Origin of the sequence: Paraburkholderia sp. HP33-1 (assembly GCF_021390595.1) — a bacterium.
Classification (GTDB): domain Bacteria; phylum Pseudomonadota; class Gammaproteobacteria; order Burkholderiales; family Burkholderiaceae; genus Paraburkholderia.
Genome location: NZ_JAJEJR010000002.1, coordinates 745,901 through 803,571, shown reverse-complemented (window position 1 = coordinate 803,571; position 57,671 = coordinate 745,901). Strand labels below are relative to the sequence as shown.

The window sequence follows — 57,671 nt, the reverse complement described above, 5'->3', positions numbered from 1 at the left end:
ACTTTCATGTCGGTCACGCCTGGCGTTGCAACGCCCCGCAGATCAAAGCGGATGTGTGCGTCGCCGGCCGGGAACAGTGCGGTCGAAACGCGCGTGAGCCTGTTCAATCCCTCAAGAAAGCCTGGATCGAGCGTGAGTGAGCCGTGGTCGGCGCCTTGTGCGGCGACCCACCGGTCTCCCTGTCGTTCGACGACGCCAGCAAGCTGCGTCGCAACGAACTGGGCGATTACCCCGTTGTCCGGCCGCATGAAGCGCGCCATCTCGGGCAACGAAGCGTCGTTCTCCGAATCCGCAAACGGATAGCGGCCACCGAAGGTACGGTTCCAGTCGGCCAGGATCGAGGTACGCCAGATGTCGTTCAGGCTCGCTGCAGCGGGCTGCACCACGGCCTGCCAGGTCTGGTTGAGCGGCGCCTGCAGCAGCTGGCCGAAGCCCGCCCATTGCTGGCCCAGGCTCGCGGCAACACGGTTCGCGTAGTCGCGGCTTTCCGCGATATCTGACGTTTTGCCTTGCAGTACGGACCGCGCTGCGACACGCGACATCGCATCGGTATCGGCGCTGTTCACCATCTGCTCGATCTTCAGACGCATCGCGGTAACACGTTCGAGATAGCGGGCAAGACTCAGGTCGCCAGTGGAGGCCAACTGCGCCGCGGCCTTGCCGGTTTTGCCAGGCGCGGCAGCAACCAGGTCGCTGCCGGTCAGTCGCAGGATCGGGCCGAATGCGGTTGTAAGGGGTGCGAACTGGGGTTGTGCCTGTTTTGATGGGTCTTTCTCGTCGGCGCCAACGAGTTGCTGCGCCTTGCTGATCAGCGTGTCGGAGAATGACTGCGTGCTTGCTCCCGTGCCTGCCTGGTACACGATCGCGTTCATTAGCGCGACCAGTGGTGAGCGTTGCGGATCGCCCAGCAGGATGAGCTGGTCGGCGGTGGCCGACAATGTCGGCGCGGGTTGCCAGCGTAGGCTGTTGAGGAACTGCTCCCAGGCGCGCGCGTAGTCGTCGAAATAGCGTTGGCGCAGTTCGGCTTTCAGCGTCGAGGGCGCCTGATTCGTGTTTTTTGTGTCAGACAGCACCCAGTCGCCGGCAACGTTGCCCTTCTTGCTTGCCTCGTCGATGGCCTTCGAGATGCGTTCTTCCCAGGCTGCGCGGGTGAAGACGCCTGGCACGGTCTGCGTCGTGTTGAAGAGGCCCCGACCCGTGGTGTCGCCGAGCAGCGTGGCCAACGTTACTGGTGGGTACTTCGGCTTTGCATCGTCGAGAATCTGCTGGCAGACCGCGTCGGTCGAGTTCTGGATACCGCGCACGCCTATGATGGTCTGTCGTGTGGACGCGACCAGGTTGCTATCCGGCACGATGGCGAGCGATGAACTGCTCGCTGGAGTTCGATGTCCGAGGTGGTCCGCGAAAAAGGCGATGGTGTGCTGCCGCAGATCCTCCCACGTGCCCGATGAAAGCGGTGAATTGAGTGGGCGTGCGGGAACCGCGGTCGCGATCAACTGTGGCGTAAGGAACGATGCGGCAGCGCGTTCCGGTTTGGCGAGCATCAGGTAGGCCTTGAGCGTATCGTAAGCAGCCTGCGCCTGGGCGTTGCCGCCGCTCGCGATCTCTTCATCAGACATCGAGGCCAACTGGCGCAGGCGATCCTCCAGGGTCTGCCGAATCGGGCCGATGAGGATACGGCTCGCGACGCCTTCGTAGCCTGGCCAGATCGCGGCAAGCAGGGCGCTGTCGCGGTTCAGTCCAAAGCGGGTAGTCCACGGACCGCCGTCACGCTGGCGGGTCTCCAGTGAGTCGATTTGCTTGCCGAGACTACCGAGCGTCTGCATCGACTGCGTATTGTCCTGGGTGCCCGTGAGCTTCGCGAGCGTACCCCGGGCGGTACCGATCGTCGTGCGGTTCGAGAAACCCGAAACCATCGTGCCGACGATCCAGAAGCCGACCGCTGCCGTTGCGATCCATGCGGCGGTCGTCGAAAGAGAAAAACCGACGCGCCGGCCATAGACTTTCCGGCTGTGATCCGCGATCGTTTGCCAGACCGAGCGCTCCTCTGTGGCAACAGGATCGCCCTCCCACTCCTCGTCTGGCTTGTTGTCGGATTTCTCCAGTGCTGCCGGCTGTGCGAGTTCACGCTTCTTGAACAGCGGCACGAACAGGAGCCCATGTACAGACTGGCGCCAGTAACGCGAATTCGCCGTCTGCAGCACAAGTTCCGACAATGCGCTACCGAACCGCTCGATATGCTGTGAAAGTTGGGCTGGATAGCGGTCGTGATTGTTTGCGGCAAGGAGTTGGACACCTCTGTTTGCCAGATCTTGCGTGAGATTTTGCAGCGCCGTCCCGATCTCCTCGGCACTTGCTCGCGCATTCGCCCACGTGAAGCCAAACGCTTCATCCGGGCCTCGCGACTCAGCACCAAAATCAGTCACGTTCAGCAAATACGCGGGCGCAGCCCATCGCAGGGCCCGTGCGTGGCGAGCAAGCCGCTGGGCAAGGCCGTCCGTGTCAAACGGGGTGTTGGCAGAGACCCCATTGCCCGTCACAGCGACAATTGCATCGATCGGTCGACGACGGCGCATCCGGCGAATCTGGTCTAGCCATTCGGTATCGAGTGTGCTGCTTGTTTGCCTGGCGTAGAGCAGGACCGAATTGCCAGTAATTGCGTAGCCTGTTTCCGTCAAGCCCGATGCCAGACGCTTGACGAGTGGTTCGTCGCCGGTCAGAAGTATCCAGCGCTCCCGATAGCGCCAACGCCATCCGTGCCGATCCTTCATCGCATCCACAAGTGACATTGAGGATCCGTTAGCTTCTTCTGTCTTTTGAACGCTTTTTCGTTCGTCATACCGGATTAGCCAGCGCGTCGCCCACATGGAAGCTATCCAGAGCAAAATGGCTTCAAAGTACTTGATGAATATCAACGACACCAGCAGGCCACAAAGAAGAGATAGCTCAAAAATGATCAGTCTTTCCAAGCTCCACCGCTGCGCCCGTGCAACGATCCAAGTCACAATTGCCGCAGCGAGAAACAGAATGACGAGCGCAGCGCTGATGAAAAATACGACAGGTAAGGACTTTTGTTCTTTCATGTCTGCTTCTCGCATACCAGTGCGAGCAGATCATTACCTTCTTGCGTAATGACTAGCTGTGGTTTATCCGTAGCTGCCGCGTTCGCAATGCCGAGCGCCGTGGCTAACCACGCACGCCCAATGCCTGCGCGACCTACAGACGTGTCGAGATTTACAGTTCCGGTATCACGCCCAAACTGGCACGACGACCGGATTGCACGAACAGCTTGCTTGGAAAGGCCAGTTCGCCAGGTCGTTCCGACATTTTCCAAAGATGTTTTTCCCCAACGAACAGCAAGCTTCAGCGTCTCGACGACTTCCTCCGCCGCGCCTTTGGAAGGACGATGTAGCCATAGTACGGGTTCTGTGCCTATATTCCGGGCAATCGAAAGGCTTGAAACGAGAAGCATGCTACCCGCTTCGGCGACCCCGGTCGCCAGGGTTTCGCTCACTGCGTTGCGCAACTGAATTGAGACAAGCAGGTTGACTCTATCGGGGGGCATGTCATCAAACCACGAATCAGTATGAAATAACGAAAGTCCGCGCTTCGATGGATTTACTACGATACGTGAGGTGCGAAGCGGATGTTTGAGCAGAGAGAGGAACTTCTCTCCAACGATTGCAGGCTCCAGCATAGAGTCGATACAAAGATCGACCATCACAGACACATGCGCGGGAAGCTTCTGAAGCTCTTGGGTGATTTCGCCTACCATCTGACTCAGTAACCACTCGCAAACAGCTGTTTGGCGAGCGTGTTCGGTCAAGGCATTGCCTGCGTAAAACTTGCGATCGGGCACATCCAGCCATCGAGCAATAACGTCGGTGTTCGGTACAGCGAGGCTGGAAACGGGACACAGCTTCGTCTTCCCGTCAACAAGAGCACCCACGGCGTTTTCGTCTTTGTTGGAGCTGAACTTCCATGCGTGCCCGAGCACAGCGAGTGGTTCACTCGAGGACTCGTGACACTGAGTCTCAATTGCATCGCAGATCCTGTTCGTTGCGAGTGCCGAGTTAATACGCACGTACAGATAGGCGAACCGACAACTCAGCAAAAAGCTCCATGCAAGGATCGGAAATACGACTGCGCAGAACCAGAACAGCACGCTGTCAGACTTCGCACCAGGCCAGAGAAAAATAGCCATCGTGGCGCAGCCGACGACAAAAAGACTGAGGAGCAGCGCCCAACCTACAATAGAAGGTCGAGCGAAGTTGGGGACATTCACCCTCGGCGGAACGCGCGAAAAGTCGACGGGCATGAATTCTTAGCGAACTGTCGCACCGTCGGCGGAGGCAATTAGAACGCTGCCGCATTGCGTTGCATCGCCGTCCCTCGACAAAGGCGTACCCGCGTCCTTCATGCGGCTACTTCCGTCAATGATCTCATTGTCACCGTGAATCGGACAGGACACGAGTATCCCGACCTTTGCGGCCCTGCGTCCCTTTACTTTGATACGGTCAGAGCCGGAAAGAATTTTCCCGCCGTGGCTCGTGCTGTCGCCTTCGTAAGCTAATTTCTTCATCAGATTTCCTAGTCCAATTAGTGAACGCAACGGTTGCCCTACTTTCAAGATCAGTTGATCAACGACAAGAACTCAATCTTGCTCACGATCATTCATCGACGTAGCTTGAATCCATTTATCGATAGCGGTGCCATTTTTTCTAGCGTATTCAATCCGCGCCCAATCTTCGCCAGCCTTATCTAACAACTTCACCGCATCCCCTCTAACCAAGTACATCTTCGTTTGTGCTTTTTAAGATCTGGCAGATCATAAAGATGTACTCTATCGACAGTAATCGTCAGTCTTTGGGGTGGCGCACACATCCATCTCATACTAACGAAAACCTTTACTAATTTTTCACTAATTGCATCTTGCCCGATTGCACTTAAAGAATGACTTTACGGCACCTGCATTTTTGTAGGAAAAGAAAGTTTGCTCGCCCTCTTGATACCCATCCATCCCAGTCATCGCACTATTATTAACCACGTCTTCATTTTCCATTAACCCCCCCCGTCCATCATCGATATATGAATATATTTGGTAATATTTCCCGTATGTGCCAATACCTCGAGAATTGACATCCCAATGAACAATTGTGAATATATTCTGGCTCCCTTTGACTTTCAGGAAGAAAATAGAATCGACATTTGGAGCCCCCCCTTCTTTTGGGTATTTCGCGAAGACCATCCTTTTGCAACCATTTCCATCCGGTCGGTATAACGATAGATTTATCGTTTTATCTTCGTCATTTTTTTCGATTGCAACAATCGAATCTCTGTATATTTTATCGCTAGAAAATACCCCCATTGCTGGCGACACAATGGGACAGGCAACTGGTTCTTCGGCGCTTGCATAACCTAACGTGACGAGCCATAACAATACGTGCCAAGACAAACGCTTGAGAATAGGTTTAATTCGATTCTTGTGCGAGCCCCAAAAGTGGTGAAATTTTGTTATATGCGGCAAGTCTCTCAGCATGCCCATTTTGTCCTCCGTTGATTTGTTGTGTTACGGCCGCAACGTCTCCGCTATCCGCAACCGGACTCACGCTGCGCGTTACAGCCCAATAGACGAAAGCAGATTCCACTCCGTATTCAAGATACGAGAGCAAGAGATCTGGATTGTCAATAAAATTCCTTTGATCTTCGGGAAAGCGGTTATTATGCTCCCTATTGAATACTTCATAGTTAGATTTGAATGTTGTTTGAATGAGACCTCGCCCCCTGTACTTGTACCCATCACCACTTTCTTCGGAACCATTTTGGTATCTGCCCGCATAAACGTAGTTCGCCAAATTTTCTGGATTGTGTGCGTAGTGACTGGTATTGGTCCACAATGCTGGACGAAGCTGTCCAAAATTACACACAACATCGCCATTCGCTATATGTGATCTCGCAGTATGATTTCCATGAGGTGGTGACTTACATCCGTAGACTTCTTTCATCCTTTTAGCCGAATAGTCGAGTTGTTCTTCGATGTTCTTGAACTGACTTTCCACTGCGACCTGAGAGAGAAAATGAGCAATTCTCCTCGGGGTCGTAACTGCATAGCCTTTCGCGTATTTGTTTAGATACGGGAGTATCTGTCGGTGGTAGTCCATTGATCCGTTTGGATCTACTGCACTTAGCATTTCGAGAGTTATCAGGTCTGAACTTATCCAAAAATTCCCCACCAACGCAACCGGATGAATGTGGAAGACGTCGGGGCCCGGGAACCCCGGAACGCCGGCCTGGACGTCTTCCCACCAGACAAGCTTGGCGATGCGCTTCTTTTCCTCTTCGTGCTCGGGCTGCTGTGCTGTACGTTCCTCGATTGCACTGACCAGTTCCTGCCACTTCGCCGGATTGGCCCATTCACTTTCGTGCTTCGGAATGAGACGCGATGCCCGGAAGGCAACCCACGGGAATACACTGCCCTGCGGATTCTGTGCAATATTGCTGAGTTCCTCGACCGCATGCGCGCTGTCACCGTTCGGATACAAAGCACGGTAGAGCGCACTCATGAGAGGGCTCAGCTTACCGACACTCCCTGCACTGGGGTCGCCAGTTCCGGTCTCGTAATCGACGTAGCTGGCCGTCGTCGCAAAGATGGTGTGCGTGGGATCGTGGTCCTCGTCATGAAGTTTGAAGTCGATCCAGCTTTGCGAATGCTCGCGCGTAACCCGGCCGCCGGCAAAGCTGTCCTCACGCACCCAGCCTGTAATGGCGTTGCGCTGCATGTCTGCGCTGTCGACTTTCCACCAGTTGCGTTTGTGACCGTCCGAGCCCGGTGCCGTCTCCGGCCAGGGGTTTCCAGTGACGCCCTGCAGTGCCGCGAAAGTTTCGACCTGGATTACATCCGTCTTCTTTGCGTCCTGGCCCTGTTGGCCGTGATCGTGGAAGAGCGTTGTCCCTTCCTGAATGCGCAGAATGGTGGGATCCGAAGGCAGTCCGAGCTGGTTCCATTGATTTGGGTTCGCACCGTTCGATCGGACCCAGTTCCGTCCGGCATCGATGAACTGCCTGATGCTCTCGTCACAGAAGACTTCGATATGGACCAGGCGATTTGACGTTGCAGCGCGCAGCGAATCGTAGCGGCCCAGATAACCGATCACGTCGCCAGCCTTTACCTTGATGCGTTGTGCCTGCGGTACAACATTCACGCAGTCGAAGGCCGAATCGGGCATAACCTTTTGCACAACCGGACCTGAGTGACCATGTTCTTTTCCAAGGAAGATCCATTTTCCCTTTGCGGCATGCGAAGAAACGAAGCCCCCGGCAGCAGGGGGGTAGAGAGCGCCTGGATCGTCCGCTATCTGCCCCCAGTCTCCTTCCTGCCTGGAAAGCGTGACCTGGGTGCCTCTCGGAAGAATGCCTACAGGGGTTCCGTTTGGCCTGGTTGTCCTGACGCGCAGCCCGACCTGTTCGGCCGGCGCAGGCTGGCCATTTATCCCAGCCGTGGGCCGGTCGATCGTGTCTTCTGTCACTTGCATGCTGGCAGACCAGTACCCCGGCCACGGGAGTGCCGGATCTGCCTGATAACCTGCAAAATCCTGGAGGTGCATGTACAGGCTGTAGAAGATCAGCGTCGTACCGCGGGGGAATTCCATGGTGTGCTGCACCAGCGCAAACCCCGTGCTGTACGCCGCGCGGGTTTCGGCCTGGCCATTCCGGGCCGGCAGGGTACTTACCGGGTAGCTACGGTCCAGGCGCCACGCCACAACCTCGCCGTCGGCGAGACAGCGCACGCCACCCTTCAGATCCAGCGACCGACCTGCGCCAGCTTCGCTGATATGGATGCCCCCATGCCACATGCCCTTGCCACTTACTGCAAACGTTCCCGACGGCTCCTGCTTCAGGAGCAGATGCATTTCGTGCTCGTCGGTGATATCCGTTGCTGAGGCACCGCTGCCGTTCCCCTTCTTACGGAACGGGAATGCGAACGCGATCTGCTTGAGAGGTGGTGTTGCCGTATTCGGCGACGAAGTGGTGTTCGCCATGGAATAGCCTATTCAGAAAAACCGAAACCCGGATTGCTCTTCACGTCCTTCGGGGCGGAATCTACCCAGCGTGGGAACGGAAAATTCCCACCAGCCGGATCGTTCACTTCCAGATTGCCCTTCACATCGACTTGACCACTCGGGCTGGCCAGTTCGATGCGTCCGTTAGCGATCTTGATGTAGGCACCCGCACCATCACCCAGGGTGATACCCTTTGATCCTGTGATCATCACTTCTTCGGTGGACGAGCTTATCGTTACATTCTTGAGTGCCATCAGTTCCATTGCGTCACCCTGTGCCTGGATCTGGACCTTCCCCTTTGCGGCAAAAATGCGGATACCGAACTTTGCTGCAAAAAGGGAGAGCGCTTCGCCTGCAGCGATCGCAATGCGCTTCATAACACCGATGTCAAGTCCGTCGCCCGCAGTAACGAAAAGTTGTTTGCGCGCTGCAAGCAGAAAGTCGCTGCCGCTGGCGAGTCCCATGCCGTCCGGTGCAGTCGCGACGACTACGGACTTTCCAAGCTGCGACAAATTTTGTTCGACAAGTGACCGTTGCCTTTCGACTTCCGCCAGCAGTGCCTTGGCGGCGTTAGCACTTTCGTTGAGCGACTTCAGAATTTCTTCCGATTGCCGGAATGTATCGTCAGCATCCTGCATCGCGAGTTGCTGGCCGGTCGCGGCAGGTTGCACTTCAGCTGACACAAGCACGCCTCTCCCGCCACGAACGGCCACGTGTTCGTCTGATCGCAACTCTGCACCCCGCCCCCTTTCCTTTCGATCCCCATCAACCATATGCCCAAGGTTGAGCTCACTGGTCTGAAACGGCGTCGTCAGATGGATGTGCTCGATGCCCTCCTTGTCCTCCATCCGCAACTCATTCTGCGCAGCCGTGCGAATGAGATTTCGCGTATTGTTGAGGTTGTTGACGAGGTCTGGGTGCAGACTGTCGTGCATCGCGCCGATCATGATCGGACGGTTTGGATCCCCTGCGGTAAATTCGAGCGCAACTTCTGCGGAATCGATCAGCGGAAAGTGGTGGCCATAACTGTCACCGCTGTACGGCTTGGCGAGCCGCACGGGCCGACTCGTCCCACCCGGACTCCACTCGTCCAGATCGAATGGCAGCTTGATCACATACCAGCCTTCTTCGGTCAGGTAGGCATATTTGTAATTCCCGGGCGACGTGATACGCGCCGGCAGGATGCCAGTAATAGCGGGTCGCTCGATCGTATCCATAGAGGTCCGCCAGACCCGGTCCGACGGAATCCCCTCGAACGTCACCCGATACGATTTGCTGCGCGCACCATGTGAGCGCACCGACGTAATGAAGATGCCATGCTTCGCATCGACAGGAGTCGGGTCAACCTGCATGACCTCGCCCGCTTCCAGCCAGTACGGATTGCCGGTACCGATAAAGGTGATCTGACTGGCCAGATGCGCCTCATGTCGCAGGCGCGCTATGTTGCTGCCCTCTTCTGGCGTTTCGTAGTGCTCACCCCAGTGGTAATCGACGGCATTGGTGGTCGTGTCGCCCTTTGCCGTATTCGCCTCGACGAGCAGCGACACGTCGGCCTGCCTGTGGTTGTAGTCGTGCAGCCGGACTGACTCGGGCACACGTTTAGTTTGTCGCCGCAGCGTCTTGATCGAGTCGGCGCCGACACTCTCGAGCCCGGAATCACTACGATACGGTACGACGCGCTGTTTGCGCGCATACGCATCCAGATCGTCGCCGAATACCATGACCTCGTAGTCCTTCTTCTGCTCCCACCGGAACCAGATGCCTTCTTCCGCACAGATACGCTGGATGAACGCGAACGTGGTTTCGTGGTACTGCGTGATGTACTCGTGGCGTTTGTATTTGCCCCGCAGCTTGAAGACGAAGTCGACCCCGGAACGGTAACTGTAGTGACGCAGCGTGTCGGTGACGATCTCTTCCACCGACTGCTTCTGGAACAGCCGGCTCGTCACCCCACGGTTGAGATCGGCCAGTTTCGGCTCGAGGATCACCCTGTAGCGCGTTTCATCGACAGAAGTCTCGCACTCGTCGAACTTCGTGATGATGCCGTGGATGGTGTGTGCATGCGGCTTCTTGCTGAACTTCTCCGCGTTCTCACCATACATCCTGCGAAGATTGCCCATGTTCGGATCGATCGGATCGATGGCAAACCGCGCCGGGCGCCCGATCACCTGGTCCATCGGGATTCCAGCCACGGGGCTTGTGAATTCAATCTCGTACCAGTACAGCTGGCTGACCCTGTCGATACCAGCAAATTTCAGGATCGAGAACGGCGCCGGGTGCGGCGCCAGTTTCAATTCATAAGCCTGCAGCGGCATGACCATCGACATCGGAAACCTCCTCAACACGCGAACACAGCGGCCTAGCCGGGGCACCAATCGGTGCCCCGGCGGATTCATGCTGAAAAAACGTCAGATCAGCCCGGATCAGCTCTTGGCCTTCGGCATCTGCGACACCAGCGACAGCCCGATGTCCATGCCCTCGACCTGGAAGTGCGGAATGATGAAAAGCTTGATGCGGAAGAATCCCGGGTTGTCGTCGATGTCCTCGACCGTGACCTTCGCTTCACGCAACGGATGCGACGCCTGCAGCTCATCACCCGGATCTTTCATCTCGGTCACGAGACCCTTGATCCAGTTGTTGAGCTCGATCTCCAGCAGACGTCGATCCTTGGTCGTGCCGAAGTTTTCGCGTTGGATCAACTTCAGGTAGTGCGCGATACGCGACAGCAGGAAGATATACGGCAGCCGCGCGTTGATACGGCTGTTGGCCGTCGCTTCCTTGGTCTCGTAGAGCGCCGGCTTCTGCGTCGAATTCGCCGAGAAGAAGCAAGCAAAGTCGTGGTTCTTGTAAAACGACAGTGGAATGAAACCGAGATTCGCGAACTCGAACTCGCGCGTTTCCGGAATCAGCACTTCGGTCGGGATCTTCGGCTGCACACCGGTGCCCAGGTCGTACAGATGCACCGGCAGGTCCTCGACCTTGCCGCCCGCCTGCGGCCCGCGGATCTGCACACACCAGCCGTTGTTCACGAAGCTGCGGGTCATGTTCGCGGCAAACGCGAACGACGCGTTCACCCACAGATAGCGGTCGTGGTCCGGGCCCTTCACGGCTTCCTCGTAGTTGAACGCGCGCACCGGCGTCGTGTCCTTGCCGTACGGCAGGCGGCCGAGCACACGCGGCATCGTCAGGCCGACGTAGCGCGCGTCGTCCGTATCGCGGAAGCTCTTCCATTTGATGTACTCGGCGCGATCGAAGTAGTTGCCGATATCCTGGATCGCCGCGACTTCTTCCATCGACTTCTTGCCGAAGAATGCCGGGCCGACCGAGCCGATGAACGGCATGTGCGCCGCCGCCGCGACCTTCGAGATGTTGCGCAGCAGCGCCACGTCCTGCGGCGAATTCGCGAACTCGAAGTCGCTGATCAGCGCGCTGATCGGCTGGCCGCCCGGCGTGTCGTATTCCTCGATGTACGTGAGGCGATACAGGCCGCTCTGGATCAACTCAGGCGTATCTTCAAAGTCGCGCTCCAGCGCATCCTTCGACACGTCGAGCACTTCGATACGCGCGTTCTTGCGGAAATCCGTACGCGACACCACCATCTTCAGGCCACGCCAGCGCCCTTCCAGCGCCTGAAACTCGGGCGTATGCAGTACCGCGTCGAGCTGCCCGCTGATTTGACGATCGAGCTGGCCGATGTGGAAATCGAGCAGTGACTTGTCCAGGCGCTCGACCGGATGGCTCGACTGCGCGACCAGCTCGAGAAATGCGCCGATACCGCGCGCGATGCGCTCATCGGCCGATGCCTCCGACAGCATGTCGTTATCGCGGAACGCCTCGAGCGGGCGCGCCTCCGACACGGGCTTCAGGTTGATCTTGTCGCACAGCGACGCATAGACGCTGTCGCCGGCGAGGGACGCCTCCTGCGCGGCGTTAAGTACGACGGTCTCTGTCGCGCGCTGGCGGGATTCGTTCTGTTCCATCTGTAGTCCTGTCTGCGTTTTTGCAGCGATGTAGTTACGGAAGGCGGTGAAGGCTTTCTTCGCCGGTCCCCGCTCAGGCATGGCCTTCCGGCTGGGTCGCGGCCGTCGCGATCTGCGCGAGCTCGCCGCGCAGCTTCTCCGACAGCCGCTTGTCCTTCAGGACCTTTTCGAACTCGCGACGGAACGTGCCGTTGTCGAGCAGATTCGACTTCAGGTCGCGCAGCAGATTGCGCATCGCCAGCAACGCCTGCAGTTCGGGAATCTGGTGCGCCACCTGCTCCGGCTCGAAATCTTTCATCGAGCGGAATGCGAGCTTGACCGGCAGTTCCGAACCGTCGTCGGCGAGCGTGTTCTCGGCCGCGATCTTCAGGTCCGGCGCGTAGTCGGCGAGCACCGCATCGAAATTGTTCTTGTCGATATTGACCTTCCTGCGCTCCGCCAGCGGCGCCTGCTCGCGGCCCGCGCTGAAATCGCCTGCGACCAGCAGCTTCAGAGGCAGCTCGACCTTCTTCTGGGCGCCGCCCGTGTGCAGGTCCAACGTGATTGAAACGCGACTCTTCGGAATTTCGCGCTGAAAGCTGTCCATTCGTTCCCCTTATGTAAGCAGATTCGAGATACCCCGCAGATCTCGCCCGTTGCGATGCGGTGATTCCGTATGCGAGCACACCCGCGAGTTCACTTAAACGGATAAACGCGACTCACGACTAAATTGCGACGACGATACCGCATTGCGCGGCCTCGATTCGTGTGGATCCTTAATGCAGTGGATATTAAAGCAGGTTTATTGGCGCGACGTCAAAGCTTATTGCCAGTATCTAAAATCGCCACAATGTGAACAATAGTTAAAAAATCCGGTTTCGGAATCGTCCCATTGTCAGATCAGCCGAAAACCCCTTTCCATCGCAGCTTTTCAGGATCCGCCGCAATTTAACATTTATCAATATTCGTTAAATTGTCGCGCATATATTTAACACCATCTCGAATTATGTTTCGCCTCTACCGGGTAAATTTATCCGACATATCAAAAACACCAATTCTTATTTTCCGTCATATTTCTATTTTGATATAAATAAGCGTGTACGATTGCCGAATAAAGCACATGGACGCCGGAATCCCGGGCAGTCCGGATTAACCGAACAACAAGCGATAGACCAAAACATCTATGCGGATCGACAAACCGCTCTGGCATGAGGGCCTCATCCTCACGCAGCAGCACTTCCAGCAGCAGGAACGATGGGCGGGATTCGCGCTGCAGCAGTTCGCCACGTCCGCGCTCGCCGAGCCGTGGGGCACGCTCGGCGTCGAGATCGACGAAGAAGCATTGGCGACGGGCCGTCTGAAGCTCACACGGCTCAGGCTGCGCTTTGCGGACGGCACGCCGATCGACACGACGCTCGCCGACGCGCTGCCCGCTGCACGCGATCTGACGCAAGGCGTGCCCGCCGATCTGCAAAGCGTCGTCGTGCTCGCGGCGCTCGCCTTGCCCGATGCGAACGGCAACAACTGCCGGTTCGATGAAACGTCGCTAGCGCGTCCGCGCCGCGCGTATCGCGAGTTCGTCAAGGTCATCGATCTGAACGGCGGCAGCGAAACCGAGATCGCGTCCGAACGCCACGCGCTGCGTCTGCGGTTCGATTTCGAATCGCATGCCGACGACACGGTCTGCGCCATCGCGCGGCTCACGCGCACGACGAGCGGCCAGTTTCAAATCGATCACCGCTTCGTGCCGCCGTGCCTGACGCTCGGCAGCCATCCGCTGCATCTCGAGCGCATCAATCGTCTCGCCGAGATCCTGCAGGCGAAGAGCGGCGCGCTCGGCGCGCGTCGCAGCGAACGGCTCGAACAGGTCGCCGAATATGGCGTCGCCGACGTGCAGCTGTTCTGGCTTTTGCACTGCATTCACGCGGCGTGGCCGCAGTTGCGGCTCTACGCGACACATCCGCGCCGGTCGCCCGAGCAGCTCTACATTACGCTCGCACAACTGGTCAGCGCGTTGATGACGTTCTCAACGCGTGCCCAGCTCACCGACATTCCCGCCTACGACCACGCGCGCGCCGACGAGGTGTTCACGAAGCTCGAGGCCACGATCCGCGAATTGCTCGACGCGATCATTCCGTCGCGCATCGTGTCGATCGGCCTCACGCGCAAGAGCGCAACCACGTGGGCGGGCCAGTTCCTCGACGAGCGCATCGTCGAAGGCGCGGCCGACTGGTATCTGTCGGTCAACGCGCCGATGCCGGCGTTCGAGCTCGCCGAGCAGTTCCCGCGCCTGTGCAAGATCGGCGCGCCCGACGACGTCGAACACATCATCAATTCGGCGCTGCTCGGCATTCCGCTCAAGGCCGTGCCGCGCGTGCCGGCCGCGATTCCGGTGCGCCTCGACAACCAGTACTTCGCGCTTGATCCGGCGCACGTCGCACACACGAAGATGCTCGCCGCGCGCGCTTGCCAGATCTATCTGCCGGCGTCGGTGCCCGACGCGTCGCTCGAACTTTACGCAGTGCTGCGCTCATGAACGCCCTGACTCGAAGCCACAACGAAGCGGCGCTGCTCGACGGGGCACCCGGCGCGAGCCGCGCGTCGCGCGCGGGCATTCGTGATCTGCTGCGCGATACCGCGCTGCTCGTCACGACGCTCACGCCAGGCGGCCACACGGAAAACGCAACCGAATTCCGCAATCGTTGCGGGCTACTCATCGCTAACTTCTCCAACGCACTCCAGCGGCGCGGCTATCCCGACGACGTGCGGCGCGACGCGCTCATCGCGCAATGCGGGCTGCTCGATGAAATCGCGCTGCGTTATCTGCCGGCCGAAAGCCGCGCAGGGTGGGAACTGAAACCGCTGCAAGTCGAGCTGTTCAGTCTGCACGAAGCGGGTGAGCGCGTGTTCGAACGGCTCGAAGCACGCATGCGCGAAGCGTCGCCGCACGTCGACCTGCTCGAATGCTACGCGGCGATTCTCAGCCTCGGCTTCATCGGCCGCTATGCGCGTGACGGCGAAGCGAAGCGCTCGGCATTGACGACCTCGTTGCATGCGCAGCTGGAAAAACTTCGCCCGGCGGCGGCACGCACCTTCATCGCCGATCGCCCCGGCCGCCGTCTGTCTGACTGGTTCTACCGGCTCTCGCCGTGGGCGATCGCGGGGCTCGCGTGCGTGGTCGCCGCGATCGTCTGGCTGGTCTGGTCGACCGCGCTCGACGCCCAGCTCGCACAGCTCGTGCACACGAAGGTCACCTAGCCTTGAAATCAGACCTGCCCGTCCTGAGCGCGCCCCCAACGCACGCGCCCGACCGCTCGTACGAAGGACTCGGTTATCCATTGCGCGCGATGCTCGTGTTCGGGGCCGTACTGGCGCTCGCGGTGATCTGGTTCGTGCTGCCGGCCGGACACGACGCTGGATGGGCACTGACGGCGCTCGTCGCCTTGCTCGTGAGCGGGCTTGTCGTATGGCGCACAGTCTGGCTGTCCCGCGCGCGAGAACAAAGCGCGCAGGTGTTGGCCGCGCTGGGTGCCGCGACCGTCGGAATTCCGGCGGGGCTGCGCACGCGCATGCCGCTCATGCTCGTCATCGGCGATGGGTTACCGGCTCTGTTCGATCGCAACGATGAGGAACGCTTCGCACACGTCGGCGACGGCGCGATCTGGTTGCGCGCCGACCGTCCGCAGGAGTTGCCGCGTCTCGCGGTCGCGCTCAGGCAGTGGCGCGACGGGCGGGCGCCCGATGGCGTCGTGTTGTCGGTCGCGCCCGCGCTGCATGACGGTGCGGACATGCTCGCGCAGAAGCTGCGCGTCGTGCGCCACTGCGTCGCCGATGCGGCTCGCACGCTCGGCACGCGGCTGCCCGGCTACGTCGCGGTCTATGAGCGCTTGACCACGAGCCCGCCCAGTCTGTCGGTGCCGGCCTGGTACGGGGTGTCGTCGGCGACGCGCATCGTCGATGCCGAGCGGTTCGAACCCGTGATCCAGGCGGCCGAAGCCGAGGTTCAGCGCGCGACCGGCAAGGCCGCCAACTCAGCGGATACCACCAGCGCGGCACGCGCGGCAGCGCTTGCGTCGCTCGTCGGCTGGACGCACCGCGTCGTGATCGGCACCTTGACTGACCGCCAGCACCCCGCCACGCCGTGGGCATTGTTCGGCGCGGGGTGGATCGATTGCGGTCTGGCTAGTGGGTCCGCCAATCCGTGGGACCGCGACGTGCAGATGCAAACCTGCGTGACCCGCGCCGCCGTCAGCGCGTCGCCTCTGCCGTGGCCGTTGCCGCAAGCGCTGATCGAAGCGACACCGCGGCGTTACTGGATGTCGCCGCGCCGCGCGGCCTGCGCGCATGCGCTTGCGCTGTTAGCCTGCACGGCCGCCGCCGTGTTCTGGTCCACCGCGCAAAACAACGAAGCGCTGCTGGATCGCATCGGCGCCGACCTCGGCCGCTATTCGATGATGCCGGTCGCGCACGACAACGCGAAACGCGACGCGCTGCGCGCGCTCGTCGCCGATCGTGATCAGCTCGACCGTTACACACGCATAGGCGTGCCACTGCGACTATCGTTCGGCATGTATCGCGGCGCGCAGCTGCTGCCGGCGCTCGACACCGCGATCGCGTCGTACGTGCCACCTCCTCCGCCACCGGCGGTCGTCACGCTTGACAGCATGTCGCTATTCGATAGTGGGCGCGCGCAACTGAAGCCCGACTCGACGCGCGCGATGATCGGGGCGCTCGAAATGATCAAGGCGCATCCCGACAAACGGATTCTGGTTGCAGGGCACACCGACAACGTCGGCAATCCGCAGAGCAATCTGAAGTTGTCCACGGCTCGAGCGGAAGCCGTGCGCGGCTGGCTGATCGACGCGTCGGGAATCGCAGCGACGCAGTTTGCCATTCAGGGCTATGGCGAAACACGGCCGATCGCGAGCAACGATACGGATGACGGACGCACAAAGAACCGGCGCGTGGAAATCACGCTCGTGCCGGACGCGCCGGTAACCCAGTAAAGAAATCTCGTCAGCGTCACGCTTCGCATGCCGCACCCAAAGGCGCAAAACACAATCATTAGCCCCCGAAGCATCGCGCTTCGGGATCCAGAAGCTCGGGGGGCTGCTCCGGGCGGTTGTCGTAGCAGTAGAAACATTAGGGAGTAGAAAGTATGGCAATTCCGGCCTACATGTGGCTCAAGGACGATGGCGGCGCCGACATCAAGGGTTCGGTGACGGTGCAAGGCCGTGAAGGCAGCGTCGAGCTCGTCGCGTTCGATCACGGCGTGCACATCCCGACCGACGGCAACACCGGCAAGCTCACCGGCACGCGCGTGCACAAGCCGATCACGCTGACGAAGGAAACCGACGCGTCGACGCCCTATCTGTACAAAGCGGTGACGAGCGGTCAGACGCTGAAGTCGGTCGAGATCAAGTGGTACAAGATCGACGACGCCGGCAAGGAAAAGGAGTACTTCAACACGAAGCTGGACAACGTGAAGATCGTCGCGGTCAAACCGAAGATGTTCGACATCAAGAACCCCGACTACGAGAAGCACAACCACATCGAAGAAGTCGAACTGCGCTACGAAACGGTCACATGGTCGTACAAGGACGGCAACATCATCCACAAGGACACCTGGAACGAGCGTTCCTGATTTCCGCGTGGTAAGCGGGACCGGCGCGCCGCCGGTCTCGTGAGACGTATAGACGCGTGTTTACCAGTCCGCATGGCGGACTGGTCCTTTCTGATTGGCGAGTGCACAGCGCACTCGCGCCTCCATCCGTGACCGGACTGCCGACATGACCCTGCGCGACGACCGAAGGAATGTTCTTTGGGACACCACTCACCTGCTGCGACGACTCAACCCCCACTGCGCGCAGGCACTCGAAGCGGCCGCGAGTCTCTGCCAGACGCGGCTGGCTGACGAGATCACGGTCGAGCACTGGTTGCTGAAGCTGATCGAAGCCGGCGACGGCGACATCCCCGCCATCCTTCGCCATTACACAATCGATATCGACACGCTCTGGGATGCGTTGCTCGGCGCGATCGATCATCTGCCTCGCAACCTGCGGGGCAAGCCGGCCCTGTCGCCGCAACTCGCGGCTTTGCTTGGGGATGCATGGCGTCACGCCTCATCAGAGGATGACGATGCGCAAATCCGCTCGGGCAATCTGCTGCAAGCGATCGCCGACACGCCGTATGTGCTGCGGGCGCATAACGCGTGGCCGCTGTTTTCCATCAGCAGCGCGCAGATCGAGCGGCTGCTGCCGCGAATTGCGCATCGGTCGTGCGAAAGTGAAAGTGACAGCGAAGGCGACGAACAGGAGTCCGACACGCCGCAACGTACCGCGAGCGCCCCGGCGGCGAACGGCGTTTCCCCGACCAGGCAAGCTACACCCGCAAGCGCCGACGCCCTCGCCCGCTTCGCGATCAACCTGACCAACAAGGCGCGTCGCGGCGAAATCGATCCGGTGTTCGGGCGCGATCGCGAGATCCAGCAGATGGTCGATGTGCTCGCGCGCCGCCGCAAGAACAATCCGATCCTCGTTGGCGAACCGGGTGTCGGCAAGACCGCGCTCGTCGAAGGGCTCGCGTTGCGCGTCGCCGAAGGCAGCGTGCCGAACGTGATTCGCGACGCGTGCGTTCTCACGCTCGATCTCGGCCTGCTGCAAGCGGGCGCGGGCGTGAAAGGCGAATTCGAGCAACGCCTGAAGAACGTGATCGACGAGGTGCAGGCGTCTGCGCTGCCGATCCTGCTCTTCATCGACGAAGCGCACACGCTGATCGGCGCCGGCAACGCGGCGGGCGGTGCGGACGCCGCGAACCTGCTCAAGCCCGCGCTCGCTCGCGGCGAATTGCGCACGATCGCGGCGACCACGTGGTCCGAATACAAGGAATTTTTCGAGCGCGACGCCGCGCTGGAACGCCGCTTCCAGATGATCAAGGTCGACGAGCCCGACGACGAGGCGGCCGTTTTGATGCTGCGCGGCCTGAAGAGCCGCTACGCCCAATACCATCACGTGCACATTCGCGACGAAGCGCTAGTCGCCGCGGTCAAGCTGTCGCGTCGCTACATTCCGGCGCGCCAGTTGCCGGACAAGGCCGTCGATCTGATCGACACCGCCGCCGCTCGCGTGCGCATGGGGCTCGAAACTCCCCCGGCCGAACTGCAACGCGCGCACGCCGCGGTCGCGGCGCTGGAGCTCGAACACGCGACGCTCGAAGACGACCAACGCGCCGGCATCGACAAAGTCGAAGCACGCCGCGATGTGCTGGACATCGCGCTCGCGAAGGCGCAGACCGAACTCGCGGAGCTGCAGACACGCTACGACCGGGAACTCGAACTCGTCCAAACGCTGCACCGGCAACGGGACAGCGACTCCGCGTCGCGCGACGCCGCCACGTTTGCGCATGCACGTCACGCGCTCTCGACAGCGCAAGGCAAAGCCCCACTAGTCTTCGCCGACGTCGACGCCCAGGCGATCGCGCGCGTCGTTGCCGAATGGACCGGCGTGCCGGTCGGCAGCCTCGTCGAAGACGAACTGCGGAGACTGTTGACGCTGGAAACGCAGCTCGCGGCGCGCGTCGTCGCGCAGGACGATGCGCTCGCCGCGCTATGCGAAAGCCTGCGCATCGCCAAAGCTGGGCTCAAGAATGAACATGCGCCGCTCGGCGTGTTTTTGCTCGCGGGGCCATCCGGCGTCGGCAAAACCGAAACTGCGCTCGCGCTCGCCGACCTGCTGTTCGGAGGCGAGGCCGCGCTCACTACGATCAACATGTCGGAGTACCAGGAATCGCACACGGTCTCGCAGTTGAAGGGCTCACCGCCCGGCTACGTCGGCTATGGACGCGGCGGTATTCTGACCGAGGCGGTGCGGCAGCGTCCGTATAGCGTGGTGCTGCTCGACGAAATAGAAAAAGCGCATCGCGATGTGCTCGACATGTTCTACCAGGTGTTCGATCGCGGCATGATGCGCGACGGTGAGGGGCGCGAGATCGACTTTCGCAACTGCGTGATCCTGATGACGTCCAATCTCGGCAGCGCGCTGATTGACGAAACGACCGCGGACAATCCCGCGATCCCGCATAGCGAACTACTCGACGCGATTCATCCACAGCTCGTCGCGCACTTCCAGCCCGCGCTGCTCGCGCGCTTCCAGACGCTCGTGTACCGGCCGCTCGATACGAGCGCGCTCGCCTCTATCGTGCGCCTGAAGCTTGCGAAAGTCGCGCAGCGTCTGCGCCGCCAGCACAACGTCGAACTGAGCTGCGACGAATCGCTGATCGATGTGATGGCCGAGCTGTGTCTCGCGCGCGAATCGGGCGCCCGCAATGTCGATGCATTCCTGAATCAGCGCATTCTGCCGACGGTGTCGCGCGAACTGCTCGCGCGCATGGCGAGCGCAATCGCGCCCGCGAAGATCCTGCTGACCAGTTCGCCCGAAGGCAATCTGACGATCGATTTCGTCGATCGCGAGGAAGCCGTTGCTGAACACACGGCGATCGCCTGACGGAGCACCATGCGATGCCGGCGGGACCGTCCCTCTACGACATGCTGCTCGGCCAGATTGGCGGCGAGCCGCTCGACGCGTACGACGACCGCACGCTCGAATGCCTGAGCGTGCAGCGGAACGTGCAACGCATTCTGAACACGCGCGCGGGTGCGTTGAAGCACCTGCCCGACTATGGCCTGCCGGACATGACGAACATCTACAAGGCTCTGCCGTCGTCGGCACACGCGCTGAAGCAGCAGATGGAAGCGACGCTGCTGAAATACGAACCCCGCATTCGAGCGATCGACATCGACATCCTTGAGGACGACGACCCCGGTGTGCTGGTCAGCTTCGAAATGACCTGCCATTTGAAGAAGGCCGGGCTCGTGCGCTTCGGGACATATTTCGAGCCGCCGGGACGGCTGCATTTAAAAAGACGGATATCGGGACGAGGATGATCTGGGCAAGGCGGTTGCGACATTTGTTCACAATTGCTCGCGGGATACTGTCTATAGTGAAATAAGTCGATCACGGGTCCGATCGACATTCCCAGACAGACAGGGAGTCTGTCTTTCAGCCTCGTTCGCTCCCCGCGTTCGAGGCTTTTTTCATTGAGGCTCGACTATAACGATTAAGCAGGAAGCGCAATAGATGTCAAAAATTGTCATATCCGGGGCTATTTTCGGTCTCATTGATTGCGAACCGAGATATCCCAAAAATAAAAAATCCAACCTCAAAAATAAAGACTGGAACTCGCCCAGTGCCTCAGTAGTCCGATGGCTGTCATTACCCATCCTGGCGCTCCACTGGCGAACCGCCCCCCGCCTGGCTCGCCGTCATCCGCTCGTAGCCCTCATCCGAAGCAAATGGGCTACGGTTCGATAAAAAGTACGCTGCGACGATCGTGCCATTACAGATCGCAGATTGCCTATCAAATTAAAAAAACCTGAATAAGGAATTGCCGTGAAATATCCCGCTGGCGCAATGTCACAATCGTGGCAGTTGTTTCTGTTTTCTCTTCTTGTGCTTTGTTGCGCGAGCTATTTCAGTGTCACTGTGATCGCGCGTTTGAGCCGTCCTGAAGCGGCGGAGCGTGCACGATGAGCGTATTCCAGATTGCCGGTGCGCTGTTCACCATCGTCGCGCTGTTCGGCGTCCTCAATTATCGGTTCATCAAACTGCCCGACACGCTCGGCATCACCGCGGTCGGGCTCGTCGTTTGCGTCGGTATTTCAGCGCTCGGCTTCTACTATCCGGCAATGGCAATCGCCGCGCGCAAGATCGTCGTGCAGATCGATTTCGCCGACGTCGTGTTTCACGGCCTGCTAAGCCTGCTGCTGTTCGCCGGCGCGCTGCACGTCGATCTGTCGAAGATGCGCACGCAGCGGAGCGCGGTGCTGTTGCTCGCAACGATCGGCGTGTTGATCTCAATCGCGGTGGTCAGCTTCGGCGTTTACTACGCGGCACAATGGCTCGGCCATCCGGTCAGCCTGCCGTGGTGTCTCGTGTTCGGCGCGCTGATTTCGCCGACCGATCCGATCGCGGTGCTGAGCGTGCTCAAGCGCGCGGGGGCGCCCGAAAGCCTCGAAACCACGATCACCGGCGAATCGCTGTTCAACGACGGCACCGGCGTCGTCGCGTTCCTTACGCTGGTCGGACTCGCGACCGGTGCGAGCGAGTTTTCCGCCGGCGCGATCGCGTTCGATCTGCTGCGCGAAGTCGCCGGCGCGCTCGTGCTGGGCGCGGCGCTCGGCTTTGGCGCGTCGCTTCTGCTGCGGGGTATCGACAGCTATCCGGTCGAGATCCTGATTACGCTCGCGCTCGCGACGGGTGGCTATAGTCTGGTCGAAGCGCTGCACGTGTCGGGGCCGCTCGCAGTTGTGGTCATGGGGCTCGTAATCGGCAATCACGGCGCGTCGACGTCGATGTCGGAAAAGACGCGTGAGCATCTGTTCAACTTCTGGGACCTGCTCGACGAGCTGCTCAATCTCGTGCTGTTCGGGCTGATCGGGCTCGAGATCATCGCGCTGTCGCTGCGCGTCGAGATCGTCTGGCTCGGGCTCGCGACAATTCCGGTCGTGCTGCTCGCACGCGGCGTCAGCGTCGCGATTCCGCTGCTCGCGTTGCAGAATTTCCGGCGACTCAACCCGCATTCGGCTGTCGTGCTGACATGGGGCGGGCTGCGCGGCGGCATCTCGATCGCGCTCGCGCTGTCGCTGCCGGAGTTTCCTGGACGCGAAATGTTTATCGGCGTCACCTATCTGGTCGTCGTGTTCAGCCTGCTGATTCAGGCGACGACTCTAGGCCCGCTGATCCGCCGGCTCTATGTCTCGGGCTCATCGTCTGCACGAAATTCGGGGTGATCGTAAAGTGGAGACTTGCGCCGATCGGCAGCAGGATCGCCAACGCAAACGGACCAGGCGCGGCGAGCCCGTGCATGGTCGCCGAACTTGGTGGGAAAATCCTGAACACAGTCCGAGACGGGTGCGATGAAGGCAAACACACGAATCGGCAAAGGCGCGGGAACGACGTACGAGCAGTTTGCGCGTCGATACCACCGGATTTAAGCGCTTTCTAAACAGCGCCCGCCACGGTTTGCGCCGCGGCACCGGGCATTTGGCCGTCAATGCCGGTTCTCCCACATACCTGGCAGGCGCGGTTTGTCATCCTGTCGATTCAGGCGTCCGAAGGAGTTCGCCATGTCGGTCTATGTCGATGAAGGGTTCCGGCCCTGTGTGACGGAATGCGCGACGGTCGCGTTCCGCGTGTGCTGCGACGATCGCGCACAGATTTTTGAAGTCAGCGCCGACGCGCTGGTGGAGTTCTGCGGCGCCGCGAGCCGTCGCAAGCAGGACCTGCTGGTCGCGTTCGAGGATGCGCAGGACGAGATCCTCTCCGTTGCCGCTCAGCGTTGGCAGTTCACGCCGAGCGAATCGGTGCGGCTTGGTCTCGACGAATTCAAATTGGTCAGACATTAGGCGTACGAGAGACGCCTTCATGAGCTGGATCGCCGCCCTGCCGATGTACAACGTAACACCCGCACTCGGCCTCGAATGGCGCGGTTGGCTCGACGACGTGCTGCGCCGGGTCAAGCCCGCCTGCCGCATCGTCGAACCCGACGAGGAACTGCACGGTTTCTGGCGGCGCCCGAATCTGCTGATTTCGCAGACCTGCGGTTATCCGCTGATGCATGGCCTGCACGAGCAGGTCCAGTTGATCGCGACACCCTGCTTCGATGCGCCCGGTTGCGACGGCGCACATTACTCGAGCGTACTGGTCACGCGCGCCGACGCGCGCTTCGACACGCTCGCCTCGTGCCGCGGCACGCGCGCCGCCTACAACCAGGACGATTCGAACAGCGGCATGAACGCGTTTCGGCACGCGGTCGCGCCGCTCGCGCACGCCGGCATGTTCTTCGGCGCGGTGCTGCGCACGGGCTCGCATCTCGACTCGCTGCGCGCGGTCGCCGATAATCGCGCGGACGTCGCCGCGATCGACTGCGTGACCTTCGCCTTCGTTGGCGACGTGCTGCCCGAACTGGCGCGGCGCGTGCGCGCGATCGGCATGACCGCCGCATCGCCGGGCTTGCCGCTGATCGCCGCGGCCAATGTGCCGCGGACCACGATCGCCGCGTTGCGCAACGCGCTGAACGAGACACTCACCGTCCGCCCCGAGCGCGCAAAACGCCTGCGCTTAAGGGGCTTTTCAACGCTCCCGCTCACCGACTACGCGCGCATCCGCGAGCTCGAAAGCCAGGCGCGCGCCGCGGGCTACGCGCGGCTCGGCTGATCGGTACCCTCGCTTACTGACTCGCCTGCTGCACGTCCAGCACCAGCAACTGCGCGCCGTCGGCGACCTGATCGCCGACCGCATACAGCACCTCGGCGATCGTACCGGCCGCCGGCGCGCCGATCGTATGCTCCATCTTCATCGCTTCCATCACGATCAGCGGCGCGCCCTTCTCGACCACCGTGCCCGGCTCGACCAGCACCGCGATCACCTTGCCTGGCATCGGCGCGGTCAAACGGCCTTCGCCATGCTCGGCGTCTGCGGCATGCGCGAGCAGGTTCTGCCATTCGAATGCAAGCGTCTCGCCGAGGCAGAACACGTGGAACCTGTCGCCGTCGACGAACACGCGTCCCGTCGCGCGCGCATCGCCGATCGTGGCGCGCCATGCGTGGTCGCCTGCGCCGACCGACCATGTGAAGTCCTCGCGCACGCCGTCGTGCTCGAGTGTCTGCACGAGCGCTTGCGTTTCACCGTTGCGCGCGAACACGACCGTGAACGGGGCCTCGCTGCCCTCGTTGGCACCGTCGTCGATCATGCGCCAGCCGAGCGTTTGCGTGTAACCGCTATTGAGCCGCCAGTGCGACAGCGCATCCCACGGCGACGCGCCGTGCGCGGTACCGCCCTCACGCGTCAGCAGTGCGGCGCACGCGAGCGCCAGCGCTTCCTTGAACGGTTTCTTCGCCGGCGCGAACAGTGCGTCGTGATGACGCTCGATCAAGCCCGTGTCGAGATCGCCGCTCGCGAACGGTTCGCTCGCGACGATGCGCCGCAGAAACTCGACGTTCGTATGCGGCCCGACGACTTCGCACGCATGCAGCGCACGCGTGAGGCGCGCCAACGCCTCCTCGCGCGTTGCACCGTGGACGATCAACTTGGCGATCATCGGATCGTAGAACGGCGTGATCGTGTCGCCCTCACGCACGCCGCTGTCGATGCGCACAGGAGCCTTGCGGCCCGGCTCGCCGAGTCCGGCCGCGTCGATCGCGAACTCGACGCCTTCGGGCATGCGCAGGTACTTGAGCGTACCCGTGGACGGCAGGAAACCGCGCGCCGGATGCTCGGCGTAGATGCGCGCCTCGATCGCATGGCCGTCGAGCTTCAGATGCTGCTGCGTGAGCGGCAGCGCCTCGCCCGCGGCGACGCGCAACTGCCATTCGACGAGGTCCTGTCCCGTCACCATCTCGGTGACGGGATGCTCGACCTGCAGCCGTGTGTTCATTTCCATGAAATAGAACTCGCCGCCCGGTGTCATGATGAACTCGACCGTGCCCGCGCCGACATAGTTGACCGCGCGCGCGGCGGCCACGGCCGCTTCGCCCATCGCGCGCTTGACCTCCGCGGACAGCCCCGGCGCCGGCGCTTCCTCGAGCACCTTCTGATGACGCCGCTGCACCGAGCAGTCGCGGTCGAACAGATAGACCGCGCCGCCGTGCCGATCGGCAAACACCTGGACTTCGACGTGACGCGGCCGCGTCAGATATTTCTCGATCAGCACGCGATCGTTGCCGAAGCTGCTCGCCGCCTCGCGCTTGCACGACAGCAGCGCGGCCGCGAAGTCCCCGCTACGCTCGACCACGCGCATGCCCTTGCCGCCCCCGCCCGCGCTCGCCTTCAGCAACACCGGATAGCCGATCGCATCCGCCTCGCGCTGCAACAGCTGCGGGTCCTGGTCGTCGCCGTGATAGCCGGGCACGAGCGGCACCGCGGCTGCGTGCATCAGCGCTTTCGCTGCGGCCTTCGAGCCCATCGCGGCGATCGCCTCGACCGGCGGTCCGATAAAGACGATGCCGGCCGCCTCGCACGCATCCGCGAAATCTTCGTTTTCCGAAAGAAAACCGTAGCCCGGATGCACGGCCTGCGCGCCAGCCGCGCGCGCGGCTTCGATGATGCGCTCGATGCGCAGATAGCTTTGCGTCGCCGCCGAGCCGCCGATATGAACCGCTTCGTCGCAGGCAGCAACGTGTTTGGCGTTGGCATCCGCGTCGGAATAGACGGCCACGCTCGCGATGCCGAGCCGCTTGCAAGTCGCGGCGACGCGGCACGCAATCTCACCCCGGTTAGCGATCAGGATCTTGTTGAACATGAGTGTCTCGATGAAATAGGCGCTACGGGGCGATGGTTGTTAGCGGGGCATGTCAGTTGCGCCAGCCCGGCGTGCGTTTTTCGAGGAACGACGCGACGCCTTCGCGGCCTTCGGCACCGGCCCGCGTTTTCGCAATACGTTCGGCCGTGTCCTCGATCAGCGCGTCGCTCAGCTCGCGGCCCGCGATGTCCTGCACGAGCCGCTTGCAGGCGCGCACCGCCTGCGGGCCGTTCGCGCACAAGGTCTGCGCGAGTTGCGCGACCGTTGCATCGAGTTGCTCCGCGCTCACCGCTTCGCTGACCAATCCGAGACGCAATGCGCTCGCGCAGTCGAACGCCTCGGCGGTGACGAAGTAGCGCCGCGACGCCTGCTCGCCGAGCGCGCGAATCACGTAAGGCGCGATCGTCGCGGGAATCAGCCCGAGGCGTGCTTCCGACAGGCAGAAGTGCGCGCTTTCGACCGCAACGACGATGTCGCAAGCGGCAATCAGGCCCATGCCGCCCGCGTACGCGTCGCCGTTCACGCGCGCAATCACCGGCTTGTTGCAGCGATACACCGCCGACAGCATGCCTGCGAGCCGCATTGCATCGGCGCGGTTCTCGTCGTCCGAGTAGCCGGCCATTTTCTTCATCCAGTTCAGGTCGGCGCCCGCGCAGAACGCCTTGCCGTTCGCAGCGAGCACGACCGCGCGCACGTCGTCGCGCGTGTCCAGCGCGGTGAATGCGGCAGTCAGCTCGGCGATCATCGTTTCGTTGAACGCGTTGCGCACCTCCGGACGATTCAGTGTGACCGTCGCGATCGGGCCGGCAACTTCGACCTTCAGCGTTTCGTATTGCATGCCCAGCACTCCTTTTCCTTGCGTGGTCGCCTCGTGACGCCGTGCGCCATCACATTCTGAACACGCCGAAGCGCGTGTCTTCGATCGGCGCATTCATTGCTGCCGACAGGCCGAGACCGAGCACGTCACGGGTTTGCGCGGGGTCGATCACGCCATCGTCCCACAGACGCGCGCTCGCGTAGTACGGATGGCCCTGTTGCTCGTATTGGTCACGAATCGGCTGCTTGAACGCCTCTTCTTCCTCCGCGCTCCAGTTGCCGCCCTTCGCTTCGATACCGTCGCGCCTGACAGTGGCGAGCACCGATGCCGCCTGCTCGCCGCCCATCACCGAGATGCGCGCGTTCGGCCACATCCACAGGAAGCGAGGCGAATACGCGCGGCCGCACATGCCGTAGTTGCCCGCGCCGAACGAGCCGCCGATGATTACCGTGAACTTCGGCACCTTCGCGGTCGCAACGGCCGTCACCATCTTCGCGCCGTTGCGCGCGATGCCTTCGTTTTCATACTTGCGGCCGACCATGAAGCCGGTGATGTTCTGCAGAAACACGAGCGGAATCTTGCGCTGGCAACACAGCTCGATGAAGTGCGTGCCCTTGAGCGCCGACTCCGAAAACAGAATACCGTTGTTCGCGACGATGCCGACCGGGTGCCCCCAGATATGCGCGAAGCCACACACGAGCGTCGTGCCGTAGCGCGCCTTGAATTCATCAAACGCGGAATCGTCGACGATGCGCGCGATCACCTCGCGGATATCGAAAGGCTTGCGCGTGTCGACCGGAATCACCCCGTAGATGCTCTGTGTGTCGTAGCGCGGCGGCTTCGGCTCCTGCAACACGAGCGGCACCGGCTTCACGCGATTCAGATTGCCGACGATGCTGCGCGCGATCCCGAGCGCATGCGCATCGTTCTGCGCGAGATGATCGACGACACCCGACAGACGCGTATGCACGTCGCCGCCGCCGAGGTCTTCGGCGCTGACCACTTCACCGGTCGCGGCTTTGACGAGCGGCGGACCGCCGAGAAAAATCGTCCCCTGGTTCTTCACGATGATCGACTCGTCGCTCATCGCCGGCACATACGCGCCGCCCGCGGTGCACGAACCCATTACGACCGCGATCTGCGGAATGCCTGCCGCCGACAGATTCGCCTGGTTGTAGAAGATGCGGCCGAAGTGATCGCGATCGGGAAACACCTCGTCCTGATTCGGCAGATTCGCGCCGCCCGAGTCGACGAGGTACACGCACGGCAAGCGGTTTTCGCTGGCGATTTCCTGCGCGCGCACATGCTTCTTCACGGTGACCGGATAGTAGGTGCCGCCTTTGACCGTCGCGTCGTTGCAGACGATCACGCACTCCTGCCCCGCGATGCGGCCGATACCGGTGATCACGCCGGCGCCAGGCGCGTCGTCGTTATACATGCCGTACGCGGCGAGCTGCGACAGTTCGAGAAACGGCGTGCCCGGATCGAGCAGATACGCGATCCGCTCGCGCGGCAGCAGTTTGCCGCGGCTCGTGTGCTTGTCGCGCGCGGCCTGGCCGCCGCCTTGCGCGAGCTGCTCGATCTTCGCGCGCAGATCAGCGACGAGCGCTTCGAGCGCCGCAACGTTCGCACGGAAATCGTCCGAGCGCGGGTTCAGTTTTGATTCGATGATCGGCATGACGTCGCTTCTCCAAAGTGCCGCCGATTGATAGGGCTCACGCTCGCTTGCGTCACAGCGTTTCGGCAAACAGCTCCCGGCCGATCAGCATGCGGCGAATCTCGCTCGTGCCCGCGCCGATTTCGTAAAGCTTCGCATCGCGCCACAGACGCCCGACCGGATACTCGTTGATATAGCCATTGCCGCCGAGAATCTGGATCGCCTCGCCGGCCATCCACGTCGCCTTTTCGGCCGTGTACAGAATCACACCCGCGCAGTCCTTGCGCACCTGGCGCACGTGGTCGTTGCCGAGCGTGTCGAGCTGGCGGCCGACCGCGTACAGATACGCGCGGCATGCCTGCAAGGTCGTGTACAGATCGGCGACCTTGCCCTGGATCAGCTGGAACTCACCGATCGACTGGCCGAACTGCTTGCGGTCGTGGATATACGGCACGACCGCGTCCATCACCGCGACCATGATGCCGGTCGGACCGCCCGCGAGCACCGCGCGCTCGTAATCGAGACCGCTCATCAGCACTTTGACGCCGCCGTTCAACTGGCCGAGGATGTTTTCCTCCGGCACTTCGACGTCCTGAAACACGAGTTCGCCGGTGTGCGAGCCGCGCATGCCGAGCTTGTCGAGCTTCTGCGCGACCGAGAAACCCTTCATGCCCTTCTCGACGATGAACGCCGTAATGCCACGCGAATTCGCCTCGGGATCGGTCTTCGCATAGACGACGAGCGTGTCGCAATCGGGGCCGTTGGTGATCCACATCTTGGTGCCGTTGAGCACGTAGCGGTCGCCCTTCTTCTCGGCGCGCAGCTTCATGCTGACCACGTCCGAGCCCGCGTTCGGCTCGCTCATCGCCAGCGCACCGACGTGCTCGCCCGAGACGAGCTTCGGCAGATACTTGCGCTTCTGCGCGTCGGTGCCATTGCGATGAATCTGGTTCACGCACAGGTTCGAATGCGCGCCATACGAAAGGCCCACCGATGCCGACGCGCGCGAGATTTCCTCCATCGCGACCATGTGCGCTGTGTAGCCCATGTTGGCGCCGCCGTACTCTTCGGAGACCGTCATCCCGAGCACGCCGAGATCGCCGAACTTGCGCCATAGGTCCATCGGAAACTGATCGGTGCGATCGATTTCCCCCGCGCGCGGCGCGATTTCTTTGGCGGCGAACGATGCAATGCTGTCGCGCAGCATTTCGATTTCTTCGCCGAGCGGGAACTGCAAACCGGGCAGATTGGGCATTGCGGTGTCTCCTGAGTTCGTGGGCGGCCGTTCATGGAACGCGAAGCGGCGCGCGAAAACATGTCATGGCGCATTTCACGCCAGATTGACGTAACCGTCAATAGGTACTTTTGAGTGTTACTCAGAAATTTCACCGAGCCGCGCCAATCCGCTGATTCGGTGCTACGATCGCGCTCATCGGGCATATGAGCGGCGCACGAACGCCACCTTGAGCCTCAACCCCCATCAAAAATCTGAATCTGACTCATATGACGGTTGCCGAGAAGGCCGGATTACCTGTCTCGCGTCGCCAGCCGGCCGGGCGCAAGTCGCAGCAGCGCGTGAAGGAGATTCTTCAGGCGGGCCGGGACGTGTTCTCCGAAAGGGGCTACGAACGCGCGACGACCGCGGAAATCGCGCAGCGCCTCGGTATTTCCGAAGCGACGGTGTTCAGCTATTTTCGCGGCAAGCGCGAGCTGTGCGCGCGTGTCATCGGCGATTGGTACGACGAGATCATCGACGCGATCGAAGCGGGCCTGCCGCGCGACGGTAACGTGCGCCAGCAGTTTGCGTTCATCGTGCGCATGCATCTGCGGCTGATGCTCGTGAACGGCACCGACCTGTGCGCGCTCGTGCTGTCCGAAGGCCGCGCGCGGCATCACGAACTGGGCGAAGCGCTGACCGAACTGCAGCGCCGCTACACCGCGCCGTTGATGCGCGTGCTCGCGCAAGGCCAGCAAAGCGGCGAGGTTCGTGCCGACGTGCCGCTGCGCCTGTTGCGCTCGATGGTGTTCGGGCCGATGGAGCACGTGCTATGGGACGCGACGCTGACCAACCGTCAGATCGATATCGACGCGACTGCTGATCAGCTGATCGAGGTGCTGTGGGTCGCGCTGACGCCGCCTGACCTAGCGCTGAGTGCGTTGCAGCGCTTTCGCGTGGAAGTGGCCGAAGCGAGCCGTCGTTTCGACGAAGCCAACGCCGCGCGCCGCGAGAAAAACGACTAATCTACGAGCTTTCCCGCCGCAGCCCGAAGGAGAGCCCAAGTGCCCGTAGCGAGAAACGCGAAGGAAAGTAACCCGCCCAGCGCCACCAGGAAAGCGCCGACGAAAGTTCCGTCCCAATCCAGATCTTCCGCACGCATTCGCATCGGCATCGGCGGGTGGACCTACGCGCCGTGGCGCGGGCCGTTTTATCCGGAGAGCCTCACGCAAAGCCGCGAGCTCGAATACGCGAGCCGGCATCTGACATCCATCGAAATCAACGGCACGTTCTATGGTTTGCAGAAACCGGCCAGCTACGAGAAGTGGTATCAGGAAACGCCCGAAGATTTCGTGTTCTCGCTGAAAGCGCCGCGCTACGCGACGAACCGCAAGGTGCTCGCCGAAGCGGGCGAAACGATCGAGCGCTTCTTCGCAAGTGGCGTGCTGCTGCTCAAACAGAAGCTCGGGCCGATCAACTGGCAGTTCGCATCCACCAAGAAGTTCGACCCCGACGATTTCGAAGCCTTTCTGAAGCTGCTGCCCGCAAGCATCGAAGGACAGGCGCTGCGGCATGCGGTCGAGGTTCGTCACGACTCGTTCAGGACACCGGAATTCATCGCGCTCGCGCGTGAGCACAAGGTCGCGGTCGTGCTCGCGGCAGACAGCGAGTATCCGCAGATCGCCGACATCACCGCGCCGTTCGTCTACGCGCGCATCATGGGCACGAGCGACAGCCAGGCCAAAGGCTATTCGACGAAAGCGCTCGGCGCATGGGCCGAGCGCGTGCGTCAGCTCGCCGCCGGCACCACGCCGGACGATCTCGAGACCTGGGCGGAGCCGCCCGCGAACGCCGCCGCGCGCGACGTCTACCTGTATGTGATCAGCGGCTTCAAGGAGCGCAATCCGGCCGCCGCGATGGCGTTGATCCAGAAGCTCTGAATCCGCCGAGCCGCCTAACCGCATGCCGGCAGGCCGGCGCGGGTGTCATAATCGCGCCAGCGCATCCGTGCGCGGTCGCGTAGGCTTTGCTTCAAGCCTCGCCCGAGGCCTCAAGCGCCCCACCCCGCACGGTCCACGTCAAACCCACGCAGCGCCCGCGCCCTCGTCGCGGCGACGCTAGCATAATCAGGCGGCGAGGCCGCCTCACCAACCGATTGCGGAGAACATCTTGAGCGCCCTCGACAACCCCCTGCACGATCAGGAAGTCGGCTCGGCCGACGCCACCCAGGACACCACGCGCATCGACGACGTGCGCATCGGCGCGGTTCGTCCGCTGATTTCCCCGGCACTGCTACAGGACGAACTGCCGGTGCCGCCCACGGTGCAGACGCTGGTCGAGAAGACCCGCGTCGAAATCGCCGACATTCTCCACGGCCGCGACGATCGGCTCGTGCTGATCACCGGCCCCTGCTCGATCCACGATCACGATCAGGCGATCGAATACGCGCGCAAGCTGAAGACCGCCGCCGATCACTACAAGGACGACCTGCTGATCGTGATGCGCGTGTACTTCGAGAAGCCACGCACGACGGTGGGCTGGAAAGGCTATATCAACGACCCGCGGCTGGATGGCAGCTTCCGTATCAACGAAGGCTTGCGTCTCGCGCGGCAGTTGCTGCTCGACATCAACGGTCTGGGCTTGCCGACCGCGACCGAATTCCTCGACCTGCTGAGTCCGCAATACATCGCCGATCTGATCGCGTGGGGTGCGATCGGCGCGCGCACGACCGAGAGCCAGAGTCATCGGCAGCTCGCATCGGGGTTGAGCTGCCCGATCGGCTTCAAGAACGGCACCGACGGCGGCGTGCAGATCGCCGCCGACGCGATCGTCGCGGCGCGCGCTAGCCACGCGTTCATGGGCATGACGAAAATGGGCATGGCCGCGATCTTCGAAACGCGCGGCAACGATGACGCGCACGTAATTCTGCGCGGCGGCAAGAAAGGGCCGAACTACGACAGCGCGTCAGTGCAGGCGACGTGCGAAGCACTGCGTTCAGCAGGTCTGCGCGAGCAGGTGATGATCGACTGCTCGCATGCGAACTCGAACAAGTCGCACCTTAGGCAAATCGAGGTCGCGGACGATATCGCGCGGCAACTGTCGGCGCGTGAGCACCGCATCATCGGCGTGATGCTCGAAAGTCATCTGGAAGAGGGCCGTCAGGATCTGAAGGCCGGTGTGCCGTTACGTTACGGCGTATCGATCACGGATGCCTGCGTAAGCTGGGCACAAACCGAACCGGTGCTCGCCACGCTCGCGGCGGCAACCCGCACGCGTCGCGCGGGCTGACAGCGCAACGCACGGACCACGGACCGCGATTCGGCGGCGGGTCCGCTCGCGACCCGATCGAAACCGATCGAGCCCGGGAACGCCCGGCCCAAAGTGCCAGGCACACGCGCCGCGCCAGCCTCCGGGCGAACCGCCTGGCCGGGTTGGGCAGCGCGTGAACCTCACGCCCGACGCACCACCCAGGCGCGCGCCTCACAGCAGGGCTGCGGAGCGCACCAGGAATGCTCCAGCGTGAAGCGCGTAACTTACGACGCGTTGACGGCTTCCTTGAACGCCTTGCCTGCGGTGAACTTCACCGTCTTGGCCGCGGCGATCTGGATCTCTTCGCCCGTCGACGGGTTGCGGCCCACGCGTGCTGCGCGCGCGCCGGTCGAGAACGAACCGAAACCGACCAGTTGCACCGTATCGCCGCTCACCACGGCCTTGGTCACTGCCTCGACGATCGCGTCGATGGTCTGGCCGGTTGCCGCTTTGCTTTCGCCCGTCGTTGCGGCGACTGCATCAATCAGTTCCTGTTTGTTCATAGCACTTCCCGTATGGTAATCATGGAATCGGCGCCCTTCTGAGGCGCCGGGACCGACACACTAACGCATAGGCGCACTTTCGCGCAAACCCTTGGTGTAAGGCTTGTATCAACGCCGGGGCGGCGATTTGACGTTTTTCCGCTCCAAACTGCCATAAGAATCGCGGGCTTATGCGCGCGCACCGCCTCGTGCGCCATCCTCGAGCATCACAATCCGTTGCAATTTCAGTGCTTTAGCGCGCGGCCTGCGGACCTGCGCGGGCTTACCCATCACGATAGCCCACCTGGCGAAGCGCGGGCGCGGTGCTTGTGGTCCACGTTGCAAATTAACCATCGGCAAGAAACGAGAATCCGGCACAAACGTCTGGTTCCGGCGTTACGAACGCGTGCCGCCAGGTAGTACTTACCGCCCCTGACTCGTAAGCGCACAGTCGGATTCACAAACCTTTGGTTTTAATGCCCTTCTCCCCATCAGAGCACTCAAGTTAAGCGGCAATCACGCCGATATACACAGCTGCGTTTAGCGCGCAAACGTTAAAGGGATGGCAATGGTTTGGCTTGCGAGATTGAAAAAGATGCTATCGGTCGTCGAAGGCGACCGGGAGCTCATGCATGCGCAGTTGCGTGCGTTCAGCCGCCAGATACCGCTTCTCTACTTCATTCTGCTCGTCAACACGGCGGCGGTCGCGGCGACGCATCTGGGTAGCGCGCCGGACTGGCTGTCCCTGTACATACCCGCGGCGCTCGGCGTGCTGTGCCTGCTTCGCTGCGTGCGCTGGTGGCGCAGGCGCAACCGTACGATGACGGACGCGCAGGCGGTCCGCGAATTGCGCGGCGTGACGTGGCTGGTCGGCCTGTTCGGCGTGGCGTTCACCAGCTGGTCGCTGCTGCTGTTCCCGTACGGCACTGCGTCCCAGCAGGCGCAGGTCGCGTTCTATATGGCGACGACGCTGGTCGGCAGCATGTTCTGCCTGATCCATCTGCGCAAGCCCGCGCTTCTGCTGCTTTGCCTCGTCATCCTCAGTTTCTCCGGGTTCCTCGTATCCAGCGGCTCGTCGGTGTTCTTCGCGATGGCCATCGACATGACGCTGGTCGGCGTCGCGCTCGCGGTGGTCATCCAGCTTTACTGGCGCACGTTCGCGGATGCGGTGAACGCACAACGCGAACTACGGGCGAGCCAGCAAAACACCCAACGGCTCAGCGACGACAACTACCGGCTCGCGAACCTCGACAGTCTGACCGGCCTGCCGAACCGGCGCAGTTTCTTCTCGTCGCTGCACGCGATAGCGGAGCAGGCTCTCGAAACCGGCGGCGGCTTCAACGTCGGGCTCATCGATCTGGACGGCTTCAAGCAGGTCAACGACATCTACGGTCACGCGAGCGGCGATCTCGTGTTGCAGGAAGTCGGCGCGCGACTCCTGTCGATCGCCGAAACGGGCCTGATGTTCGCGCGTCTGGGCGGCGACGAATTCGGGGCGATCGTGCGTCACAAGCTGTCGAACGAAGCGCTGGTCGAGCTGGGGCAGCGTATCTGCCACGCGCTCAGTCAGCCGTATCAGGTCGCCGACAATGTCGCGGAACTGTCGGGCACCATCGGCTGGGCCGCGTTTCCCGAAGCGGGCTCGACGGTCGCGCAGGTATTCGAACGCGCCGATGCCGCGCTTTACGTCGGCAAGGAAAACCGCCGCGGCATGCCGGTGATTTTCTCGACCGAGCACGAAACGCGAATGCGGCGCCTGAGCCTCGTCACCCAGGAGCTGCGCCACGCGGACCTCGAAGCAGAGCTGTTCCTCGAGTTCCAGCCGATCTACGATCTGCTCACGCGCCAGCCGATCGGACTCGAAGCGCTCGGCCGCTGGCACAACGCCCGGCTCGGCATGGTCAGGCCGGAGGAATTCATTCGGATCGCGGAACGTACCGAGCTGATTCTCGGCATCACCGACGTGCTGCTGCGCCGGGCGCTCGCCGAAGTCGCGCAATGGCCGGCCGATCTGTATCTGTCGTTCAACCTGTCCGCGATCGATATCTCGACGTCGGCGCGCGCGCGTCGCCTGATCGACATCGTCGCGGCGAGCGGCGTGTCGCCGCATCGCGTGACGTTCGAAATCACCGAAACCGCGTTGACGCGCGATTTCGAGCAGGCACATAGCGCGATGACGATGCTCAAGCAGGCCGGCTGCCGGATGTCGCTCGACGATTTCGGCACCGGCTATTCGAGCCTCAGCTACGTGCATCGGCTGCCGTTCGACACCATCAAGATCGACCGCAGCTTCGTGACCGACGTCGATACCAACAGCGCGTCGAAGAAGATCGTCAAATCCGTGATCGACCTGTGCCGCAACCTCGGACTCGAATGCGTGGTGGAAGGACTCGAAACGTCGTTGCAGGCCGAGGTCGTGAAGGCGCTCGGCGCGCGCGCGGTGCAAGGCTATCTCTTCAGCCTGCCGATGCGGGCGAGCGCGGTCGGCACGTTTTTGTTGACCACGCTCGCGCAGAGCCGCGCAGCGGAGACGCAGACGTAGCTTTCAAGCGCTCTACGGCGGCGCCGTTCAATACGCCAGCTTCGGATACCAGTTGGTGCCGCGGCCGCCCGGCGTCGTGTCGAGGATCGTCCAAAGCGGCATCAGATCGGGCGCGCCGCGCGCATCCTGGCCGGGGTCCGCAGTCTCCGGCCCCATCTCCCCGGCCCAGAAGTGCCGCACGACGCCGCCCGTGTTCGTGAACACATTGAGCGCGGGAAGATCATCACCGGCAGGATCTTCGCAGCCGTAGACACGATTGAACGTATTGCCGCCCGACGAATAAAGCCGCAGATGCCGCCAGCCGCGCTCCTGTTTGAACGCGACGAGCCGCTCGATCGGCGAGCGGGCGACTATCGCGAACGCGACGCGCTGCAGGATATCGGGCATTTCGCCGTCCCATGCGCTCAGCAACGACGTGCACATCGGGCAGGGGCGCTCGCGCTGCGGCCCGAACATCCAGTTGTAGATGACGAGAGTGTCGTGCGCGCCGAACATCTGCGACAGCGTCACCGGCCCAGCTTCGCCGTCGAAGCGGTAATCCTCGGGCACGATACCGCCCGGCGGCAGGGCGCGGCGTTGCGCGGCGACGCGCTCGATCTGGCGGCGCAGTTCGATCTCCTCGACCAGCAACGCATTGCGCGCGCGTCGATATTCGGCGCTCTCGCCGGGAAAGCGCGGGGGTAGGTCAGCCAGCTCGCGGGCTGGTTTCAGCGTGTGCATTGGGGTGCTTGCGTTGTTCATCAGTCATCTCCTTGTGAGAAATCGTGAGAAAAACGGACGGAAGGCGAGCGAGCCTGCGCTTGCCGCCCCCTCCTGTAGCGACGACGCATGAGGCTGCGGAAAATCGACGGGCCCGGCGAGGTATTTTCTGCAGTGATTGTTCGCGGCGGTTGCGCCGGCGGTTTGGCGACGCCCTCGTCACGCGTCGCCTCGCGGTATGCTTGCGCCACATGACACGCGCGCCACGCGCGACGTGGCCGCCTTGGGGAACGCACATGCCGCTTCGTCTGCCGCCCCTGCCCGCGCTTCGCTTTTTCGAAGCGGCCGGCAGGCATCAAAGTTTCAAGCTCGCCGCCACCGAACTGAACGTCACGCCGAGCGCGATCAGTCACGGCATCGTCGGACTCGAGGAGGCGCTCGGCGTCGAACTGTTCGTGCGCGAGCCGCGCGGCATCTCGCTGACGGCGATCGGCGCGGATTATCTATCGTACGTCTCCGAGGCGTTTTCGCTGATCGCGATCGGCACGCAGCGTCTACCCAATCATCGCGCGGATCGGCCGATTGCGCTCAGCTGCGCGCCGACCTTCGCGTCGCGCTGGCTGCTGCCGCGCCTCGCCGGCTTTCGCGCGCGCTGGCCGAACGTCAACGTGAGCGTGGATACGTCGCATCGCCAGGTGGGCTTTCCGGTCGACGGCTTCGATTTCGCGATTCGCATGAGCCGCGCGCCGGTCGCCGGCACCGCATGGACACGTCTGTTCGGCGAGCGCTTCGTGCCGGTGTGCAGCCCCGCCTATCTCGCAACGCTGCGCGACGACCGTGGCGATCTGAGCCTGCGGCGCGCGACGCTGATTCACGTGAACGCCGCGAGCGAAGACTGGCAGGCGTGGCTCGATGCCACCAGCACCGACGATATCGATACGACCGGCGGCTTACGCGTCGACACGATCCAGCTCGCGTTCGAGGCGGCCAGCATGGGCCTCGGGGTCGCGCTCGGTCGCAAGCCGCTGGTCGATAGCGATCTGGCGAGCGGCACGCTTGTCGAGGCTTGCGCGCGGACCGTTGCATCGGGCACCGCCTACTGGCTGGTCAGCGCGGAGAATGCGGACAGCGCAATCCGGCGGCCGGAGCTCGCCGGTTTCAAACGCTGGCTCGTCGACGAGGCGCAGCGGTTCGACGCGCACACTGACCCGGCCGCAAATGCCGACGTCGAAGCGAACAGGTGAGCCGCGCTCACCTGTCGTCGAAATCTTTTCCTTTGCCGGCTGCGCGGCGGGCTGGGACGATGGTGGCCAAGGAGAACCGCCATGTCGTCCATCCACAGCAAGCCGCCCGCCGCCGCCCTCGATCCGGCGACGACCGTCACCACGACGCTCGTGATCGTCGCCGGTGCGCTGATACTCAGCGCCGCGATGGGCATCCGCCAGACTTTCGGTCTTTTCATCGGCCCGTTCTCGTTCGACCGAGGTCTGCCGGTCACGCTGATCGCATTCGCGATCGCGCTGCATAACCTCGTCTGGGGCTTCGCGCAGCCGTTCGCAGGCGCGGCCGCCGATCGCTACGGCTCGGCGCCGGTCGTCGCGTTCGGCGCATCGACGTTCGCCGCCGGCCTCGCACTGTCGGCGGTCGCGCCGAGCGGCGCGGCACTCGTGATCGGGATGGGGCTGCTGGTCGGCATCGGCGTGAGTTGCACGACGTTCGGCGTGGTGCTGCCAGCGGTCGGCCGCATCGCGTCGCCGGAGAAGCGCAGCGTCGCGATGGGGCTCGTGAGCGCCGGCGGCTCCGCTGGACAGGTGCTGATGGTGCCGCTCGTGCAAGGCATCCGGCTGCATGCCGGCATCGCGACATCGCTATTCGTGCTGGCTTTCGTGATGCTGCTGATTGCGCCGCTCGGCATCGTGCTAGACCGGCGCGCGCAGATCCATGGGGCGGCTCAGGCTCAGGATGGGAGGGCGCACGAACCGCTGCGCGAGGTGCTGGCGAAGGCGACGCGCCATCGCGGCTATGGCCTGCTGACGCTCGGCTTCTTCACCTGTGGTTTCCAGCTCGCGTTCATCGCGACGCATCTGCCCGAATACCTGACGCTGTGTCATATGCCGATCGGGCTGGGCGCCACCGCGCTTGCGCTGATCGGCCTGTTCAATATGGCGGGTAGTTGGGCATGCGGTTGGCTCGGCGGCCGGTTCCGCCAGCATCATGTGCTCGGTTGGCTCTATCTGATTCGCAGCGCGACGATCGGCGCGTTCTTCGTGCTGCCGAAAAGTGCCGTGTCAGTGGTGATTTTCGCGGCCGTGATGGGCCTCACGTGGCTCGGCACCGTACCGCTGACGAGCGGGCTCGTCGCCAAGGTGTTCGGCACGCGTCACCTCGGCAGCCTGTTCGGCGTGTGCTTTCTGAGCCATCAGATCGGCTCGTTTCTCGGCGCGTGGCTCGGTGGCCTCGTGTTCGATCTGACCGGCTCGTATTCGCTGCTATGGGAAGCGACGGTCGCGGCGGGAGTGATCGCGGCGCTGCTGCATTTCCCGATCGACGACACATCGGTGTCGACGCCCGCGCTGCATTCATCCCGCCCCGCGCAGGCGTGACGCAAGCGGCCCCCCGCGCCCGATCACGTCCGCTCGATCACGTCCGATATTGCCGCCCGGATCGTCTAGACTTGCAGTTCGGCATGCGTGAAACCGCCCTGCACGGCGGCGACGAAAGGAGCGACCATGTCAAACGCAACGCACGACGCGCGAGCCCCTGTCATCAAGGTGCGCCCGGAGCAGGCAATGGCGACGGCCCAACGGCTGCCCTATTTCGTCGGTATTTCGGCCGGCACCGCGGGCACGACCGGCCTATCGATGTATATGGTCGTGGTGCCGCCGGGCGGCCATGCGGAGCCGCACTATCACGCCGACTACGAGACCGCGATCTATATGCTCGAAGGCAGGATCGAGACGCGCTATGGTCCGGGCTTGCGCGAATCGGTCATTACCGAGCCGGGCGATTTCCTGTTCATTCCGCCGGGCGTGCCGCATCAGCCGTTCAATCTCGACGCGAACGTCGCGGCCCGCGCGATTGTCGCGCGCAATCACGCGGACGAGCATGAGCGGGTGGTGCCTTATGATCCGTCCGAGGCTGCGTGAGTCGCCCCGCCTTTTCCCGGATTGCCCCGCCTGAAGCGACGCAAGACACCCCACCCAGCCCAGTTTGATCCACTTGCCGCGCGGTGCATGCAGACCGCGCGCGACATTGTCTGCGTTCTATCACAACGCCGACTCGCTACCTGTGCTTAAATCCGTCCTTCGCGCCGACGCGCGCTCCAGCAACGCGTCGGTTTCTGCGCGGACGATTCCCTTTTCTTTCATTGCCTTCTCAGGAGCGCGGTTGTGTGGCATTTCCCGGTTGCTATTGCACCCTCTCTCGGCGTGTGGGCCGTATTCATGAGCGTGCTCGTCACGCAACTCGGCATGCCGGTTCCCGCCGCGCCGATGCTGGTTCTCGCTGGAACAATGGCTGCGGTGGGAGAAACCTCGTACGTCAACGTAATCTGCGCGGCGGTCGGTGCGACGCTGCTCGCCGACTCGCTATGGTTTTTCACCGGACGCGCGTACGGCCGCCGGTTGCTGAATTACCTCGTGCGCTTCTCTCTTTCGCTGGACAACACGGTGCGCGTCGCGCGCAATACGTTTGAACGCTATGGCGCACCAATTTTGACGGTCGCGAAGTTCCTGCCCGGTCTCGGCCTGATTTCCGCGCCGCTGCTTGGCACAACCGCGATTGGCGTCGGCGTGTTTCTGTGGTGGGACATGGTCGGTGCCACGCTGTGGGCGAGCGTCTGGGTGATTGGCGGCGGCGCCTTGCACGATCAGATCGTGCAACTGATGCTGCTCGTGCGGCACAACGGCGGCACGATCGTCGATACGTTCGCGGCAATCTTCGCAGCGGTACTGCTGTATCGCTGGCTACGCCGTTTGCAGTTTCGCCGCTGGCTCGCGCATACGCGCATTTCGCCGGATCAACTCGACGCGATGATGAAGTCGAGCGAACCTCCGCTGATTCTCGACGCGCGCCCGAGCACCGTCCGCGAAAAGGAATCGCACCGCATTGCCGGCGCGCGGCCGCTCGATCTCGAATCGCCTGATCCGATTCATCCCGAGTATCTGAAACGGCCGATCGTCGTCTATTGCGTGTGTCCTAACGAAGCGACCGCGAAGCGCATCGTCAGGCAATTGCATCGCAAGAACATTCATCATGTACGCGCGCTGAAGGGCGGCCTCGATGCGTGGGAAAAACGCGGCTATCCCGTCGAGCCATTGCCACCCGAGTTCAATGCGGCGATGGCGCACATGCTTGAAGACAAGGGCGACGAAGGTGAATATACGGTGCGCGCGCGTCTCGCGGAGTGAGCGACACGCGGGCAAAACACGCGGCAGCGCGCTCGCTGCCGCGTTGCCGGAATCTAAAAACAAATTGACGGCATTCTTGGCTCGTATATGCTTGCCATAGGGCAATCGCGAGTCGGCGCTGCGAAATCAGTGAGTATCGTTTAGTAGCGCTTCCTGTCGATCAACCCGTGTCCTGTTTCTTCAATGTCCGCTGTAAATCCGAAACAGACCACTTCAATACCCTCAACTACGCCAGTCGAGTGTCATCGTGAGAGTCCGAGGCCCTTTGGTGAATTGGAATTGCAGTCAGGCGCGTGGTATTTGCGCTGACGGCGCCATCGCCGACGGCAGCAACGGCAGCCTTGCGTTTCGCCGCTTTCTGTCCGTCATCACAGTCCTGTCGCGCCGTTGCGTTCGACGTCGCAACGTCCTCTCCGCACGTGCGTTCATCGCGGTGCGCACAGACGAAGTCGCTTCGCTGCTGCCGTAGCGCCTCTCTTCTTTCGTCTCTTTTCGCCGCTCGATTCATCCGTTTGCACGCGTTTTCCGCGAGCTGTTTGCTTGCGTCCGCGCGGCGCTGACTGATTACCGCGCATCGCGACGGATTCACTCGAACCGCTTGTTCATCTGATGGGCGGCGTGGGTTCGACACGTCTATTCGTTATGCGAAACAAAACAGAGAGAATCATCATGCATGACATCGACGAGTTTCTGAAAAAGCATCACGTCACCGAAATCGAAGCGATCATTCCTGACATGGCCGGCATCGCGCGCGGCAAGATCATTCCGCGCAGCAAGTTCGAATCCGGCGAGTCGATGCGGCTGCCGCAGGCGGTGATGATTCAAACCGTGACCGGCGACTATCCGCAAAGCGATACGCTGACCGGCGTCACCGACCCCGACATGGTGTGCGTGCCCGACGCGAGCACGATCCGGATGATTCCGTGGGCAGTCGATCCGACCGCGCAGGTGATCCACGATTGCGTTCATTTCGACGGCACCCCGGTCGAAATCTCCCCGCGCTGTGTATTGCGCCGCGTCCTCGATCTGTACCGGGCGCGCGGCTGGAAGCCCGTGATCGCGCCGGAGCTCGAGTTTTATCTGGTCGACATGAATCGCGACCCCGACCTGCCGTTGCAGCCGCCGGTCGGGCGCACAGGTCGCGCGGAAACCGGCCGCCAGGCGTATTCGATCGAAGCGGTCAACGAATTTGATCCGCTATTCGAAGACATCTATGAGTACTGCGACGTGCAGGACCTCGAAGTCGACACACTGATTCACGAAGTCGGCGCCGCGCAGATGGAAATCAACTTCATGCATGGCGATCCGCTCAAACTCGCTGACAGCGTGTTTCTATTCAAGCGCACCGTTCGCGAAGCGGCGTTGCGTCACAAGATGTACGCCACTTTCATGGCTAAGCCGATGGAGAGTGAACCGGGCTCGGCGATGCACATGCACCAAAGTCTCGTCGACATGGAGACCGGCCGCAACCTGTTTACCGCCGCGGATGGTGAACCGACGTCGCTGTTCACCGGCTATATCGCCGGCTTGCAGAAATACACGCCCGCACTGATGCCGATCTTCGCGCCATACATCAACTCATACCGGCGGCTGTCGCGTTTCATGGCCGCGCCGATCAACGTCGCATGGGGTTACGACAATCGCACGGTGGGCTTCCGGGTGCCGCATTCCGCGCCGGTCGCGCGTCGCATCGAGAACCGCATTCCGGGGGTCGACTGCAATCCGTATCTGGCCATTGCCGCGACTTTGGCGGCGGGTTATCTCGGCATGACGCAGCGGCTCGCAGCAACCGAACCGTTGGCGAGCGACGGCTATGCGTTGCCCTATCAATTACCGCGCAATCTCGAAGAAGGCCTGACGTTGATGAGCGCGTGCGAGCCGATTGCCGAAGTACTCGGCGAGCAGTTCGTCCGCGCGTATCTCGCGCTGAAAGAGACCGAATACGAAGCGTTTTTTCGCGTGATCAGTTCGTGGGAACGCCGGCACCTGTTGCTGCACGTCTGAGTGCTGGCAGCCAATCGGTCTACGAGAACTTTGAAAGGACGGAGGCACTATGAGCTATAAGACTGAAGACGTGATCGATGCAGAGAAGCCCGACGTTAGCGGCACGAACGACGCACCAACATGGCAAGCAATTTCACGCAGCACCGCCGAATACCGCGCGCTCGATGCCGCGCATCACATTCATCCGTTCTCGGATATGGGCTCGCTCAATCGCGCGGGCTCTCGCGTGATCGTCAAGGCCCACGGCGTGTACCTGTGGGACTCGGACGGCAACAAGATCATCGACGGCATGGCGGGACTCTGGTGCGTGAATGTCGGCTACGGCCGCAAGGAACTCGCCGACGCCGCCTACCGGCAAATGCAGGAACTGCCGTACTACAACACGTTCTTCAGGACGACGCATCCGCCGGTGATAGAACTATCCGCCCTGCTGGCCGAACTGACGCCGGAGCCCTTCAAGCATTTTTTCTACTGCAACAGCGGCTCGGAAGGCAACGACACCGTGCTGCGTATCGTCCATCAATATTGGGCGACGCAACACCAGCCCGCGAAGAAGTTCGTGATCGCGCGCAAGAACGCTTATCACGGCTCGACGATCGCGGGCGGCACGCTCGGCGGCATGGCTGATATGCACGAACAGATGCCGTCCAAAGTCGAGAACATCGTGCATATCGATCAGCCCTATTTCTTCGGCGAAGCGGCAAGCGATCAGACGCCGGAAGAATTCGCGCTGGCTCGCGCGCAGCAGCTGGAAGCGAAGATTGTCGAACTCGGTGCGGACAAGGTCGCCGCGTTTATCGGTGAGCCTTTCCAGGGAGCGGGCGGCGTGATCTTTCCGGCCGCGACTTATTGGCCGGAAATCCAGCGCATTTGCCGCAAGTACGACGTGCTGCTCGTCGCGGATGAAGTGATCGGCGGCTTCGGCCGAACCGGCGAATGGTTCGCGCATCAGCACTTCGGCTTCGAGCCGGATCTGATCACGCTCGCGAAGGGACTGACGAGCGGTTATGTGCCGATGGGTGCGGTCGGTTTGCATGATCGCGTCGCCCGCGCGCTGATCGAGAACGGCGACTTCAATCACGGCCTCACCTACTCCGGGCACCCGGTCGCGGCGGCCGTCGCGCTTGCCAATCTGAAGCTGCTGCGCGACGAGAGTATCGTCGAGCGCGTCAAAGCGGATACAGGTCCGTACTTTCAGCAGAAGCTGCGCGAAACCTTCGCCGGTCATCCGGTCGTTGGCGAGATCAGCGGCGCGGGTCTCGTTGCGGGAGTGCAACTCGCTGAGGAGCCGCTCAAGCGCAAGCGCTTTGCGAATGGCGGCGATATTGGTACGTTGTGCCGCGATTTCTGCTTCAACGGCAATCTGATCATGCGCGCGAGCGGCGACCGGATGTTGCTGTCGCCACCGCTCGTGATTAGCCGGCTGGAGATCGACGAGATCGTATCGAAAGCCAAAGCGGCGATCGATGCGACCGCGCGGGAGATTGGCATGTTATAGCGCTGCGCGGTTGCGCCTGCGCTGCCGTTCCGCTAATCACGGCGATTGTCCCGTCGCTCGAATCATGCCGGGTCAGTCGATATTTTCCACGCGCGCCGGTACTATTCGACGATGGCGTCGTATCGAGCGCCGCTTCTTTTATCCGACTAGCGCATCACAGGACCCACCCATGACCTTACAAATCGTTTTGCTCCCTGGCCTACTCTGCGACGACGCAGTGTGGGCCGACCAGCGCGGCGCGCTCGGCGCGATCGGCGAGTGCTTCGTGCCTGACTATGGCATGCGCGACTCGCTCGGCGCGATGGCCGATCACGTGCTCGAGTCGGTAGAGGGAGACCGTCTGCTGGTCGCGGGTCATTCGATGGGAGGACGTGTCGCGTTCGAAGTGTTCCGGCGCGCACCGGAACGCGTCGCCGGACTCGCGTTGCTCGACACCGGCTATACGCCGCGCGCCGCCGGCGAGGCCGGCGAAAGCGAGCGCGCGCAACGACTGAGACTGCTCGAGCTTGCCCGCACGAAAGGCATGCGCGCAATGGGCAACGAGTGGGCCCCCGGCATGGTCAACGCCGATCGCCACGATTCCGCGGTCTATGCGGCGGTGCTCGACATGATTGAGCGAAGCACGCCGGACAAATTCGCGGCGCAGATCCGCGCGTTGCTCGATCGTCCTGATGCGACTGCCCTGCTTCGCGACATCGAGTGCCCGACGACGATCGTGTGCGGCCGCGATGATCAATGGAGTCCCCTCGCGCGTCACGAGGAGATGCACACGCAGATTCGCGGCTCGAAGCTTCGCGTGATTGAACGAAGCGGTCACATGTGCACGATGGAGCGGCCGGACGATGTGACCGAGGTGCTGGTCGAATGGGCGCGCTGGGCGGCGGGGTTCAGAGCGGCCCGCTGATAAGCCCGGATGCGAGTCGCTTTGAGTTGATCAACTTTGACAAGGTCCTTCAGCTATGAACGAATACTGCATGTTCAAGGGAGAACTGCTGCGCGCGGCGCCCTTCAAGGATTCGTATATAGGAAGTCCGCATTATGTGATTACGGTTTCCGGCAACGACAATACGCCATTCAACATCGTCGTCAATTCGGCGTCGACGCAACCGGGCGCAAGCGGTAACGACGACGTCTACTTCTATGCCGATCTGAACTTCGCCGATCCGCTAACCGCCAAACTGCAGGCATTGAAGCCCGGCCTCTACACTAGCGGCTTTCCGCGGCTCGATTACTTCCAGGACAGCAGCCTGCTCGACATTCACCGGATGCGGCCCATTCCCTACGAGGATCAAAACGGCAATCGCGCCGACGTCAACGACATCATCGACGAAATCCTGACCATCGACGAAACTCAGCCGTCGCAGAGCCTGCCTTTCGACAACGGCAGCGGTCAGTTGCACAACCGCGATTTCTGGACACCGACGTCGGCGGGCATTGTGGTCTATGGATTCGGCTTTCTGTTCGTGCCGAAAAAGGACGGCCTTCACGAGACCCACATGAATCAGGGCAATCCGCGCGGCCCGCATTACAACGAAAACGGCGCGTTTCAGGATGGCGCGGTGATCGTGCAGCGCGCCGATGGCTTTGCCGCGATGTTTACCGCGTTTCAGACGCAGTATCTGCCGACCGATGCGAACGGCGATCCGGTTGCGAACGCAGTGGCGCTGCCGGATTACATTCGGGGGAGTTAAAGGCGCGACTGATGGCGATTCAAGGCGGCCGGGCGTCGCGTCGATCAACGCGCTGTCGCGACGCCTCGGCGAGGAATATGCCGCTGCACCACCGCCAGCGCGATCAGCACGATTGCCATCGCGATACCGAGCATCAGCAGATAGCCCGACGCGCCGCCGGCCGTAATCACCGCGGCGCCCGCGAACGCGCTCAGAATCGCGCCGACTCTGCCGAACGCGAGCGCCGACGCGGTGCCCGTCGCCCGCACGCTGGTCGGATAGACATATGCGCACAGCGCGTACATCGTCGATTGCACCGCGTTCACGAACAGGCCATGCAAGCCGAGGCCAACGATCATCAACGCCGTATGCTGCGTCGCGCTGACGCCGAGCAGCATCCATGCGCTCGCGACACCGCCCGCGCAGCACAGCAGCAGCGGCCAGAGCGAACCGTAGCGCCCAATCGCAAGCGCGCACAGCACAGCGCCGATCACGCCGCCGAGGTTGTACGCGCTCAGGCCGTAGCCCGCGAGTGACACACTCAAGCCCTCGCTCGTGAGCATCGACGGCAGCCAGCTGAATGCTGCGTACACCGCAAGCAGGCACATGAAGAACGCGCCCCAGATTGCGACGGTGTCGCGCGAACGGCCATCGCGGAACAGCGCGGTGAAGCCGACATGGCGCTCAGCGCTTTGCTCGCGCACATCGGTGAAGCTCGCATCGACCGACACGTCGCGCCCCATGCGCCGCAGCAACTTCGCGAGCTCGGGCCAGCGATGCGGTCGGCGCGCCAGAAAGCGCGGCGATTCCGGCAACGTGGCGAGCAGAACGACGGCGAGCCCGAGCGGCAGCACACCACCCGCGACGAACAGACCACGCCAGCCATAAACCGGCAGCACCTGCCCGGCGAACAATCCCGCGACCATGCCGCCCAGCGGCACGCACAGAATCGTCGCCGTCACCGCGAACGTACGGAAACGCGCGGGCGTGAACTCGGCGGTCAGCGTCATCGACGTCGGCAGCGCACCGCCGATGCCGAGCCCCGCGATAAAGCGCAGCGCCGCAATGGCCGCAACGTTCGGCGCGAGACTGATCGCGCAGGTCGCCGTGCCGAATACGAACACGCTGCCGATCACGGCCCAGCGCCGGCCGAACCGATCGGCGAACAGCCCCGCGAACGCGCTGCCGATGCCCATGCCGATCAGTCCCGACGCGACCACCGGCGCAAACGCATTGCGCGTGATGCCCCACTCCTTGATCAGCATCGGAATCGCGAAGCCGATCAGTTGGCTGTCGAATCCGTCGACGACGATAGACAGCGCCGCGAGCACCACAGCGATTTTCTGCAGCAGCGTGTAGGGACCGTCATCGAGCGCATGACCGATGTCGACCGTGCTGCCGCCGCTCGCGATGCCGGCGAGCGCCGCGTCGTCGCACGCGGTCGAGGCCGCAGCCGAAGCGGGAGGAACGTAATTCATGAGCACGTCTCCGTTGTTTGCGCTGCACGCGCATAGTTCGATTTTTAAATGCGTGTCACGCGACAATCGCTTCGACGAGCGTGGGTCCGCTTTTCAAGTCCTCCGCGGACAACGCACGACGCAACACACCGGCGAGTTCTTGCGCGTCGCTGACGCGCACGCCAGGGCAGCCCATGCCCGCCGCGATCGTCACGAAGTCGAGGCCCGGCAGGTCCGTGCCCTGCACGGTCTCGTTCGGCGTGAAGCCGAACACCGGAGCGAAATCCTGCAGCGCGGCATAGCGCGCATTGTTCAGGATGACGAATGTGATCGGCAGTTGCATTTGCACCGCGCTCCAGATCGCCTGGATCGAGTACATGCTCGAACCATCGCCGATCAGCGCGATCACGCGCTCGCCCGGCCGCGCCAGCGCGACGCCGACCGCCGCCGGCATGCCGTAGCCGAGACCGCCGCTGTCCATCGTCAGGAATGCGCCGGCGCGCGCGATCGGCAGATAGGTTTGCATCACGGGCCGCGCACTCGGCGCCTCCTCGACGACGATGCAGTCGGGATCGCGCACTTCGGCAAGTGTCTGCAACGCGAACGCGACCGACATCCGCTCACCTTGCGCGGGCGGCAGCGCGCGCGGCGCCACCGCGCGCGGCGCGGGCAACTCACGCGCCTTGGGCGCGGCACGCGCGAGCAGATCCTGCACACCGAGCCGCACGTTGCCGACCGCCGCGATCCCCTGCGGCGTCCATGCGGCAACGCCCGGATCGTCGATTAGTTGACACAGCTGCGCGCCCGGCGGCACATGCGGCCCGCTTCCTTCGACGTGATACGTGAACGCGGGCGCGCCAATCACGAAGATCGCATCATGCGCGCCGAGCAATTCGACGATGCGCTCGCGCATGGCCGGCAAAAAGCCCGCAAACAGCCGATGCGTTTCGGGGAAGCTGCAACGCCCCGTCATCGGCGCGACGTAGACCCGTGCCGAATGCCGCTCCGCGAGCCGTACGACCTCGCCCGCCGCACCCGCGCGATCGACCGCGCCACCGACCACGAACGCCGGCCGCTCACACGCATCGAGCACCGCGCCGATGCGCTCGAGCATCGCCGGATCGGGGCGCATGATGTGCGCGACGTCGCGTTCCGCTACACGTTCAGCCGGGTGATCCCAGTCGTCAGCGGGAATCGAAACGAACACCGGGCCGCGCGGCTCCTGCATCGCGATCACGTACGCGCGCGCGATCGCGAGCGGCACGTCCTGTGCGCGCGCCGGCTCGATGCTCCACTTCACATAGGGCTTCGGCAATTCGGTGGCCTGGGTCGCGGCGAGAAACGGATCGAACGGCAGGATCGAGCGTGCCTGCTGACCGGCGGTGACGACGAGCGGCGTGCGGTTGCGAAACGCCGTGAAGATGTTGCCCATCGCATTGCCGACGCCCGCCGCCGAATGCAGGTTCACGAGCGCCGCGTTGCCGGTGGCCTGCGCGTAGCCGTCGGCCATGCCGACCACGACCGCTTCCTGCAGACCGAGCACGTAGCGGAAATCCGCTGGGAAATCGCGGAACATCGGCAGTTCGGTCGAGCCGGGGTTCGCGAAGATCGACGTCATGCCGACGCGGCGAGCAAAGTCGATGACCGCGTCGCGTACGGTCCATTGCGTGCGCTGTGCTATTGCCTGTCGTTGATTCTGCTGCGGCGCGCTGCCTGTCATGCGAGGCCTCCTGTCTGGTGAGCTCGAAAAATCGAAAACCATTATCACGGCCAATGGGGTAACCGGAAATTGCCTAATCCGCAAAAAGGCATTACCTTTCGGCATGACTTACAACCTCCAGCAATTGCAAGCGTTCGCGACGATCGTCGAGAGCGGCAGCCTCGGGCGCGCCGCGCAAGCGCTGCACATCACACAACCGGCGTTGAGCCGGACCATTCGCCGTCTCGAGGAACAGGTCGGCGCGCCGCTGTTCGAGCGGCATTCGCGGGGCATGCATCTGACCGCGGTCGGCGAGGCGCTGCTGCCGCACGCAATCCTGCTGCAACGCGAAGCCGAACAGGCGCGCGAGGAAATCGACGCAATGCGCGGCCTCGCGCGCGGCACGATCCGCGTCGGCGCGGTGGGCAGCATCGCGAGCCTCGTGCTGCCGCTCGCGGTTAGCGGCGTGTTAACGAAGTGGCCGAATCTGCGCGTGGAGATCATCGAGGGCGTGTGGGACCGGCTCGCCGATGCGCTCGTCAAACGCGAGATCGATCTCGCGCTCAGCATGGCCGTGCCCGACACCGACGAGATCACCGCGGTCCCCGATTGCCGCTGGGAAGACGCGAGCTACGTGGTCGCCGCGCTCGATCATCCGCTGCGGCGCAAGCCCGAGCTCACGCTCGCCGACACGCTGGGCGAACGCTGGGCGATTCCGCCGCGCGGCACCGGGCCGTTCGAGCACATGCAGAGCGTGTTTGCCGAGCGCGGACTGGGACTGCCGAACGTCGTCGTCGAAACGCGCTCAGTGACGGCGCTGAAGAGCCTGGTCGCGCATTCGGGCTTCCTGAGCTGGATGGCGTCGACGATGTACGTGACCGAGAGCAAGGCCGGCGTGTTCGATACGCTCGGTGTGCCGGGGGTGGTCGGGCGGCGCACGCTGACCGCGTTCCGGCGACGCCAGGGGATTCTGCCGAGTCCGGCGGTCAAGCTGCTGGAGCAACTGCGGCAGTTGATGGAAGACGGACTGACCGAGGGGTAAGGGCTTTTCACACACGTAGCCACCTTCCTCACGTTTACCCGATGAATACATTTTCTCGACTATTTATCAATAACTTCTCATGCTAGATTCCGTCGCGATGCGAGTCTGCGTCGTGACGCAGTCATTGCATAGGGGGTCGTCGGGAGAACGAAACAAGGAGAGTTGCATGTGGGTATTGATTGGCGTGCCGATCGTAGTGCTCGGCTTCGCATTGCGCTTCAACGCGCTGCTGGTGGTCACGGTCGCGGGCGTCGCGACCGGCATAGCCGGCGGCTTGCAGACGGTGGAGATCGTCAGCGCCTTCGGCAAGGCGTTCGCGGATAACCGCTACATGGGCCTGATCTGGCTCACGCTGCCGGTGATCGCGCTGCTCGAACGCAACGGTCTGAAGGAACAGGCGCGGCATCTGATCTCGCGCCTGCATGCGGCCACCACCGGCCGCGTGCTGATGCTCTACTTCGTCATCCGCCAGGTGACGGCCGCGCTCGGCCTCACCTCGCTCGGCGGCCATGCGCAGATGGTGCGTCCGCTGATCGCGCCGATGGCCGAAGCGGCCGCCGCGAACCGCCACGGCGACTTACCCGATGAGGTGCGTCAGCAGATTCGCGCGAACGCATCGGCGGTCGACAACATCGCCGTGTTCTTCGGCGAGGACATCTTCATCGCGATCCAGTCGATCCTGCTCATCAAGGGCTTTCTCGAACAGAACGGCGTCGTGGTCGAGCCGTTGCAGGTGTCAGTGTGGGCGATTCCAACCGCGATCGCCGCGCTCGTAATTCACGTGATCCGGCTGATCCTGCTCGACCGCAACCTGTCGCACAAGATGAGCGCAATCAGACTGAGGGCGGCGCGATCATGATCAAGCTCGAATCGCTCTATGTACTCGCCGGCCTGATGTTCGCCGCGTTCGCGCTGTTCAATCTGCAGGACCGTACGAACGCGCGGCGCGTCGTCAACTTTCTGTTCTGGGGAATTTACGCGGTCACGTTCCTGTTCGGCGCAGAACTGCCGCACTTCGTGACGGGTTGCCTCGCCATCGCGCTCGCGTTGATCGCGGGCTCCGGCAAGCTCGGCAAAGGCCGCAACGAGAGTAACGGCGAAGCGGCCGCCGCGCGGCGCGAGGCGAACGCACGGCGTTTCGGCAACCGGCTGTTCATTCCGGCACTGCTGATTCCGGTCATCACGCTGGTCGGTACGCTGACGCTCAAATACGCGCCGTTCGTCGAAACAAAGAACGTCACGCTGATTTCGCTCGTTCTCGGCACGGTGGTCGCGTTCGGCGCGGCGCTTTTCATGTTGCGCGACTCGCCCGTGCATGCGCTGAAGGACGCCCGGCAAACCATGGATACGGTCGGCTGGGCCGCGATCCTGCCGCAAATGCTCGCCGCGCTCGGCGCGCTGTTCGCGGTCGCGGGCGTCGGTCACGTGGTGTCGGATCTCGTCAAAGCGTGGATACCGGTCGACTCCGCATTCGCGGTCGTGGCGGCTTACACGTTCGGCATGGCGATCTTCACGATGATCATGGGCAATGCGTTCGCCGCGTTTCCGGTGATGACGGCCGGCATCGGCCTGCCGCTGATCGTGCATCAATTCAGCGGCAACCCCGCCATTCTCGGCGCGATCGGCATGCTGTCCGGTTTCTGCGGCACGTTGATGACGCCGATGGCCGCGAACTTCAACATCGTCCCCGCCGCGTTGCTCGAATTGAAGGACCAGAACGGCGTGATCAAGGCGCAATGGCCGACCGCTTTACTATTGCTGATCGTCAACACCATACTGTTGTACGTGTTCGTATTCCGATTCTGAGGAGCCGCCGATGACCACCCAGCTCACCCTCGAACTCGCGTCGAAATTCGCCAATGTCGCGCTCGCCCACCTCACTCGCGAATATCCGAACAAGCTCACGCACTCGCTCGCCGGGCCGCAGGACGTGCAGGGCCCGCGCGCATTGCATCCGATCTTCTACGGCAGCTACGACTGGCATTCGTGCGTGCACGGCTACTGGCTGATCCTGTATCTGCTCGAACGCTTCCCCAATCTGCCCGAGGCCCCCCGCATCATCACGGTGGCCGACGAGCATTTCACCGAGGCGAACGTCGCCGGCGAACTCGCGTACCTGGACCTGCCGCACAATCGCGGCTTCGAGCGGCCGTATGGCTGGGCATGGCTACTCGCGCTCGACGCGCAGCTGCAGTCGCTGAAGATTTCGGACGCCGCACGCTGGGCAAAGACGTTCGCGCCGCTCACCGAGGCGTTCGTCGAGCGTTTCGAGGAGTTCCTGCCGAAAGCGACCTATCCGCTGCGCGTGGGCACGCACTTCAACATGGCGTTCGCGCTCGCGTTGACGCTTGATTTCGCACGGCAAACCTCGCGCGAATCGCTCGAGGCGCTTATCGTCAGAACCGCGGAGCGCTGGTATCTGGACGACGTCGCGTGTCAGGCGTGGGAGCCGGCCGGCGACGAGTTCCTGTCGCCTGCGCTGATGGAAGCGGAGTTGATGCGGCGCGTGCTGCCGTCCGCGCAGTTCACCGACTGGTTTGGGCGCTTCCTGCCGGATCTCGGCGCGAAAAATCCGGCGACATTGTTCGAGCCCGTCACCGTGACTGATCGCAGCGACGGCAAGATCGCGCATCTGGACGGCCTCAATCTGAGCCGCGCCTGGTGCCAGCGTTCGCTCGCGCGTGCGCTGCCCGCCGGCGATGTACGTCGCACCGTGCTGTGCGATGCGGCCGAGCGTCACCTGCACAGCGCGCTGCCGCACGTGGCCGGCGATTACATGGGCGAGCACTGGCTCGCCACGTTCGCGACGCTGGCGCTCGAAGCTTGAGCGAGATGAACAAGCTTTGAAGCAGTAACGCCGTGTTTGTTGGGGCGCTTCGCTACGAAGCGCCTTTTTATTGCCCGTTCAACAGTCCCTGCCCACGGCGGTAAAATCGCGCAAGGCGATTGCGCCGCTTAAAAGGTGGAAGTTTGACTGAGTTCGAGCAGGGTTTCATTTTGACCCGACATTGGCGGGACACGCCCGCCGGCACGGAAATCGAGTTCTGGCTGGCCACGGACAACGGGCCGCGCCACCTGCGCCTGCGCCCTCAGCCGTCCGTCGCCTTTATTCCGGCCGAACATCGCGAGCGCGCCGAAACGATCCTGCGCCGCGATGCGCCGCTCGATCTGCGGCCACTCGAATTGTGCGACTTCCAGCATCGGCCGGTCAGCGGGCTTTACTGTTCGCAATACCGGCAATTGAAGGGCTTCGAAAAGCGCCTGCGAGAAGGCGGCGTCGATGTCTACGAAGCCGATATCCAGCCGCCCGAGCGCTACATGATGGAGCGCTTCATCACCGCGCCGGTATGGTTCAGCGGTGAGCCTCAGCACAATGGCCCGTGGCTCAATGGCGAACTGAAACCGGCCAACGAATATCGTCCGCCGCTGAAACTCGTGTCGCTCGACATCGAAACGAGCGCGCATGCCGAGCTGTATTCGATCGCGCTCGAAGGCTGCGGCGAGCGCCAGGTGTATATGCTCGGCCCGCCTAATGGCAACGTGACCGGCGCAGGCGCCCTCGACTTCCAGCTCGAATACTGCGAAACCCGCGCGCAGCTGCTCGAAAAACTGATCGCATGGATGGAACGGCATGATCCGGATGCGATCATCGGGTGGAATCTCGTGCAGTTCGATCTGAAGGTATTGCAACAGCATGCCGAGCAGTATCGGGTGCCGCTGCGCATCGGCCGCGGTGGCGCGGTGATGGAGTGGCGCGAGCATGGCACCACGCGCAATCATTTTTTTGCGGGCGTGGCGGGTCGTTGGGTCATCGACGGCATCGAGGCCTTGCGTTCGGCGACGTGGAGCTTCCCGTCGTTCAGCCTCGAATACGTGTCGCGCTCGGTGCTGGGCGTTGGCAAGGCGATCGACAATCCCTACCAGCGCATGGACGAAATCCAGCGCCGCTTCGACGAAGACAAGCCCGAGCTCGCACGCTACAACCTGAACGACTGCGAGCTCGTCACGCGCATCTTCGCGAAGACCGAGCTGCTGCCGTTCCTGCTCGAACGCGCGACCGTAACCGGTCTGCCCGCCGATCGCAGCGGCGGTTCGGTCGCGGCATTCACGCATCTGTACATGCCGCGCATGCATCGGCAGGGCTATGTCGCGCCGAATCTCGGCGACGTGGCCGGCGCGGCAAGCCCCGGCGGCTTCGTGATGGATTCGCGGCCCGGCCTCTACGATTCGGTGCTCGTGCTCGACTACAAGAGCCTGTATCCGTCGATCATCCGCACGTTTCTGATCGACCCGCTCGGTCTCGTCGAAGGCATGCTGCATCCCGACGACGTGCACTCTGTGCCGGGCTTTCTCGGCGCGCGCTTCTCGCGCACGCGCCACTGTCTGCCGTCGATCGTCGCGCAGGTGTGGCAGGCACGCGAGGCGGCCAAACGCGAGCACAACAAGCCGCTATCGCAGGCGCTCAAGATCATCATGAACGCGTTTTATGGCGTGCTCGGCTCGACCGGCTGCCGCTTCTTCGATCCGCGGCTCGCGTCGTCGATCACGATGCGCGGCCACGAGATCATGCACACGACGCGTGAGCTGATCGAGGCGCAAGGCTATGAAGTGATTTACGGTGACACCGATTCGACCTTCGTCTGGCTCAAGCACGCGCATGACGAGGACGACGCCGCGCGCATCGGCCGCGCGCTCGTCGAGCATATCAACGCGGCGTGGCGGCAGACGCTGCAGACGCGCTTCGGCATCGACAGCGCGTTGGAACTGCAATTCGAGCGGCACTATCGGCGCTTTTTCATGCCGACGGTGCGCGGCGCCGAGGAAGGCAGCAAGAAACGCTACGCAGGCCTAACCGTGTTGCCGGACGGCCGCGAAGACGTGGTCTATAAGGGTCTCGAAACCGTGCGCACCGATTGGACGCCGCTTGCCCAGCAGTTTCAGCAGGAGCTATACCGGCGCATCTTCAAGCAGCAGCCGTATCAGGATTACGTGCGCGACTATGTGCGCGATACGCTCGCGGGCCGGCTCGACGATCAGCTCGTCTATCGCAAGCAGTTGCGCAGACCGATCGACGCTTACGAGCGCAACGTGCCCCCGCATGTGCGCGCGGCACGCGTCGCCGATGCATTCAATCGCCAGCAGGGACGGCCGCTGCAATATCAGAACGGCGGCTGGATCAGCTACGTGATGACGGTGGCCGGCCCCGAACCGCTCGAAACGCTGCGCTCGGCAATCGACTACGAGCACTATCTGACGCGGCAATTGCAGCCGGTGGCGGACGCGATTCTGCCTTTGCTGCGCGACGATTTCACGACGCTGATGTCGGGGCAGAAGGAGTTGTTCTGATCTGAAAGGCTTGCAGGTCCCGATACGTGGGCGAGCCATGCGTCGTAGCCGCGCATTCTCCTGGAACCATCGTCGCTTATCGGGTCCTGTCAGACCTCGCACAAACCGTTGATGTGCGAGGTTTCGTCACGGTTGACTCGCCTCTCGGGCTAGCGAGTATTCGAGACCATCTGCCCGTGCCGCTGGCCAGGCCCACCGGCGTGAAGAACTGGCAGAACGCTTTCGACAAGCGCGACGTGGTCGCGCTCCTTGCCCTTGACGGATCCACGTGGGGCATCCAGCCGCCCATCGAGAATTTCGGCGGCGTCGACAACTTCACCGACAACCGTCATGGAATCAGCGGCTACCTCGATGACGCAACCGTAGCTCGATGGATGGCAAAGGCGCTCGGCTGAGCTTGTGTCCGCCTGGGTAGTGGCGGCGCGCGGCAGGTTTCATTACGAGGTTCCGCGATTACACGCGGTACTTTCCCTGATCCACGACATCGCGGCAGGACCACCCCGTCATGACGCACTGGCAGACATTGCCCGCCTTGCGCGATGCGCACTGGTAGTTTCAATGCCGCCTGATCTTCAGGTTGTCGAAACCGGTAAGGCAGGAGTGCGTTCAATTGATGGTGGTCAAATGTGATCCCCATCGCCAGGATCGGTTTAATTTTGCTGACTTGACCTGGCCGGTGGCCGCGCGTGGGACGACTTCGCGCTCGACGAAGCCGCACGCACCACGTACGTCACCACTCAAGGCGACTATGGACGAATTGCCTACTTCACCACGAAATGCGGCACAGCCACCCTATCAGACGGCGTTTTGTGCACGGCGAAGGTGCATACGGGTCGCGGACCGCATGCTCCGCTCTCTTACGGCCGGGCAAAACAACGGCGCATCCGCAACTGTGCCGCAACATGCGAGGCGGCTGATTATGTCGAGCAGGAAGATGCGACCCATGGTTGAAGGTGGAGAAAACCTGATTCTGATTTTTGATCTCCAATCCAGCCAACTGCATTAGAGCTCTGCCCCATCTGACGCATTCTAATAATCGCAGGTCGTCCGGGCGATCGGCCCCGCCTGCATTGTCACTTGACCTCACCCTTTATTGTCCTATAGTGCCTTTTGATCCGCCTCAGAAAGAGCATGGCGGCGTTGTGCGATATCCCCGAATCCGTACCCCAACGATCTGCAACGACAGGAGAAGATGCATGAAAGCAATCCACGCCGTCAGACTGGTCAGCGCCGCCCTTCTGATTTCGGGTTCAATTCATGCCTTCGCACAGGCGAGCGAGGCTGCTCCGACTACGGCCCCGAGCACAACGTCCGAAGCCCGAGCGCATTACAAGTCAATGAAAGCAGCGAACCGGGCGCTCCAACGTCAGGTTCGATCTGCGCTGGTGAAAGATAGGACCATCTCGACGGCCAATATCACGGTTCGCGCCCGCGATGGTGCCGTTACGCT

General features: G+C 62.3%; 45 protein-coding genes (2 of these 45 running past the window's edge). 29 read left to right on the top strand and 16 right to left on the bottom strand.

What is annotated here, in order from left to right:
* From L0U81_RS19640 to tssB, 8 genes are all read right to left on the bottom strand, one after another.
* Nucleotides 1-3,083, bottom strand: partial view of an ImcF-related family protein gene (locus L0U81_RS19640; RefSeq protein WP_233805183.1) — the 5' portion only. 469 nt of this gene lie to the left of the window's left edge; 3,083 of the gene's 3,552 nt are visible here — the first part of the coding sequence; the start codon lies at nt 3,081-3,083; the stop codon falls past the left edge of the window.
* Nucleotides 3,080-4,318 (bottom strand): hypothetical protein, encoded by a 1,239-nt coding sequence (locus tag L0U81_RS19635; RefSeq protein WP_233805182.1) that lies wholly within the window; start codon nt 4,316-4,318, stop codon nt 3,080-3,082. The genes L0U81_RS19640 and L0U81_RS19635 overlap by 4 nt, the downstream gene beginning before the upstream one ends.
* A 6-nt stretch (nt 4,319-4,324) precedes the next feature.
* The gene (locus tag L0U81_RS19630; RefSeq protein WP_233805181.1) at nt 4,325-4,582 is read right to left on the bottom strand and encodes a PAAR domain-containing protein; all 258 of its coding nucleotides are present in this window, start codon (nt 4,580-4,582) and stop codon (nt 4,325-4,327) included.
* 339 nt (nt 4,583-4,921) lie between these two features.
* Nucleotides 4,922-5,545, bottom strand: coding sequence for a hypothetical protein (locus L0U81_RS19625; protein WP_233805180.1), 624 nt, complete (start codon nt 5,543-5,545; stop codon nt 4,922-4,924).
* Nucleotides 5,472-8,039 (bottom strand): glycoside hydrolase family 19 protein, encoded by a 2,568-nt coding sequence (locus tag L0U81_RS19620; protein WP_233805179.1) that lies wholly within the window; start codon nt 8,037-8,039, stop codon nt 5,472-5,474. Before L0U81_RS19620 ends, L0U81_RS19625 begins: the two co-directional genes overlap by 74 nt.
* 8 nt (nt 8,040-8,047) lie before the next feature.
* On the bottom strand, nt 8,048-10,387 hold the full coding sequence (locus L0U81_RS19615) for a type VI secretion system Vgr family protein (RefSeq protein WP_233805178.1): 2,340 nt from the start codon (nt 10,385-10,387) through the stop codon (nt 8,048-8,050).
* Nucleotides 10,388-10,483: 96 nt separating this feature from the next.
* The gene (gene tssC / locus L0U81_RS19610) at nt 10,484-12,040 is read right to left on the bottom strand and encodes a type VI secretion system contractile sheath large subunit (protein WP_233805177.1); all 1,557 of its coding nucleotides are present in this window, start codon (nt 12,038-12,040) and stop codon (nt 10,484-10,486) included.
* A 73-nt stretch (nt 12,041-12,113) separates the two neighbouring features.
* Entirely contained in the window at nt 12,114-12,626 is a 513-nt protein-coding gene (tssB, locus tag L0U81_RS19605) for a type VI secretion system contractile sheath small subunit (RefSeq protein WP_233805176.1), read from the bottom strand.
* Between the two features lie 576 nt (nt 12,627-13,202).
* Between tssB and tssK the strand changes: the two genes are divergently transcribed.
* The 9 genes from tssK to L0U81_RS19560 all read left to right on the top strand — a co-directional run bounded on the left by tssK (nt 13,203) and on the right by L0U81_RS19560 (nt 24,291).
* Nucleotides 13,203-14,555, top strand: coding sequence for a type VI secretion system baseplate subunit TssK (gene tssK, locus L0U81_RS19600; RefSeq protein WP_233805175.1), 1,353 nt, complete (start codon nt 13,203-13,205; stop codon nt 14,553-14,555).
* A complete protein-coding gene (locus tag L0U81_RS19595; RefSeq protein WP_233805174.1) occupies nt 14,552-15,277 on the top strand; it encodes a DotU family type IV/VI secretion system protein in 726 nt (241 codons plus the stop codon). The genes tssK and L0U81_RS19595 overlap by 4 nt, the downstream gene beginning before the upstream one ends.
* A 2-nt stretch (nt 15,278-15,279) precedes the next feature.
* Nucleotides 15,280-17,025 carry an OmpA family protein gene (locus L0U81_RS19590; protein ID WP_233805173.1) on the top strand — a complete coding sequence of 582 codons (1,746 nt, stop codon included), beginning with the start codon at nt 15,280-15,282 and terminating at the stop codon, nt 17,023-17,025.
* 152 nt (nt 17,026-17,177) lie between these two features.
* Complete coding sequence (locus tag L0U81_RS19585; protein WP_233805172.1) at nt 17,178-17,663, top strand: Hcp family type VI secretion system effector; 486 nt, start codon at nt 17,178-17,180, stop codon at nt 17,661-17,663.
* 145 nt (nt 17,664-17,808) lie between these two features.
* On the top strand, nt 17,809-20,520 hold the full coding sequence (gene tssH / locus L0U81_RS19580; RefSeq protein ID WP_233805171.1) for a type VI secretion system ATPase TssH: 2,712 nt from the start codon (nt 17,809-17,811) through the stop codon (nt 20,518-20,520).
* Between the two features lie 14 nt (nt 20,521-20,534).
* Nucleotides 20,535-20,960 carry a type VI secretion system baseplate subunit TssE gene (tssE, locus tag L0U81_RS19575; protein ID WP_233805170.1) on the top strand — a complete coding sequence of 142 codons (426 nt, stop codon included), beginning with the start codon at nt 20,535-20,537 and terminating at the stop codon, nt 20,958-20,960.
* Nucleotides 20,961-21,602: 642 nt separating this feature from the next.
* On the top strand, nt 21,603-22,865 hold the full coding sequence (locus tag L0U81_RS19570; RefSeq protein WP_233805169.1) for a cation:proton antiporter: 1,263 nt from the start codon (nt 21,603-21,605) through the stop codon (nt 22,863-22,865).
* Nucleotides 22,866-23,201: 336 nt separating this feature from the next.
* Nucleotides 23,202-23,480, top strand: coding sequence for a DUF1488 family protein (locus L0U81_RS19565; RefSeq protein ID WP_233805168.1), 279 nt, complete (start codon nt 23,202-23,204; stop codon nt 23,478-23,480).
* A gap of 19 nt (nt 23,481-23,499) precedes the next feature.
* Entirely contained in the window at nt 23,500-24,291 is a 792-nt protein-coding gene (locus tag L0U81_RS19560) for a phosphate/phosphite/phosphonate ABC transporter substrate-binding protein (RefSeq protein ID WP_233805167.1), read from the top strand.
* A gap of 13 nt (nt 24,292-24,304) precedes the next feature.
* On the opposite strand, the gene L0U81_RS19555 is transcribed toward L0U81_RS19560, so the two are convergent.
* The 4 genes from L0U81_RS19555 to L0U81_RS19540 are packed head-to-tail and all read right to left on the bottom strand — an operon-like array spanning nt 24,305 to nt 30,103.
* The gene (locus L0U81_RS19555) at nt 24,305-26,374 is read right to left on the bottom strand and encodes an acetyl/propionyl/methylcrotonyl-CoA carboxylase subunit alpha (RefSeq protein WP_233805166.1); all 2,070 of its coding nucleotides are present in this window, start codon (nt 26,372-26,374) and stop codon (nt 24,305-24,307) included.
* Nucleotides 26,375-26,426: 52 nt separating this feature from the next.
* A complete protein-coding gene (locus L0U81_RS19550) occupies nt 26,427-27,212 on the bottom strand; it encodes an enoyl-CoA hydratase/isomerase family protein (RefSeq protein ID WP_233805165.1) in 786 nt (261 codons plus the stop codon).
* A gap of 49 nt (nt 27,213-27,261) precedes the next feature.
* On the bottom strand, nt 27,262-28,869 hold the full coding sequence (locus L0U81_RS19545) for a carboxyl transferase domain-containing protein (protein WP_233805164.1): 1,608 nt from the start codon (nt 28,867-28,869) through the stop codon (nt 27,262-27,264).
* Nucleotides 28,870-28,921: 52 nt separating this feature from the next.
* The gene (locus L0U81_RS19540) at nt 28,922-30,103 is read right to left on the bottom strand and encodes an isovaleryl-CoA dehydrogenase (protein WP_233805163.1); all 1,182 of its coding nucleotides are present in this window, start codon (nt 30,101-30,103) and stop codon (nt 28,922-28,924) included.
* 248 nt (nt 30,104-30,351) lie between these two features.
* Between L0U81_RS19540 and L0U81_RS19535 the strand changes: the two genes are divergently transcribed.
* The 3 genes from L0U81_RS19535 (at nt 30,352) to L0U81_RS19525 (ending at nt 33,352) form a co-directional block, all read left to right on the top strand.
* Nucleotides 30,352-31,089, top strand: coding sequence for a TetR/AcrR family transcriptional regulator (locus L0U81_RS19535; RefSeq protein WP_233805162.1), 738 nt, complete (start codon nt 30,352-30,354; stop codon nt 31,087-31,089).
* Between the two features lie 39 nt (nt 31,090-31,128).
* On the top strand, nt 31,129-32,004 hold the full coding sequence (locus tag L0U81_RS19530) for a DUF72 domain-containing protein (RefSeq protein ID WP_442793435.1): 876 nt from the start codon (nt 31,129-31,131) through the stop codon (nt 32,002-32,004).
* 229 nt (nt 32,005-32,233) lie between these two features.
* A complete protein-coding gene (locus L0U81_RS19525; protein WP_326489843.1) occupies nt 32,234-33,352 on the top strand; it encodes a 3-deoxy-7-phosphoheptulonate synthase in 1,119 nt (372 codons plus the stop codon).
* A 245-nt stretch (nt 33,353-33,597) separates the two neighbouring features.
* Here the strand turns inward: L0U81_RS19525 and L0U81_RS19520 are convergent, their stop codons facing one another.
* Nucleotides 33,598-33,876, bottom strand: coding sequence for an HU family DNA-binding protein (locus L0U81_RS19520; RefSeq protein ID WP_008917296.1), 279 nt, complete (start codon nt 33,874-33,876; stop codon nt 33,598-33,600).
* Between the two features lie 547 nt (nt 33,877-34,423).
* Here L0U81_RS19520 and L0U81_RS19515 point away from each other — a divergent pair.
* Nucleotides 34,424-36,397, top strand: a complete 1,974-nt coding sequence (locus L0U81_RS19515) for a putative bifunctional diguanylate cyclase/phosphodiesterase (RefSeq protein ID WP_233807849.1) — start codon at nt 34,424-34,426, stop codon at nt 36,395-36,397.
* A gap of 27 nt (nt 36,398-36,424) precedes the next feature.
* Here the strand turns inward: L0U81_RS19515 and L0U81_RS19510 are convergent, their stop codons facing one another.
* A complete protein-coding gene (locus L0U81_RS19510) occupies nt 36,425-37,138 on the bottom strand; it encodes a DUF899 family protein (RefSeq protein ID WP_233805161.1) in 714 nt (237 codons plus the stop codon).
* Nucleotides 37,139-37,392: 254 nt separating this feature from the next.
* Between L0U81_RS19510 and L0U81_RS19505 the strand changes: the two genes are divergently transcribed.
* The 9 genes from L0U81_RS19505 (at nt 37,393) to L0U81_RS19465 (ending at nt 46,698) form a co-directional block, all read left to right on the top strand.
* A complete protein-coding gene (locus L0U81_RS19505) occupies nt 37,393-38,340 on the top strand; it encodes a LysR substrate-binding domain-containing protein (RefSeq protein ID WP_233805160.1) in 948 nt (315 codons plus the stop codon).
* Nucleotides 38,341-38,421: 81 nt separating this feature from the next.
* Entirely contained in the window at nt 38,422-39,699 is a 1,278-nt protein-coding gene (locus tag L0U81_RS19500) for an MFS transporter (protein ID WP_233805159.1), read from the top strand.
* Nucleotides 39,700-39,825: 126 nt separating this feature from the next.
* Nucleotides 39,826-40,242, top strand: coding sequence for a cupin domain-containing protein (locus tag L0U81_RS19495; RefSeq protein ID WP_233805158.1), 417 nt, complete (start codon nt 39,826-39,828; stop codon nt 40,240-40,242).
* A 243-nt stretch (nt 40,243-40,485) separates the two neighbouring features.
* Nucleotides 40,486-41,505: a VTT domain-containing protein gene (locus L0U81_RS19490; RefSeq protein ID WP_233805157.1), complete on the top strand. Its 1,020-nt coding sequence runs from the start codon at nt 40,486-40,488 to the stop codon at nt 41,503-41,505.
* Between the two features lie 265 nt (nt 41,506-41,770).
* The gene (locus tag L0U81_RS19485) at nt 41,771-41,974 is read left to right on the top strand and encodes a hypothetical protein (protein ID WP_233805156.1); all 204 of its coding nucleotides are present in this window, start codon (nt 41,771-41,773) and stop codon (nt 41,972-41,974) included.
* 200 nt (nt 41,975-42,174) lie between these two features.
* Nucleotides 42,175-43,509, top strand: a complete 1,335-nt coding sequence (locus tag L0U81_RS19480) for a glutamine synthetase family protein (protein WP_233805155.1) — start codon at nt 42,175-42,177, stop codon at nt 43,507-43,509.
* 49 nt (nt 43,510-43,558) lie between these two features.
* On the top strand, nt 43,559-45,007 hold the full coding sequence (locus L0U81_RS19475; RefSeq protein ID WP_233805154.1) for an aspartate aminotransferase family protein: 1,449 nt from the start codon (nt 43,559-43,561) through the stop codon (nt 45,005-45,007).
* Between the two features lie 169 nt (nt 45,008-45,176).
* Nucleotides 45,177-45,911, top strand: a complete 735-nt coding sequence (locus L0U81_RS19470) for an alpha/beta fold hydrolase (protein WP_233805153.1) — start codon at nt 45,177-45,179, stop codon at nt 45,909-45,911.
* Between the two features lie 55 nt (nt 45,912-45,966).
* Complete coding sequence (locus L0U81_RS19465) at nt 45,967-46,698, top strand: DUF2278 family protein (RefSeq protein ID WP_233805152.1); 732 nt, start codon at nt 45,967-45,969, stop codon at nt 46,696-46,698.
* A 44-nt stretch (nt 46,699-46,742) separates the two neighbouring features.
* On the opposite strand, the gene L0U81_RS19460 is transcribed toward L0U81_RS19465, so the two are convergent.
* Complete coding sequence (locus L0U81_RS19460; protein ID WP_233805151.1) at nt 46,743-48,155, bottom strand: MFS transporter; 1,413 nt, start codon at nt 48,153-48,155, stop codon at nt 46,743-46,745.
* Between the two features lie 55 nt (nt 48,156-48,210).
* A complete protein-coding gene (gene mdlC, locus L0U81_RS19455) occupies nt 48,211-49,854 on the bottom strand; it encodes a benzoylformate decarboxylase (protein WP_233805150.1) in 1,644 nt (547 codons plus the stop codon).
* A gap of 103 nt (nt 49,855-49,957) precedes the next feature.
* On the opposite strand from mdlC, the gene L0U81_RS19450 reads away from it, so the two are divergent.
* The 7 genes from L0U81_RS19450 to L0U81_RS19420 all read left to right on the top strand — a co-directional run.
* Nucleotides 49,958-50,875, top strand: coding sequence for a LysR family transcriptional regulator (locus tag L0U81_RS19450; protein ID WP_233805149.1), 918 nt, complete (start codon nt 49,958-49,960; stop codon nt 50,873-50,875).
* Between the two features lie 166 nt (nt 50,876-51,041).
* A complete protein-coding gene (locus tag L0U81_RS19445; protein ID WP_233805148.1) occupies nt 51,042-51,734 on the top strand; it encodes a DUF969 domain-containing protein in 693 nt (230 codons plus the stop codon).
* On the top strand, nt 51,731-52,681 hold the full coding sequence (locus L0U81_RS19440) for a DUF979 domain-containing protein (protein WP_233805147.1): 951 nt from the start codon (nt 51,731-51,733) through the stop codon (nt 52,679-52,681). The genes L0U81_RS19445 and L0U81_RS19440 overlap by 4 nt, the downstream gene beginning before the upstream one ends.
* A 10-nt stretch (nt 52,682-52,691) precedes the next feature.
* Complete coding sequence (locus L0U81_RS19435; protein ID WP_233805146.1) at nt 52,692-53,702, top strand: DUF2891 domain-containing protein; 1,011 nt, start codon at nt 52,692-52,694, stop codon at nt 53,700-53,702.
* A 143-nt stretch (nt 53,703-53,845) separates the two neighbouring features.
* On the top strand, nt 53,846-56,221 hold the full coding sequence (locus tag L0U81_RS19430; protein ID WP_233805145.1) for a DNA polymerase II: 2,376 nt from the start codon (nt 53,846-53,848) through the stop codon (nt 56,219-56,221).
* 176 nt (nt 56,222-56,397) lie between these two features.
* On the top strand, nt 56,398-56,616 hold the full coding sequence (locus L0U81_RS19425; RefSeq protein WP_233805144.1) for a hypothetical protein: 219 nt from the start codon (nt 56,398-56,400) through the stop codon (nt 56,614-56,616).
* Between the two features lie 801 nt (nt 56,617-57,417).
* Nucleotides 57,418-57,671: the 5' portion of a BON domain-containing protein gene (locus L0U81_RS19420; protein WP_233805143.1), read on the top strand. It continues 115 nt past the right edge of the window; 254 of the gene's 369 nt are visible here — the first part of the coding sequence; it begins with the start codon at nt 57,418-57,420; its stop codon lies beyond the right edge, outside the window.

Excerpts from the sequence above, each read along its gene's own strand:
- L0U81_RS19520 (WP_008917296.1), bottom strand. The coding sequence starts at position 33,876 with ATGAACAAACAGGAACTGATTGATGCAGTCGCCGCAACGACGGGCGAA.
- L0U81_RS19615 (WP_233805178.1), bottom strand. The coding sequence starts at position 10,387 with ATGTCGATGGTCATGCCGCTGCAGGCTTATGAATTGAAACTGGCGCCG.
- L0U81_RS19535 (WP_233805162.1), top strand. The coding sequence starts at position 30,352 with ATGACGGTTGCCGAGAAGGCCGGATTACCTGTCTCGCGTCGCCAGCCG.
- tssC (WP_233805177.1), bottom strand. The coding sequence starts at position 12,040 with ATGGAACAGAACGAATCCCGCCAGCGCGCGACAGAGACCGTCGTACTT.
- L0U81_RS19625 (WP_233805180.1), bottom strand. The coding sequence starts at position 5,545 with ATGGGCATGCTGAGAGACTTGCCGCATATAACAAAATTTCACCACTTT.
- L0U81_RS19510 (WP_233805161.1), bottom strand. The coding sequence starts at position 37,138 with ATGAACAACGCAAGCACCCCAATGCACACGCTGAAACCAGCCCGCGAG.
- L0U81_RS19565 (WP_233805168.1), top strand. The coding sequence starts at position 23,202 with ATGTCGGTCTATGTCGATGAAGGGTTCCGGCCCTGTGTGACGGAATGC.
- L0U81_RS19445 (WP_233805148.1), top strand. The coding sequence starts at position 51,042 with ATGTGGGTATTGATTGGCGTGCCGATCGTAGTGCTCGGCTTCGCATTG.
- L0U81_RS19500 (WP_233805159.1), top strand. The coding sequence starts at position 38,422 with ATGTCGTCCATCCACAGCAAGCCGCCCGCCGCCGCCCTCGATCCGGCG.
- L0U81_RS19550 (WP_233805165.1), bottom strand. The coding sequence starts at position 27,212 with ATGCAATACGAAACGCTGAAGGTCGAAGTTGCCGGCCCGATCGCGACG.
- L0U81_RS19505 (WP_233805160.1), top strand. The coding sequence starts at position 37,393 with ATGCCGCTTCGTCTGCCGCCCCTGCCCGCGCTTCGCTTTTTCGAAGCG.
- L0U81_RS19480 (WP_233805155.1), top strand. The coding sequence starts at position 42,175 with ATGCATGACATCGACGAGTTTCTGAAAAAGCATCACGTCACCGAAATC.
- L0U81_RS19635 (WP_233805182.1), bottom strand. The coding sequence starts at position 4,318 with ATGCCCGTCGACTTTTCGCGCGTTCCGCCGAGGGTGAATGTCCCCAAC.
- tssH (WP_233805171.1), top strand. The coding sequence starts at position 17,809 with ATGACCCTGCGCGACGACCGAAGGAATGTTCTTTGGGACACCACTCAC.
- L0U81_RS19545 (WP_233805164.1), bottom strand. The coding sequence starts at position 28,869 with ATGCCGATCATCGAATCAAAACTGAACCCGCGCTCGGACGATTTCCGT.
- L0U81_RS19555 (WP_233805166.1), bottom strand. The coding sequence starts at position 26,374 with ATGTTCAACAAGATCCTGATCGCTAACCGGGGTGAGATTGCGTGCCGC.
- L0U81_RS19630 (WP_233805181.1), bottom strand. The coding sequence starts at position 4,582 with ATGAAGAAATTAGCTTACGAAGGCGACAGCACGAGCCACGGCGGGAAA.
- L0U81_RS19570 (WP_233805169.1), top strand. The coding sequence starts at position 21,603 with ATGAGCGTATTCCAGATTGCCGGTGCGCTGTTCACCATCGTCGCGCTG.
- mdlC (WP_233805150.1), bottom strand. The coding sequence starts at position 49,854 with ATGACAGGCAGCGCGCCGCAGCAGAATCAACGACAGGCAATAGCACAG.
- tssK (WP_233805175.1), top strand. The coding sequence starts at position 13,203 with ATGCGGATCGACAAACCGCTCTGGCATGAGGGCCTCATCCTCACGCAG.
- L0U81_RS19495 (WP_233805158.1), top strand. The coding sequence starts at position 39,826 with ATGTCAAACGCAACGCACGACGCGCGAGCCCCTGTCATCAAGGTGCGC.
- L0U81_RS19460 (WP_233805151.1), bottom strand. The coding sequence starts at position 48,155 with ATGAATTACGTTCCTCCCGCTTCGGCTGCGGCCTCGACCGCGTGCGAC.
- L0U81_RS19470 (WP_233805153.1), top strand. The coding sequence starts at position 45,177 with ATGACCTTACAAATCGTTTTGCTCCCTGGCCTACTCTGCGACGACGCA.
- L0U81_RS19475 (WP_233805154.1), top strand. The coding sequence starts at position 43,559 with ATGAGCTATAAGACTGAAGACGTGATCGATGCAGAGAAGCCCGACGTT.
- tssE (WP_233805170.1), top strand. The coding sequence starts at position 20,535 with ATGCCGGCGGGACCGTCCCTCTACGACATGCTGCTCGGCCAGATTGGC.
- L0U81_RS19540 (WP_233805163.1), bottom strand. The coding sequence starts at position 30,103 with ATGCCCAATCTGCCCGGTTTGCAGTTCCCGCTCGGCGAAGAAATCGAA.
- L0U81_RS19620 (WP_233805179.1), bottom strand. The coding sequence starts at position 8,039 with ATGGCGAACACCACTTCGTCGCCGAATACGGCAACACCACCTCTCAAG.
- L0U81_RS19515 (WP_233807849.1), top strand. The coding sequence starts at position 34,424 with ATGGTTTGGCTTGCGAGATTGAAAAAGATGCTATCGGTCGTCGAAGGC.
- L0U81_RS19440 (WP_233805147.1), top strand. The coding sequence starts at position 51,731 with ATGATCAAGCTCGAATCGCTCTATGTACTCGCCGGCCTGATGTTCGCC.
- L0U81_RS19435 (WP_233805146.1), top strand. The coding sequence starts at position 52,692 with ATGACCACCCAGCTCACCCTCGAACTCGCGTCGAAATTCGCCAATGTC.
- L0U81_RS19465 (WP_233805152.1), top strand. The coding sequence starts at position 45,967 with ATGAACGAATACTGCATGTTCAAGGGAGAACTGCTGCGCGCGGCGCCC.
- L0U81_RS19560 (WP_233805167.1), top strand. The coding sequence starts at position 23,500 with ATGAGCTGGATCGCCGCCCTGCCGATGTACAACGTAACACCCGCACTC.
- tssB (WP_233805176.1), bottom strand. The coding sequence starts at position 12,626 with ATGGACAGCTTTCAGCGCGAAATTCCGAAGAGTCGCGTTTCAATCACG.
- L0U81_RS19450 (WP_233805149.1), top strand. The coding sequence starts at position 49,958 with ATGACTTACAACCTCCAGCAATTGCAAGCGTTCGCGACGATCGTCGAG.
- L0U81_RS19595 (WP_233805174.1), top strand. The coding sequence starts at position 14,552 with ATGAACGCCCTGACTCGAAGCCACAACGAAGCGGCGCTGCTCGACGGG.
- L0U81_RS19585 (WP_233805172.1), top strand. The coding sequence starts at position 17,178 with ATGGCAATTCCGGCCTACATGTGGCTCAAGGACGATGGCGGCGCCGAC.